The 56109-nt window shown below is 66.8% G+C and carries 53 protein-coding genes (1 of these 53 cut by a window edge); 16 read left to right on the top strand and 37 right to left on the bottom strand.

The annotated features are described in order from the left end of the window. Window positions 1–29: 29 nt before the first annotated feature. From BMX85_RS21115 to BMX85_RS21105, 3 genes are all read right to left on the bottom strand, one after another. Window positions 30–263, bottom strand: coding sequence for a DUF6139 family protein (locus BMX85_RS21115; protein ID WP_090323309.1), 234 nt, complete (start codon window positions 261–263; stop codon window positions 30–32). A gap of 64 nt (window positions 264–327) precedes the next feature. After that, a complete protein-coding gene (locus BMX85_RS21110; RefSeq protein ID WP_229210596.1) occupies window positions 328–2379 on the bottom strand; it encodes a glycosyltransferase family 9 protein in 2052 nt (683 codons plus the stop codon). A 66-nt stretch (window positions 2380–2445) separates the two neighbouring features. Next, window positions 2446–3300, bottom strand: a complete 855-nt coding sequence (locus tag BMX85_RS21105) for a glycosyltransferase family 2 protein (protein WP_090323303.1) — start codon at window positions 3298–3300, stop codon at window positions 2446–2448. Between the two features lie 242 nt (window positions 3301–3542). Between BMX85_RS21105 and BMX85_RS21100 the strand changes: the two genes are divergently transcribed. Together BMX85_RS21100 and waaF are read left to right on the top strand one after the other, a co-directional pair. After that, window positions 3543–4595, top strand: a complete 1053-nt coding sequence (locus BMX85_RS21100) for an O-antigen ligase family protein (RefSeq protein WP_229210595.1) — start codon at window positions 3543–3545, stop codon at window positions 4593–4595. Beyond that, entirely contained in the window at window positions 4592–5662 is a 1071-nt protein-coding gene (gene waaF / locus BMX85_RS21095) for a lipopolysaccharide heptosyltransferase II (RefSeq protein ID WP_090323297.1), read from the top strand. The genes BMX85_RS21100 and waaF overlap by 4 nt, the downstream gene beginning before the upstream one ends. Window positions 5663–5667: 5 nt before the next feature. On the opposite strand, the gene BMX85_RS31435 is transcribed toward waaF, so the two are convergent. The 15 genes from BMX85_RS31435 to BMX85_RS21020 form a co-directional block, all read right to left on the bottom strand. Then, on the bottom strand, window positions 5668–7932 hold the full coding sequence (locus BMX85_RS31435) for an Ig-like domain-containing protein (RefSeq protein ID WP_143068043.1): 2265 nt from the start codon (window positions 7930–7932) through the stop codon (window positions 5668–5670). Between the two features lie 2 nt (window positions 7933–7934). Beyond that, complete coding sequence (locus tag BMX85_RS21085; RefSeq protein WP_090323289.1) at window positions 7935–8999, bottom strand: LytR C-terminal domain-containing protein; 1065 nt, start codon at window positions 8997–8999, stop codon at window positions 7935–7937. After that, window positions 8999–9934, bottom strand: coding sequence for a type II secretion system F family protein (locus tag BMX85_RS21080; RefSeq protein WP_090323286.1), 936 nt, complete (start codon window positions 9932–9934; stop codon window positions 8999–9001). Before BMX85_RS21080 ends, BMX85_RS21085 begins: the two co-directional genes overlap by 1 nt. 9 nt (window positions 9935–9943) lie before the next feature. After that, window positions 9944–10918: a type II secretion system F family protein gene (locus BMX85_RS21075; RefSeq protein ID WP_090323284.1), complete on the bottom strand. Its 975-nt coding sequence runs from the start codon at window positions 10916–10918 to the stop codon at window positions 9944–9946. Between the two features lie 8 nt (window positions 10919–10926). Further along, window positions 10927–12264 carry a TadA family conjugal transfer-associated ATPase gene (locus BMX85_RS21070; protein WP_090323869.1) on the bottom strand — a complete coding sequence of 446 codons (1338 nt, stop codon included), beginning with the start codon at window positions 12262–12264 and terminating at the stop codon, window positions 10927–10929. Between the two features lie 46 nt (window positions 12265–12310). Further along, entirely contained in the window at window positions 12311–13483 is a 1173-nt protein-coding gene (locus BMX85_RS21065) for a CpaE/TadZ family protein (protein WP_090323282.1), read from the bottom strand. Window positions 13484–13517: 34 nt separating this feature from the next. Beyond that, on the bottom strand, window positions 13518–13814 hold the full coding sequence (locus BMX85_RS21060) for a hypothetical protein (RefSeq protein WP_090323280.1): 297 nt from the start codon (window positions 13812–13814) through the stop codon (window positions 13518–13520). A gap of 8 nt (window positions 13815–13822) precedes the next feature. Then, a complete protein-coding gene (locus BMX85_RS21055; protein ID WP_090323866.1) occupies window positions 13823–15373 on the bottom strand; it encodes a type II and III secretion system protein family protein in 1551 nt (516 codons plus the stop codon). A 109-nt stretch (window positions 15374–15482) separates the two neighbouring features. Beyond that, window positions 15483–16346 carry a Flp pilus assembly protein CpaB gene (cpaB, locus tag BMX85_RS21050; RefSeq protein WP_090323277.1) on the bottom strand — a complete coding sequence of 288 codons (864 nt, stop codon included), beginning with the start codon at window positions 16344–16346 and terminating at the stop codon, window positions 15483–15485. Window positions 16347–16401: 55 nt separating this feature from the next. Further along, complete coding sequence (locus BMX85_RS21045; protein ID WP_090323275.1) at window positions 16402–17802, bottom strand: nucleoside/nucleotide kinase family protein; 1401 nt, start codon at window positions 17800–17802, stop codon at window positions 16402–16404. Window positions 17803–17909: 107 nt separating this feature from the next. After that, window positions 17910–18485: an A24 family peptidase gene (locus BMX85_RS21040; RefSeq protein WP_090323272.1), complete on the bottom strand. Its 576-nt coding sequence runs from the start codon at window positions 18483–18485 to the stop codon at window positions 17910–17912. Between the two features lie 108 nt (window positions 18486–18593). After that, window positions 18594–18770: a Flp family type IVb pilin gene (locus tag BMX85_RS21035; RefSeq protein ID WP_090323270.1), complete on the bottom strand. Its 177-nt coding sequence runs from the start codon at window positions 18768–18770 to the stop codon at window positions 18594–18596. 64 nt (window positions 18771–18834) lie between these two features. After that, a complete protein-coding gene (locus BMX85_RS21030; RefSeq protein WP_143068042.1) occupies window positions 18835–19152 on the bottom strand; it encodes a Flp family type IVb pilin in 318 nt (105 codons plus the stop codon). A gap of 67 nt (window positions 19153–19219) precedes the next feature. Further along, window positions 19220–19891, bottom strand: a complete 672-nt coding sequence (locus tag BMX85_RS21025; RefSeq protein WP_090323266.1) for a response regulator — start codon at window positions 19889–19891, stop codon at window positions 19220–19222. Window positions 19892–19905: 14 nt separating this feature from the next. Beyond that, window positions 19906–21579, bottom strand: coding sequence for a sensor histidine kinase (locus BMX85_RS21020; protein WP_143068041.1), 1674 nt, complete (start codon window positions 21577–21579; stop codon window positions 19906–19908). 379 nt (window positions 21580–21958) lie between these two features. Between BMX85_RS21020 and BMX85_RS21015 the strand changes: the two genes are divergently transcribed. Genes BMX85_RS21015 through BMX85_RS21005 form a run of 3 tightly spaced genes read left to right on the top strand, consistent with a single transcriptional unit; the run spans window position 21959 to window position 24455 of the window. Next, a complete protein-coding gene (locus BMX85_RS21015) occupies window positions 21959–22438 on the top strand; it encodes a TadE/TadG family type IV pilus assembly protein (RefSeq protein WP_090323262.1) in 480 nt (159 codons plus the stop codon). Between the two features lie 8 nt (window positions 22439–22446). Beyond that, complete coding sequence (locus BMX85_RS21010) at window positions 22447–23082, top strand: TadE/TadG family type IV pilus assembly protein (RefSeq protein ID WP_229210594.1); 636 nt, start codon at window positions 22447–22449, stop codon at window positions 23080–23082. Next, the gene (locus BMX85_RS21005; RefSeq protein WP_090323256.1) at window positions 23082–24455 is read left to right on the top strand and encodes a vWA domain-containing protein; all 1374 of its coding nucleotides are present in this window, start codon (window positions 23082–23084) and stop codon (window positions 24453–24455) included. Before BMX85_RS21010 ends, BMX85_RS21005 begins: the two co-directional genes overlap by 1 nt. Before the next feature lie 3 nt (window positions 24456–24458). On the opposite strand, the gene BMX85_RS21000 is transcribed toward BMX85_RS21005, so the two are convergent. From BMX85_RS21000 to BMX85_RS20990, 3 genes are all read right to left on the bottom strand, one after another. Then, window positions 24459–25193: an alpha/beta hydrolase gene (locus BMX85_RS21000; RefSeq protein WP_090323253.1), complete on the bottom strand. Its 735-nt coding sequence runs from the start codon at window positions 25191–25193 to the stop codon at window positions 24459–24461. 17 nt (window positions 25194–25210) lie between these two features. Beyond that, the gene (locus BMX85_RS20995; protein ID WP_090323250.1) at window positions 25211–25876 is read right to left on the bottom strand and encodes a DUF3108 domain-containing protein; all 666 of its coding nucleotides are present in this window, start codon (window positions 25874–25876) and stop codon (window positions 25211–25213) included. A 77-nt stretch (window positions 25877–25953) separates the two neighbouring features. Further along, a complete protein-coding gene (locus BMX85_RS20990) occupies window positions 25954–26871 on the bottom strand; it encodes a LysR family transcriptional regulator (protein WP_090323248.1) in 918 nt (305 codons plus the stop codon). A 119-nt stretch (window positions 26872–26990) separates the two neighbouring features. Between BMX85_RS20990 and BMX85_RS20985 the strand changes: the two genes are divergently transcribed. Further along, window positions 26991–27386 (top strand): RidA family protein, encoded by a 396-nt coding sequence (locus tag BMX85_RS20985; protein ID WP_090323245.1) that lies wholly within the window; start codon window positions 26991–26993, stop codon window positions 27384–27386. Here the strand turns inward: BMX85_RS20985 and BMX85_RS20980 are convergent. The 6 genes from BMX85_RS20980 to BMX85_RS20955 all read right to left on the bottom strand — a co-directional run bounded on the left by BMX85_RS20980 (window position 27358) and on the right by BMX85_RS20955 (window position 34722). After that, window positions 27358–29565 carry a tetratricopeptide repeat protein gene (locus BMX85_RS20980; RefSeq protein WP_090323242.1) on the bottom strand — a complete coding sequence of 736 codons (2208 nt, stop codon included), beginning with the start codon at window positions 29563–29565 and terminating at the stop codon, window positions 27358–27360. The two genes, BMX85_RS20985 and BMX85_RS20980, sit on opposite strands and share 29 nt — an antisense overlap. Before the next feature lie 22 nt (window positions 29566–29587). Then, window positions 29588–29803 (bottom strand): hypothetical protein, encoded by a 216-nt coding sequence (locus BMX85_RS20975; RefSeq protein ID WP_143068040.1) that lies wholly within the window; start codon window positions 29801–29803, stop codon window positions 29588–29590. A 22-nt stretch (window positions 29804–29825) separates the two neighbouring features. Then, on the bottom strand, window positions 29826–31499 hold the full coding sequence (locus BMX85_RS20970; protein WP_090323237.1) for a phospholipase D-like domain-containing protein: 1674 nt from the start codon (window positions 31497–31499) through the stop codon (window positions 29826–29828). Between the two features lie 16 nt (window positions 31500–31515). Then, entirely contained in the window at window positions 31516–32568 is a 1053-nt protein-coding gene (locus BMX85_RS20965) for a DUF2278 family protein (protein ID WP_090323234.1), read from the bottom strand. Between the two features lie 133 nt (window positions 32569–32701). Further along, the gene (torT, locus tag BMX85_RS20960; RefSeq protein WP_090323232.1) at window positions 32702–33847 is read right to left on the bottom strand and encodes a TMAO reductase system periplasmic protein TorT; all 1146 of its coding nucleotides are present in this window, start codon (window positions 33845–33847) and stop codon (window positions 32702–32704) included. Between the two features lie 26 nt (window positions 33848–33873). Next, window positions 33874–34722, bottom strand: coding sequence for a substrate-binding periplasmic protein (locus BMX85_RS20955; protein ID WP_177196837.1), 849 nt, complete (start codon window positions 34720–34722; stop codon window positions 33874–33876). 268 nt (window positions 34723–34990) lie between these two features. On the opposite strand from BMX85_RS20955, the gene BMX85_RS20950 reads away from it, so the two are divergent. The 3 genes from BMX85_RS20950 (at window position 34991) to BMX85_RS20940 (ending at window position 38799) form a co-directional block, all read left to right on the top strand. After that, window positions 34991–37168, top strand: a complete 2178-nt coding sequence (locus BMX85_RS20950; protein ID WP_090323227.1) for a phosphocholine-specific phospholipase C — start codon at window positions 34991–34993, stop codon at window positions 37166–37168. Between the two features lie 18 nt (window positions 37169–37186). Further along, the gene (locus tag BMX85_RS20945; protein ID WP_090323225.1) at window positions 37187–37867 is read left to right on the top strand and encodes a PEP-CTERM sorting domain-containing protein; all 681 of its coding nucleotides are present in this window, start codon (window positions 37187–37189) and stop codon (window positions 37865–37867) included. A gap of 203 nt (window positions 37868–38070) precedes the next feature. Next, a complete protein-coding gene (locus tag BMX85_RS20940) occupies window positions 38071–38799 on the top strand; it encodes an Imm52 family immunity protein (protein WP_090323221.1) in 729 nt (242 codons plus the stop codon). Between the two features lie 680 nt (window positions 38800–39479). Here BMX85_RS20940 and rng read toward each other — a convergent pair. The 8 genes from rng to BMX85_RS20900 form a co-directional block, all read right to left on the bottom strand. Then, window positions 39480–40946 carry a ribonuclease G gene (gene rng / locus BMX85_RS20935; RefSeq protein WP_090323218.1) on the bottom strand — a complete coding sequence of 489 codons (1467 nt, stop codon included), beginning with the start codon at window positions 40944–40946 and terminating at the stop codon, window positions 39480–39482. A gap of 62 nt (window positions 40947–41008) precedes the next feature. Next, the gene (locus BMX85_RS20930) at window positions 41009–41629 is read right to left on the bottom strand and encodes a Maf family protein (RefSeq protein ID WP_090323215.1); all 621 of its coding nucleotides are present in this window, start codon (window positions 41627–41629) and stop codon (window positions 41009–41011) included. Between the two features lie 19 nt (window positions 41630–41648). Beyond that, entirely contained in the window at window positions 41649–42119 is a 471-nt protein-coding gene (gene rlmH, locus BMX85_RS20925) for a 23S rRNA (pseudouridine(1915)-N(3))-methyltransferase RlmH (RefSeq protein ID WP_090323211.1), read from the bottom strand. A gap of 6 nt (window positions 42120–42125) precedes the next feature. After that, on the bottom strand, window positions 42126–42818 hold the full coding sequence (gene rsfS, locus BMX85_RS20920) for a ribosome silencing factor (RefSeq protein ID WP_090323208.1): 693 nt from the start codon (window positions 42816–42818) through the stop codon (window positions 42126–42128). Further along, window positions 42819–43478, bottom strand: a complete 660-nt coding sequence (locus BMX85_RS20915) for a nicotinate-nucleotide adenylyltransferase (RefSeq protein ID WP_090323205.1) — start codon at window positions 43476–43478, stop codon at window positions 42819–42821. It lies immediately after the preceding gene. Window positions 43479–43486: 8 nt separating this feature from the next. Continuing rightward, a complete protein-coding gene (gene hemF, locus BMX85_RS20910; RefSeq protein WP_090323202.1) occupies window positions 43487–44401 on the bottom strand; it encodes an oxygen-dependent coproporphyrinogen oxidase in 915 nt (304 codons plus the stop codon). A 4-nt stretch (window positions 44402–44405) separates the two neighbouring features. Continuing rightward, window positions 44406–45674 carry a phosphoribosylamine--glycine ligase gene (gene purD, locus BMX85_RS20905; protein WP_090323200.1) on the bottom strand — a complete coding sequence of 423 codons (1269 nt, stop codon included), beginning with the start codon at window positions 45672–45674 and terminating at the stop codon, window positions 44406–44408. Between the two features lie 6 nt (window positions 45675–45680). Next, a complete protein-coding gene (locus BMX85_RS20900; protein WP_090323197.1) occupies window positions 45681–46406 on the bottom strand; it encodes a YebC/PmpR family DNA-binding transcriptional regulator in 726 nt (241 codons plus the stop codon). Between the two features lie 140 nt (window positions 46407–46546). Between BMX85_RS20900 and BMX85_RS20895 the strand changes: the two genes are divergently transcribed. Genes BMX85_RS20895 through BMX85_RS20880 form a run of 4 tightly spaced genes read left to right on the top strand, consistent with a single transcriptional unit; the run spans window position 46547 to window position 49399 of the window. Further along, window positions 46547–47473, top strand: coding sequence for a DMT family transporter (locus BMX85_RS20895; RefSeq protein ID WP_090323194.1), 927 nt, complete (start codon window positions 46547–46549; stop codon window positions 47471–47473). 31 nt (window positions 47474–47504) lie between these two features. Continuing rightward, window positions 47505–47891, top strand: a complete 387-nt coding sequence (locus BMX85_RS20890; RefSeq protein ID WP_090323191.1) for a methylglyoxal synthase — start codon at window positions 47505–47507, stop codon at window positions 47889–47891. 39 nt (window positions 47892–47930) lie between these two features. Continuing rightward, window positions 47931–48905 (top strand): quinone oxidoreductase family protein, encoded by a 975-nt coding sequence (locus BMX85_RS20885; protein WP_090323188.1) that lies wholly within the window; start codon window positions 47931–47933, stop codon window positions 48903–48905. Next, window positions 48902–49399: a DUF6328 family protein gene (locus BMX85_RS20880; protein ID WP_090323184.1), complete on the top strand. Its 498-nt coding sequence runs from the start codon at window positions 48902–48904 to the stop codon at window positions 49397–49399. The genes BMX85_RS20885 and BMX85_RS20880 overlap by 4 nt, the downstream gene beginning before the upstream one ends. Window positions 49400–49415: 16 nt before the next feature. Here the strand turns inward: BMX85_RS20880 and BMX85_RS20875 are convergent, their stop codons facing one another. Further along, complete coding sequence (locus tag BMX85_RS20875; protein WP_090323181.1) at window positions 49416–51770, bottom strand: hybrid sensor histidine kinase/response regulator; 2355 nt, start codon at window positions 51768–51770, stop codon at window positions 49416–49418. Window positions 51771–52005: 235 nt separating this feature from the next. Between BMX85_RS20875 and BMX85_RS20870 the strand changes: the two genes are divergently transcribed. Then, window positions 52006–52185, top strand: coding sequence for a CsbD family protein (locus tag BMX85_RS20870; protein ID WP_090323179.1), 180 nt, complete (start codon window positions 52006–52008; stop codon window positions 52183–52185). A 70-nt stretch (window positions 52186–52255) separates the two neighbouring features. Here BMX85_RS20870 and BMX85_RS20865 read toward each other — a convergent pair whose 3' ends face one another. Beyond that, a complete protein-coding gene (locus tag BMX85_RS20865; protein ID WP_090323177.1) occupies window positions 52256–52948 on the bottom strand; it encodes a DUF4136 domain-containing protein in 693 nt (230 codons plus the stop codon). A gap of 230 nt (window positions 52949–53178) precedes the next feature. Here BMX85_RS20865 and pepN point away from each other — a divergent pair, with 230 nt between their 5' ends. Continuing rightward, entirely contained in the window at window positions 53179–55845 is a 2667-nt protein-coding gene (pepN, locus tag BMX85_RS20860; protein ID WP_090323174.1) for an aminopeptidase N, read from the top strand. A 40-nt stretch (window positions 55846–55885) separates the two neighbouring features. Beyond that, window positions 55886–56109: the 5' portion of a class 1 fructose-bisphosphatase gene (locus tag BMX85_RS20855; protein WP_090323171.1), read on the top strand. It continues 778 nt past the right edge of the window; the window shows 224 of its 1002 coding nt (coding positions 1–224); its start codon is at window positions 55886–55888; its stop codon lies off the right edge, out of view.

Below are 56109 nucleotides of genomic sequence, written 5' to 3'. Positions count from 1 at the left end.
CCCGGCGTGACCGGGGCGCGGGCGCACTACTATATCTGCTCGTTCAAGCTGGTGATCGCGTAGCCCTTGGCGCCGATCTGCTCGAGCGGGTGGACGATGTGATAGCGCGGCAGATCGTCGCTGTCGTCGTCGACCTCGACCTTCTGCGCCTCGGGTTGCCAGTCGGTGCTGGTCGCTTCCTCGGGAATCGGCTTTCCTTCCGGCACGGCCAGATAGCTGTGCTTCCCTTGTGCTTCATCTCGGCAATAAATATCCACGCGCATGACATTCCCTCCTAGGACGAAAAAGTCATAGTACCGGATTTTGATTTGCCGGCGCGCACGCCGTTCAGGCGGCGGCCTGCGCCGCGTCGGCGCGCCATCCCTGGACCAGGTCGAACACCTGCTGCGGCGCGATCGCCAGCATGCAGGTGCAGCGGGCCGGATCGGCGCAATGGCCGCAGGGCTGCGCCGTGACCAGGTTGTGCGCGCGCGGGCCGACGGCGGCCCAGCGCGACGGGTCGATCGGTTTGAGCGGCGGGAACAGGCCCACCACCGGACGCCCCAGCGCGGCGGCCAGGTGCAGCGGCCCGGTGCCGCTGGCGATCAGGCCGTCGCAGCCGCCGATCAGCGCCGTGAAGCCCTCGAGGTCGAGGCGGCCGCACATGTTTTCCACGTTGGGCAGCGCCAGCAGCGCCGGCGCCTGCTCGGCCAGCAGTTCGCCCTCGGCCGGGCTGCCGGTGACCAGCACCCGCACGCCGCCGGCCGCGCCCAGCATGCGCGCCAGGGTGGTGTAGTGCTCCAGCGGCCATTCGCGGCCGTTGCCGTTCGATTTGGGATGCAGGATCAGCTTGAAACCGGGCGCGGCCAGCACGGCGTCGGCGGCCGGGTGGCGCGGCGTCGTCAGGCCGTACAGCTTCCACACCTGTTCCAGGGTCGGCACGAAGTCGATGCCCAGCGGCAGCAGCAGCTTGAAGCTGAGCTGGGCCTCGTGCAGCGGCGTTTTCTTGGCGCTGATGTTGATCAGGCGGTTGGCGGTGAACCAGTGGTAGACCCGGCGGCTGCTGCCGACGCGGCGCGCGATGCCGGCGCGGAAGGCGGCAATGGCCAGGTGGCGGCGCGGGAAGGCGAACAGCACGGTGTCGCAGTCGGCGCGCGCCATGGCGCCGGCCTGGTCGCCGCCGAGTTCCTCGAGCGTGAGCACGCGGTCGACGTGGCGGCACTGGGCGACCACGGCGGCGGCGTAGCGGCGGCACAGGAAGACGATTTCGGCCTGCGGGTAGATCTGCTTGAGGTAGCCCGCCAGCGACAGCGTCAGCACCACGTCGCCGATATTGTCGGTGCGCGTGATCATGATGCGGCGCGGCGGCGGATGGTGCCGCGCGGCCAGGCACAGGCCGGCCAGGCTGCCCACCAGCAACACGTAGAACGATTCGGGCGCCGGCGCCAGCGGCATCGCGCCGTCCAGGGTGAAGCCGACGAAGGCGGCCACCAGCACCAGGCCGGCCAGCGCCAGCGGGTGCTGGCCACGGTCCGGGCGGCGCAATTGCAGGATGAAGTGGCACAGCGGCGCCAGGTACAGCAACAGCAACACGGCGCTGTCAAGCGGTGTTCCGGCGGCCAGGTAGCGCTGCACCTCTTCGATGGCGGCGCCGATGCGTCCGGCCATGCCGACGGCCGGCATCACGCAGGCGATCACCAGCGCCAGGCCGCACAGCGCCAGCAGCCGGCGGTCGGCCAGCGAGCGCGCGTAGACGAGCAGGGGGATCAGCGCCAGCGCCAGGGCCAGCCAGCCGTGCGCGCCCGCCATCAGCGACGCGGCCATGCCGCACAGCACGGCCGGCACCGGCAACCAGGCCAGCCGCGTGTGGCGCAGCGCGCCCAGCCCGCACAGGCCCATCAGGCCGCAGGCCAGCGCCAGGTCGCCAAGGGTGGACGCGTAGCCCGGCGCGACGGCGCGCGCGGCGCCGCCCGGCAGGTGATAGATCGCCAGCAGCGCGGCCAGCACGCCGGCCGCGCACAGCCCGGCCCACAGTTGCCGCGCGCGCGGGCGCAAGTGGTACATGACGCCGATGCTGGCCAGGCCGAGCAGGGCCAGCGGCCAGTCCAGCGGCGGCTGGCCGGAGGCCGGTCCGCTGCCGGCGCGCAGCAGCGAGACGGCGAACCAGGCGCAGAAGGCGGCGATGACGCCGGCCAGTTCGAGGCCGTGGCGCCGGTAGACGGTCAAGATGGCGCGCGGGCGCAGCAGCACCACCAGCGGGAAGACCAGCACCAGCGCCGCCTGCGCCGCGCCGACGCCGAAGCCGGCCGCCAGCGCCAGCGCGGGCAACGCGAACAACAATGCGGAAGCGAACGGGCTGCCTGTCTCGGGTAGCGGCAGCGAGTTACTGGCAGTATTCATGGGCGCGAGGGTGGGTGGCGGCGGGCCGGGACGGTATTGGCGGAACAGTTCGATTATAACAGTTCATTATGGCACTATCTGGCCCGCGGCGAGGGCCGCCGGCTCCTGTTGCTCGCGCAATCCCCGCACCGCCCACGTGCAGCGTTCGGCCGCGCGCTGCAGCACCAGCGCGCGGTTGCTGCGCGCCTGGTCGCGGGCGTTTTCGCGGTGCCATAGGTGGAACACCTCGGTGGCGAAGGCGCCGTCCTTGCGCATCACGCCGGCGTTATACAGGCGCATCACCAGGTCGGCGTCCTCGTGGCCCCAGCCGAGGAAGCTCTCGTCGAAGCCGTTGACCAGTTCCAGGTCGGCGCGCCACACCCCCATGTTGCAGCTCTTGATGCGGCGCCACGTGAAGCGCTTGCTGGTGCGCAGCCAGTCCGGCAAGGTCATCAGCAGTTGCACTACTTTGTTGAGGTCGCCGCCGATGCGCCAGCGCAGCTTTTCGCCCAGGCTCAGGCGCTGCAGGTCGAGGTGTTGGTCGAGCGTGCGGCGGGTGGCCGCCTCGCTCAGCAGCACGCGGCTGCCGGAGACCAGGTGGCCGCGTTGCGCCAGCTTTTTATGTTGACTGATAAAATTTCGCTGCGGGACGCAGTCGCCGTCGAGAAAGACGATGTAGTTGCCCTTGGCGGCCAGGGTGCCGAGGTTGCGGGCGCGGGCCGCGCGGAAGCCCTTGTCCTCCTGCCACACATGGCGCAGCGGCAGCGGCGCGCGCGCCTGCAGCGCGGCCACGGCCTGGCGCGTGTTGTGGCCCGAGCCGTCATCAGCGATAATGATTTCGTACCCCAGGTCGGACTGCGCGAAGCACGCGTCGACCACGGCCGTGAGCGCATCGGGCCGGTTGTAGGTGGTGATGATGAGTGAAATATTGACGGCTGACATGTAATGAGCAGTACAAAATGCCCTGTAGTAATAATATCTAAAAATGAATGAATAATACCTTAACCAAGTTCTCCCTCAGCACTGTCTTTATCCACAGCCTGGTCTTTTGTTTGCCTTTTCTGGTCTTGATCACCAACTTCGGCGTGGGCTTGTGCAGCGTCGGGTTTTTGGTGGTGGCACTCTACCACTGGCGCCGCGCGACGCCAGTCTTGTTACCTCATGTTACTGAGATCCGTGGTGTTTTGACAGCGTTCGGCATCTTCCTGTTGCTGGCGGCGGTGGCCGCCGCCGCCCCGGACGGACGCGCCCGCAACCTGGAAAAACCATTGCGCATGCTCCTCGCGGCCAGCGCCATGCTGACGGTGTTGGTGTACCGCCCCGGCCGCAAGGCGCTGTGGTGGGGCTTGATCGCCGGCGCGTTCGCCGGCGCCGCCTTCATCGCCTACCAGCGCTGGGGCCTGGGCATGGAGCGCCCGGGCGGCTTGATCAACGCGATCACCTTCGGCGACCTGATGCTGTGCATGGGCTTGCTGTGCCTGGCCGGCACGCTCGATTTCGCCGGCCGCGCCGCCATCTGGCCCGGCCTCGGCGCGCTCGCCGGCCTGGTCGGCTCGATCGCCACCGGCACGCGCGGCGGCTGGGTCGCCATCCTGTTCTCGATGCTGCTGCTGGTGCGCTACGGCCACGTGCTGCGCGGGCGCCTGCGCAAGGGGCTGGCGCTGCTGGGATTGGCCTTGCTTGTAAGTACCTATTTCATCCCGCAAACGGGCGCCCGCGACCGCCTCGACCAGGGCATCAGCGACGTGCGCCAGTATGTCGACGGCGAGCAACGCTACACCAACGTCGGCGTGCGCATCGAACTGTGGCGCACGGCGCTGCGGGTGATCGAGCGCCATCCGGTGATGGGCGCGAGCGAGCGCGACGTCCGGCAGCAGCTCGAGCACATGGTCGAGACCGGGGAGAGCCGGGCGTTCGTGCTGGAATTCGAGCACTTCCATAACGATATCCTGCAACAACTGGTCTACGGCGGCATCGTCGGCCTGCTCGCCTGGCTGGGCACGCTGGTGGCGCCGTTCCTGTTCTTCTGGCGGCAGATGCGCCATCCCGGCGCGGCCGCGCCGGCGCTGGCCGGCATGCTGCTCACGCTGAGCTACTTCAGTTTCGGCCTGACCGAGGTGATCTTCTGGTCGACGCGGGCGGCGATGTTCTACGCGCTGATGCTGTTCGTGCTGGTCGGCTTCTGCCTGGCCGGCAGGCCGTCGGCTGCGCCGGCGGCCGCGCGGACGGCGCCATGAGCGCGCCGCGCATCCTGGTCATCTCGCCCAACTGGATCGGCGACGCGGTGATGGCGCAGCCGTTGCTGCAATTGCTGCGCGCGGCCCACCCGGAGCAGCCGATCGACGTGCTGGCGCCGCCGGCGGTGTCGCCGGTGTGGCGGCAGATGGCCGAGGTCGACGAGGTGCTGGAGACGCCGTTCCGCCACGGCGCGCTGCAGTTGCGCGAGCGCTGGAGGTACGCGCGGCTGCTGCGCCGGCGCGGCTACGACCAGGCCTATGTGCTGCCCAATACGATTAAATACGCGCTGATCCCGTGGCTGGCCGGCATCAAGCGGCGGGTCGGCTACAAGGGCGAGAGCCGGCACGGCCTGATCAACGTCATGCACCATGACGAGACGCCGCCGCGCCCGATGGTGGCGTTTTACGCGGCGCTGGCCGGCGCCCCGGCGGCGCCCGGGGCGGCGCAGGGCGCGGCGTTCCGCGCCGCGCTGCCGCGCCCGCGCCTGGCGGCCAGCGCGGCGCAAATCGCCGCCGTCTGCGCGCGCACCGGCATCGATCCGGCGCGGCCGCTGGTGGCGTTCGCGCCGGGCGCCGAATTCGGCGGCGCCAAGCGCTGGCCGGCGCGCCATTTCGCCGGCCTGGGCCAGGCCATCCTGGCCAACGACCCGGCCACGCAGATCGCCCTGCTCGGTTCGCCGAAGGACAGGCAGGCATGCGCCGAGGTGGCCGCCGCCATGCCCGCCGGCGCGGCCGTGTTCAACCTGGCCGGCGCCACCAGCCTGGCCGAGGCGATCGCGCTGGTCGCGCGCACGGCGGCGGTGGTGGCCAACGATTCGGGCCTGCTGCATATCGCCTCGGCGCTGAACCGGCCGGTGGTGGCGTTGTACGGCCCGACCGATCCGGACCACGCGCCGCCGTTCTCGGACCTGGCGGCGTCGATCTCGCTGCGCCTCGATTGCTCGCCGTGCAAGCAGCGCGAGTGCCCGCTCGGGCACCAGAACTGCATGGTGCAGATGGCGCCGGAGCTGGTGTGGGGAAGTTTGCGGCCCATGCTGGCACGGGCCGCGCCGCTCCAATCCGTCTGACCCGTTTAGTCCGTGACCGGATAATTGAACCGGCTCACCACGCCGCTCGGGGTGGTGACGGTGATGGTCAGCGCGCCCGTGCGCACCGGGTTGTTGCATAGCAGGCTGGAAGCGTCCTGGCCGGCATCGCTGATCAGCGACACACTGTAGGTCCATGCCGCCGAGTCGGCCGAATTGGTGTTTTGCACCGTGTAGCTGGGCGCGCCCATCACCAGGCCGTTGCTGGCGGCGAAGCTGATCACGGTGCCGGCCGGCAGCGGATTGCCCGGACGGTCGAACAACCACAAGGGATCGCCCGCGTGCGCCGCGCGCTGGTTGCCGGCGAACACGGTCGGATTGTCGTCGCGGATGGCGAACTGGTAGCTGCGCGGCACGTTGTCGAACTTGGTGCCGGTCACGCATTGGGCCAGCGCCAGCGTGCCGATGGTCGGCGCGCCGTTGGCCGCCTCGTTCAGCAGCGAGACATTGGCGGTGCTGTTGGACAATACCATCACCATCGCTTGCCGTACATTGACCGTGTTGGCGTTGCCGGTGTTGACGTTTGGCGTGGCCTGCAGCACGCCGTTGTAGGCGCCGTTGCCGCCCTGGTTCCAGACGCCGTTGCCGTTCGAATCGATGTATTGCTCGCCGCTGGCGCGCGCCGCGTTGCCGGTCCTCCAGATGTCGTCGCCGAAGTTGGCGTTGGCGTCGGTCACCGCGCGGTCGTTGCGGAACGGCTCGCCCAGATCCGTATAGCTTTCCCCACTCTCGAACAGGTTGTTGCCATTGGCGTCGACAAAGCTTTCCTCGCCCAGCGCGTAGGCCAGGATGGTGACGCGGCCGTCGGCCGGACGCGGGTTGCCGGCGCAGTAGCGCACCGTGCATTCGCCCGGCGTGCCTTTTTGCGTGATGACGGTGCCGTCGGTCAGCGTGGTACTGGTCAGCCCGGTCAGGCAGGAGGCGTCGATGGAGCCGCCCTCGGCGGTGAAGCTGACGGCGGTGCCGTCCGGCGCCGGATTGCGGAAGTGATCGGCCAGGCGGGCGGTGACCAGCGTGCCGGACGGCGCCGGGCAACCGTTGAACTGGCCGCCTTCGAGGTTCCTGATGACCGCGCTGAGGGTGAAGCTGTTTTGTTCCGGCACGCCGGTCGACACCACCAGCTGGTCCGACAGCGTGCTCAGGTTGGTCCCCGGCAGGCTGGCGGTCACCCGCACCGGCGTGTTGACGGTGCCGGCGGCCACGGTGGTGGTCACCAGGCCGTTGGCGCCGGTGGTGCCGCTGGCCGGATTGAGCGTCAGGCCGCCGGCGCTGGTGTTGAGCGAAAAGTTGACGGCCTGGCCGGCCACCGGGTTGCCGCTGCGGTCGAGTACCTTGAAGGTGATGGTGGCGCTTTCCTGGCGGCCGGCGCCGCCGGACCCCTTGAGCGCGATGTTTTGCGGCAGCGCCGAGACGAACGCCAGCTGGCCGGCGCTGGCCGGCTGCACCGTCAGGCTGGCGCTGCTGCTGATCGGGTTGCCGTTGAAGGTGAAGCTGGCGGTGACCACGTCCACGCCGCCGCAGCCGAGGTCGGTGTAGGAGGTGCTGGCCACGCCGTTGACGGTGGTCACCGGCGAGGCGATGCGCGCCTTGCCGTTGGCCACGCACGGCGACGTGAACGCGACCGACTGCGCCGGCGCGTACGGCGTGCCGCCGTTGAGCACGGTGGCGGTCAGGCTGGCGGTGCCGCCGGCGGCCAGCGTGGTGGGGGCGGCCACCGGCGCGCCCAGCGTCAACTGCGGCACTTGCACCGAATAGGGGACGTTGGCCGTCACGGTGGCGTTGGCCACGGTGGCGGTGGCGCTGACGGCGAAGGCGCCGGACACGCCGCCGGCCGCCAGTGTGATGCTGGCCTTGCCGCCGGCGTCGGTGATGGCGCTGCCGCTGGCCGGCGTGAACACGCCGGTCTTGTCGGTGGTGGTGAAGGTGACCAGCGTGTTGGGAACGACCTGGCCGGCGGCGTTCCTGAGCGTGGCGGTGACGGTGGCGCCGCGCTCGGGCGTGACGCCGGCGACGGCCGCGCCGCCGGCGTCGGTCAACGCCAGGGAGACGGCGGCGGCGCCGGTGGCCGGGTTGCCCGGGGTGGTGCCGCAGCCGGGCAGGCTGCTGGGCCGGCTTGGATCGATCGTGGTGCAGCCGCCGGCGGCGCTGCCGGAGCCGCCGCCGCAGGCGGTCAGCGCGACGGCGAGCAGCACGGTGGCGCACGCGGCGACTGCATGGTTGGCCCAGCGCGGGGACGGTGTTGTTCTGAGCATGGTTACTCCTGATTGAAATGGGGGGCGGCGCTGTTCATCGTCAACAGCGCAGCGTCGGGCAAACGTTTGGGCGCGGCGGCCTTGGCGGCGCGGTCCGGCGCGGCGTGGTCGCGACCCAGCACCACGCGCAGCGCCAGGCCGGCGGGCAGCGCGCGCGCCGGCAGCAGCTTGGCGCGGCCCTTGAGCGCGGCGCGCACCAGGACGGCGCGTTCGCGCTGGCCGGGCAGGTATTCGATGATGGTGTCGCGCTGATGGTGGCCGCGCTGGTTGACGACGTCGGCGTCGGCCGCCGCGGGCAGCGCGCCGCTGGCCAGCAGGCGGCGGGTGCGCTCGCCCAGCCCGCGCACGCCGTTGCCGTTGACGATCTGGATGCCGCCATCGCCATGGCGATTGCCATCGTCGGCATTGGACGCGGCGGCGGCCGGGGCCGGGGAAGCGGCGGCCGGTGCGGCGGCCACCGCTTGCAAGCTGAATTCGTTCGGCGCAAGCGCCACCACTTGCCAGCGCGCGCGCGCCACGCCGTCGTCCGCGGCCGGGGTCGTGCTCTGCGTCGGCGCGGCGGCGACGGTGGCGGCCGGAGTCGTCGCGGCGGCGCCGGGAGCCGGCGTCATGCGCGCCAGGTTGGCGCGCGCCTGCGCGTGCTGCGGATCGATGCGCAGCGCCTGCTCGATGGCCGCGCGCGCCGGCCCGGTCCGGCCTTGCAGATAGTACAGGTAGCCCAGGTTGTTCAGCGGCTGGGCGTCGTGCGGGAACTGCGCCGCCAGCTGGCGCAGCAGCTCGACCGCCTCCGCCTGCCGGCCTTCGCCGGCCAGCAGCACGGCGCGGGCGTTGCGGGCGTCGAGCCGGTCCGGCCGCAGCGCGATCGCGCGGGCGAAGGCGTCGTCGGCGGCGGCCGCCTCGCCGCGTTGCTGGTGGTAGCGGCCGAGGCGGTACAGGGCGTCGGCGGCGTCGCCGCCGTGCTCGACGCGCATCAGCGGCTCCACAGTCCATGGCGGCCTGGCCGGAGGCGCGCCGCAGCCGGCCAGCAGGGCGCCCAGCGCCAGCCACGGTATCAGCCGCGCGGTCATCAGTTGCTTCCCGTCAGCGACGGCATCAGGTTGCGGTAGATGTTCAGCATCGCCGGTCCCAGCAGCACCACGAACAGGCTGGGGAAGATGAAGAAGATCAGCGGGAACAGCAGTTTGAGCGAGATCTTGGCGGCCTGCTCCTCGGCGCGCTGGCGCCGCTTGGTGCGCAGCAGTTCCGATTGCACCCGCAGCGAATCGGCGATGCTGGTGCCGAAGCGGTCGGCCTGGATCAGCAACGTCACCAGCGCGTCGACGTCCTCGACGCCGGTGCGCAGCGCCAGGTTGCGCAGCGCCTTTTCCTTGGCGCTGCCGGCGCGCAGCTCCAACGTCACCAGTTGCAGCTCCTCGGCCAGCACCAGGCTTTTGAGGCCGATCTCGTTGGCCACGCGCGCCAGCGCCGCGTCCATCGCCAGCCCGGCCTCGACGCACACCGTCATCAGGTCGAGCGCGTCGGGGAAGCTTTCGAAGATGTCGCGCTGGCGTTTTTTCAACACGTGGTTGAGCACGATGTTGGGCAGGTAGTAGCCGATGCCGGCGGCGCTGACCAGCCACAGCATCTTATAGTCGCCCGGCCCGGCGGCGCGGCTGCTCAGGTACAGGAACACCAGCAGCGGCAACGCCACGGCCAGCCCGGTCTTGCCGGCGTAAAACAGGCCGGGCGTCGATGGCGTGCGCCAGCCGGCGTTGATGAAGCGCGTGCGCACCGGCGAGTTTTCCCAGCCTTCGGCCGGCACCGACAGTTTGGCCAGCGGCGCGGCCAGGTTGATGGCCGCCTCCAGCCAGCGCGCGCCGCGGCGGGTGACCTGGCTGCGTTCCTGCAGCGCCTCGAGCCGGTCCTTGACCGGATTGACCGTCAGCAGGCGCACCGCCAGCAGCACGCCGCCGAAGACGAACACGAACAGCACGGCCAGGAACAGGATCTGGATCAGCGTCATCGAAGCTCCTCAGACCCGGATATGGGTGATTTTGCGGATCGCGAACACGCCGAGCAGCATCATGCCGGCGGCGCCGTACAGCATCTTGCGCCCCAGCGGGTCGGTGAACAGCGGATCGAGCGAACCGGGGTTGGCCAGCGTGGCCAGGCCGCCGACGGCGAACGGCAGCAGGCCCAGTACCCAGGCCGACATGCGGCCCTCGGCCGACATCACGCGCACCTGGCCGAGCAGCTTGAGGCGGTCGCGGATGATGGCGCTGATCGAGGTCAGCAGGTCGGTCAGGTTGCCGCCCGTCTCGCGCTGGATCAGCACGGCGATGACGAAATAGCGCAGGTCGGTGCTGGGCACGCGCGTGGCCAGGTTCATCAGCGCGTCCGGCATGGCCACGCCGAAGTTGACCTCGTCGAAGACGCTGCGGAACTCGGCGCCGACGACGTCGTGCATCTCCTCGCCGACCATCTTGAGCGCGGTCGGGAAGGCGTGGCCGGCGCGCATCGCGCGGCTCATCATGTCGAGCGCCTCGGGCAGCAGGCGCTCGATGGTGGTGATGCGCAGCCGGCGCGCGCGCATCGCCTCGAGCACCGGCAGCCAGCCGCACAGGCCGGCGAGCACCAGGCGCCCCACCCAGGGCAGGCCCATGCTGGAAAAGACGATGAAGCCGACCAGCGCGCAGCCGCCCATCAGCGCGCACAGCTGCGCCGTCGTCATGCCGCGCCCGGCCTGCAGCAGCAGGCGGTCGAGCTTGGCGATGCCCGGCACGCCCGCCAGCAGGCGGTTGAGCGCGGGATCCCGGCTGTAGGTGCGCTCCTTGGTGATCGACACGGCCAGCTCGGTGCCGCTGTCGCCGATGGCCGCGCGCAGGCGCCGCGCGACGCGCTCGGCCTCGGGGCTGCGGGTCTTGTTCCAGCCGGTGAACACGCCCCACACCAGCAGGCCGACGGCGCCGAACACCAGCGCGCCGAACAGGATCAGACGAAGGTCCATGGCGGGTCCTATTTGGTGACCGGGTCGAAGGCGCTGGCCGACACCGCCACGCCGAAGTTGCGCAGGCGCTCGATGAAGCGCGGGCGCACGCCGCTGGCGGTATGGTGGCCGTGCACGGCGCCGTCGTCGGCCAGGCCGGTCTGCTTGAAGGTGAAGATTTCCTGCATCGTGATCATCTCGCCCTCCATGCCGGTCACTTCCTGGATCGACATGACCTTGCGCTTGCCGTCGGTCATGCGCGAGACCTGCACCACCACGCCGACGGCGCTGCTGATCTGCTGGCGCATGGCCTTGGTCGGCAGGTTGGCCGCCGCCATGCTGATCATGTTCTCGAGCCGGGTCAGGGCGTCGCGCGGGGTGTTGGCGTGGATGGTCGCCATCGAGCCCTCGTGGCCGGTGTTCATGGCGCCGAGCATGTCGAGCGCCTCGGCGCCGCGCACCTCGCCCAGGATGATGCGGTCGGGCCGCATGCGCAGCGCGTTGCGCACCAGCGCGCGCTGGCTGACCTCGCCCTTGCCCTCGATGTTGGGCGGACGCGTCTCGAGCCGCACCACGTGCGGCTGCTGCAGCTGCAGCTCGGCCGCGTCCTCGACGGTGACGATGCGCTCGGTGCGGCCGATGAAGCCGGAGATCACGTTGAGCATGGTGGTCTTGCCCGAACCGGTGCCGCCGGAGATCAGGATGTTGACCTTGGCCTTGCCCAGCCCCTGCAACACCTCGGCCATGTCGGCCGTCAGGCTGCCGTAGGCGACCAGGTCGGCCAGGCGCAGCGGGTCGGCCGAGAAGCGCCGGATCGACATGATCGGGCCGTCGATGGCCAGCGGCGGGATGATGGCGTTGACGCGCGAGCCGTCCGGCAGGCGGGCGTCGACCATCGGGCTGGACTCGTCGATGCGCCGGCCCACGCGCGAGACGATCTTGTCGATGATCTTCATCAGGTGGGCGTCGTCGCTGAAGGTGACGTCGGTCAGCTCGAGCTTGCCGCGCCGCTCGACGTAGATCTGGCGGTGGGTGTTGACCAGGATGTCGGAGACGGTCGGGTCCTCCAGCAGCGGTTCGAGCGGACCGAAGCCGAGCATCTCGTTCTGGATGTCGCGCGTGAGCGTCTTGCGCTCGGCGTCGTTGATGACGACGGCGTCCTCCTCGAGCAGCTTTTCGACCAGGTTGCGCAACTCGATGCGGATCTGCTCCTGGCTCAGGCGCTGCATGCTTTCCAGGTCGACGCGGTCGAGCAGCTGCGCGTGCAGGCGCTGCTTGAGCTTTTGGTAGGCGCGGTTGTCGATGGCGACGGCGCGCTGGCCGGCCACGCGCGTTTCGCCGCTTTCGAGCCGTTCGCGCAGGGAGATGGGAGGTGTGGACATGGTCGTTTAGCCTTGGTAAGGGAGGGCGCCGTCAGGCTTTGCGCGGACGCAGTTTGGACAGCCAGCCGCCGCCCTGCTGCTCGGGCGCGGCCTCGCCGCTGAGCTTGCGCGCCAGCTCGACCAGCGCCACGCTCAGCGGACTGGCCGGCGCCAGCTGGATCACCGGCACGCCCTGGTTGACCGAGCGCGCGGCGGCGTCGTAATGGTTCGGCATGGTGATGCTGACGTCGGTGTCGAACGCGCCCTCGAGGTCTTTGAGCTTGATCTCGCCGCCCTTGTCGTGGCGGTTGACGATGACGCTGATCTTGTCCTTGCCGTATTCGAGCGAGCGGAACACGTTGAGCATGCGCTTGCCGTCGCGGATGTAGGGCAGGGTGGTTTGCAACACCGGATAGATCTGGTCGGCGTGGTCGAGCGCGCGGATGGTGACCGCGTCGAGGCTTCGGCCGACGTCGAGCAGCACGAAGTCGTAGTGGCGGCGCGCCAGCTTGAGGATGGCGTCGATGTGGTCGGGCTTGACGTCGTTGGCGTGGGTCGGGTCCGACGGCGCGGCCAGCACGCCGTAGTTGGGCGTGACGTTGAGCATGCTCGAGGCCAGGAACGACGGGTCGAGCCGGTGGATCTGCTGGGCCACGTCGCTCAGCGTCGCCAGCGGCTTGTGGTCGGAGACGAACAGCGAGGCGTCGCCGAACTGCAGGTTCATGTCGATCAGCGCGACCTTGTACTTGCCGCTGGCCGCCAGCGCGTAGCCGAGGTTGGTGGCCAGGAAGGTGGCGCCGCTGCCGCCCTTGCACGAGATGAAGGCGAGCACCTTGCCGTTGGCCTGGCTGCGCCGCTCGAGCTTTTCGCCGATGCGTTCGATGGCCGTGTTCAGGCTGGCGCTGGTGGCCGGCGACGGCAGCACCTCGCGGATGCCGGCGCGCATGGCCTGCATCAGGAACTCGGGGTCGCGCTCTTCGCTCAGGGCCACGCAGGCGATGCGCGGGTGCTGCGCCGAGAAGCGTTCGAGCAGGTCGAGGTCGCCGTCCCCGACCGACGGGCGGTCGATCACCAGCACGTCCGGCAACTGCTCGTCGCCCAGCATCGACAGGCGCGCCACGCCGCCGCCCAGGTGGTCGACCTCGTCGGAGGGCGAGCGCGCGCGCAGCATGCGCATCACGTCGGCCAGGTGCCGCTCATCGCGGGAAATGACAGCTATCTTCAATTTGGTTCGTGCTCGCTGGTGGGTGGAACGCCGGTCACTTGAGGCCGGAACCGATGGTAAAGCCGCTTTGCTGCTGCTGGTCCTGCGACGAATACGAGCGCTGGTAGTTCTCGTAGGCGGCCGCCGCCGCTTGCGCGTCGAGGCCGTTGACGGGACGGCGGTCGTTGGCCGCGCGCGGGTCGAGCGTTTGCTGGGCCACGGCGGCGCGCAGGCTGGCGCCGAACTGGCGGTCGATGTTGGGCGCGTTGGCGCAGGCCGACAGCGCGCAGGCGGCCGCCAGGGCCAGCAGGCGGGCGCCGGCGCGGCGCGGCGAAATTGGGGTCGGTGGCATGGGGCGTCCTATTTCACGTCGAAGCCGGCGGCCGGCGGTGCCGGCTGGGCAGGGGAGGCAGGGGGGGCGCCGCCTTCGAGCTTGCCGCGCAAGAAGAAGTCGGCGCGGCTCGGCTCGCTGTAGGCGTCGGTCGGCAGTTTGGGGTTGGGCGGCAGCGGCTTGGCCAGGTGCGGCGTGACGATGAACACCAGTTCGGTGCGGTCGCTCTGGAAGTCGCTGCTGCGGAACAGCGCGCCCAGCACGGGAATCTCGCCCAGTCCCGGGAAGGCCTTGATGTTGGTGGTGACGTTGTTCTTGATCAGCCCGCCGATGGCGAAGCTCTGGCCGTCGTACAGCTGCACCGTGGTGCTGGCGCGGCGCGTGGTGAACGACGGCAGCACCGACGTCGCCGCGCTGTTGCCGCTGGTGATGCCGACGCCTTCACGGTTCAGTTCGGACACTTCGGGCGACACTTTCAGGTTGATGCGTCCGCCTTCGAGCACGGTCGGGGTGAACTTGACGGCCACGCCGTATTCCTTTTCCTCGAGCGTGATGGTGGGCACGCCGGTGCCGCTGTTCTGCGATACCGGGATGAAGATTTTGCCGCCGGCCAGGAAGCTGGCCTCCTGGCCGCTGATGGCCATCACCGTCGGCTCGGCCAGGATCTTGACCAGGCCGTCGTTCTTTTGCGCGTCGAAGGTGAGGAACTTGCCGTTCTTGCCGTTGAAGGCGTCGAGCTTGCCGGGATTGCCGGTGAGCAGATTGCTCAGCAGCGTGTAGGTCCAGCTGCCGCTGTGGCCCACCAGGCCGACGCTGGCGCCGAGCTGGTCGACCAGGGTCTTGGAGATTTCGGCGATGCGCACCTCCAGCATCACCTGTTGCGGCGCCGCCACAGCCAGCATGTTGATGACGCGCCCGCCGGCGCCGGCCGGGCTGTTCGGCGCGGCCGCGCTGGTGGCCGGCGTGGCCGCCGACAGCAGCGACGCCGGATCGGCGCCGCCCGCCGCCGGGCCGGCCGCCGGGGCCGCCCCCGCGCCGGAACGGCTGTTGCGCTGCAGGTAGGCGCCGGCCACGGACACGATCTGGGCCGCCTTGACCGAGTCGCTGACCACGCCCGACAGGATCAGCGCGCCGCCGGAGACGGTGATGCGGATGTCCTTTTCGGTCGGGAACAGTTGATCGAACTGCTGGCGCAGCGCTGTGCTGTCGAGGCCGACGACGATGTCGATGATGGTGGCCTGGTTGGCCTTGTTCCACAGGATCAGGTTGGTCGAGCCGGTCGACTTACCCAGCAGATAGACTTCGCTCGGATTGAGCAGGATGACGTCGGCCACCTTGGCGTCGCCGACGGCCAGCCGCGCCACCGGATAGGGCAGGTGCATCAAGGTCGACTTGCCCTCGGACAGGGTCATCAGCGCGGCCAGTTCGGTGCCGCGCGCGGCCGTGGGGGCGGCGGCGGGCGCGGGCGCCGGGGCCGCGTTCGCCAGTACCGGCAGCGCGCACAGCGCGGCCAGCACGGCGCGGGCCAGCAGCGGGAGACGGGAGGGCGCCGGCCGGGCCGCGCGCGTGGTTGCAGTCATCAAGGCTATCTCTCTGGTGAGGGCGGTATATGTTTATAACTGCGGTTTATAACTGCGGCTTAGAACTGCGGTTTAACACTTCGGTTTAACTTCGGTTTAAAACTGCCGTTTAAAACTGCTGGGAACTACGGTCGAGGCCTTTGATCATTTCCACCTTGTCGCCGGCCGGCGCCGGGCGCGGCGCGGCCGGTCGCGGCGCAACGGGGGCCATTGCCGCCGGCGCCGGCGCCGCAGCCGGCGCGTGCGCCACCGGCTGCGGCTTGCCGTCGTCGAGCAGGCTGCTCTTGGTGGCGCCTTCGGTGTTGGCCGACAGCGGATCGATCTGGTTGCGCAGCACCAGCGACAGCGTGCCGACGCTGCGCGCCAGGTCGAGTTTTTCGACTTGTTCCGGCGTCAGTTCCAGGGTCACGGCGTTGACCACCTTGGGCTTGGTGTCGTCGCGGTTCGATTCCTGCGCGATGGCCAGCACCAGGATGCGTTCGAGCACGATCTTCGAGATCGCCTGCTCGCGCGCGCCGGTGTCGCCGCCGCTGTCGCTTTGGGTGTTGACCAGGATGTCGACGAAGTTGCCGGGCAGCGCGAAGCCGGCCACGCCGACGACGTCGTTGACGCGCACCGTCATGGCCCGCTTGCCGGCCGCCACCACGGCCGACAGGCCGCCGCTGGTGCCGGCCGGGGCCAGCTTGCTTTCCATCAGCGGCTCGCCGCGCAGGATGTTGGTGCGCGTGATGCGGCCGTCGAGCGTTTTGGCGTCGACGATGGCGCCGGGCGGCATCGAGTTGACCGGCCAGTCGACCATGTGGATCAGCTCGGGCGTGACGCGCGTGCCCATGCCGATGTCGAGCAGCGCCACGGCGACCTTGTTGCTGTTGCTGGCGGACTGGCCGGCGATCCACTGCGCGGCCAGCACCACCGCCGCCAGCGCCATCACCAGCGCCACCGCTATCATCGTCAAGGCCCGCGTATTTCTCATGCTGTGCTTTCGTGGTTATTCGTCGTTGTTGCGTACCGGGGCGGCCGGCCGCCGGCTAGGCCGGTGGCGACTGGTCGCGGCGGTCGCGTTCTTTTTTCTGCTGTTCGTTGACCCGGCGCGCGCCGGCGCCGGCGAAGTAGTTGTTCCACGCCCAGTCGAGCGCGCGCCGGTCGACGCGCGCGGGCGTGCCCTCGTAGCGGGCCAGGTCGCGCACTTGACGGATCAGGTCGCGCGGATAGCAGGCCAGCAGCGGGGTGTCTTCTTTCGCGTGGTGTTCGCTGAGCAGGTAGGCGAAGGCGTCGGCGTCGAACGCCATGCCGTATTGCGTGCACGCCTGCCTGAAAAGCAGCTCATATTCCGCCTGGGTTTGGGGCGGCACTTCGATCTTGTAGGCCAGCCGGCGCAGAAAGGCGCCGTCGGATAATCGCTCTGGCAAGAAGTTCGACGAGAATACCACGACCACATCAAAAGGGACCTGGAAAATGTGGCCTGTATGCAACGAAAGATAATCCACGCCACGATCCATCGGCACGATCCAGCGGTTCATCAGCTCCAGCGGCGAGCAGCGCTGGCGTCCCAGGTCGTCGATGATGAAGATGCCGTTGTTGGCCTTCAGGTGCGGCGGCGCCTGGTACAGGCGGGTGTTGGGGTCGAAGCGCAGGTCCAGCATTTCGAGCGTGAGCTCGCCGCCGGTGAGGGCGGCCGGGCGCTGCACGCCGCGCACCCAGCGCGCGTCGAGCTGGCGCAGCAGCTCGCCGCCCTCGGCCGGCTCGGCGGCGCGCTCGGCGGCGCCGGCGGCCACGCGGTGCTGGACCGGGTCGTAGAACGGCACCACCTCGCCGTCGATCATGATGGCGTGCGGCACGGCGATGACGCCGTGCAGCAGGCTGCACAGGCGCTCGGCCAGGAAGGTCTTGCCGCTGCCGGCCAGGCCGTAGATGAACATCGCGCGGCCCGAGTTCATCGCCGCGCCCATCTGGTCGAGCACGGCCTGGTTGGCGACCACGTCGTGAAAGCCGGCGCGCACGTGCGCGCGCGTGACGTGCAGGTGGCGCACGCTTTGCGCGGCCACCTGGGCCACGTAGGCGGCCAGGGTGACGGGCGCCGGGCCGGCGTAGGCGTTGCGGTTGAGGCAGGCGACGGCGCGCTGGGCGCCGGCCTCGGTGAGGTTGTAGGTCAGGTCGGCGTCGGTGCCGCTGTGGCCGCTGCGCGTGACCTCGACCAGTTTTTCGGTCTTCAGGAAGGCCACCAGCGGCGTGATGGCGCTGATGCTCAGTTTCAGATGGCTAGCCAGTTCGGGTAGCCGCACCTGTCCGCGCTGGAACAGGACCTTGGCCACCAGTTCGGTCAGGAACAGGAAAGGCAGTCCAGTTTCCTCGATGCTGCGTGGCGCGCGGGCGTTGGCCGGCGCGTCGCGCTCGGCATTGGCGGCCATGAGGTCCGGCTCGGCGTGCATGAAATCCTTGTCGTGATACAGGTATGAAGATTGTCGGCAGATAATTGATCCAGGTCAACATCATGCGTGGTTCATGTGTCCCGCGTGGCAAAAAAAAGACACACTTTTCAGGAAAACAACGCTTCGCCGCGCCATGCGCCCCACACCAGGTAGGGCAGGGTGCCGGCGGCGATGGCCACCGCGTACGGCAGGCGGCCGCTGGCCTCGGCCGGCGCCTCGATCTTGATCGCCTCGCCGCCGAGGCGGCGCATCAGCGCGTACACGCCCATGTGGTAGGTGTTGCGCACCATCGCGCGCAGGCGCCCGTGCCAGGCCGCGACCGCCAGCGCCAGCACGCCGCCCGCCAACAGGGTCAGCAGCACGCTGACGACGGTTCCCCACGGGCCGACGAAGGCGCCCACCATCGCCATCAGCTTGACGTCGCCGGCGCCGAGCGCGCGCATGGCGTACATCGGCACCAGCAGCGCGAGTCCGGTGGCCAGGCCGGCCAGCGACCACGCAAAGCCGATGCCGCCCTGCGGCGCGATGAACAGGCCGGCGCCCTCGGCGTACAGGCAGTTGAGCGCCACGCCCAGCACGGCGCCGCCGAACACCAGCGCGTTGGGGATGCGGCGCGTGCGCAGGTCGTTCCACACGGCCAAGGCCAGCAGGGTGCACAGCAGGATCAGGGGCAGCTTGTTCATGACGCGTTCGACCGGAAAGGGAGGTGCTGCGATAGTAGCGCGGGGTGTGTGCGCCGGGCAAAAAAAAAGACCGGCGCGCGGGCCGGTCCTTGTTACCGCTGGTGGCGATTACGCTACCTTGGTGCCGCCCAGTGCTTCGATCACGGCGTTGAACTTGGTCTTGAGCGCAGGGCCCATGGCGGTGGCGGCGGCGCCGGCGACGACGGCGATACCGGCGGCGATCAGGGCGTATTCGATGGCGGTGACACCGGCTTCGTCATTGATGAAATTTTTGATGGCGTTCATGGTCGTTTCCTTGGATATAAGTGAGATTGCGAAATGGTGTTACGGCATTCCACTAAAACGGGGGTCAGGTTTTAGGTCCTAAAACTGCTAGCAGCGTAATGATGACCACCACTGAAACGAGCGCGCCGATCAATGCATATTCGATCAGGCTGGCACCGCCGGCATCGCCGATGAACCGGCCGATGTCGCGTACCCTGCCTTTTGATCCTTGCATCCCGCACTCCTGTTGGTCGTTCCTGGCTGATTTCCTCTCAGCTGTTTCAAGTTCGCTGCTGATGTAATGAATTCTACGGAAGCCCATCTTGATCCACATCAGACGGATGTCACTTTGTCGGGGGAGGATTGTCACGATGTGCGGCGGCCGCGCCGTGACAAATGTCACGGGGGCGGCCGTTGGCGCGGTGTGGCGGGGAGGGAGGGCGCGGCCGGCGCGGCGGCCGGTGATGTGGCTAGGAGGCGTTCAAGCCGTGGCGGGTGGCGTAGACGTACAGTTCGAGGCGGTTGGCCACGCCGAGCTTTTGATAGATCGTCGTCAGGTTGTTGCGCAGCGTCGGTTCGGCGATGAACAGCTTCGCGGCCAGTTCCTTGTTGGGCGCGCCGTTGCTGTCGGCGACGACGGCGACGATCTTGCGCTCCTTGGGGGTGAGCGTGGCGATGCGCGGCGCCTCCGGATCGGCCGGCGCCGCCGTGACCATCTTGTTGAGCAGTGCCTGCGTCAGCGCCGGGTCCAGGCACAGCTCGCCGCGATGGACTTGCCGGATCGCCGCCAGCACCACCTCGGCCGGCGCCTCCTTGCCGACCACGCCGCGCGCGCCGAGGCGCACCGCCTCGCCCAGCAGCGCCTGGTCGCGGTTGCCGCTGAGGATCAGCACGCGCGCGCCGCTGTCGGCCAGCAGCGCCGGCAGGATTTCGATCGAGCTGCGGCCTTCGAGGTCGAGGTCGAGCACGATCAGGTCCGGGCGCAGGCGCCGCGCCTCCAGCAGCGCGCTGTCGTTGTTGTGGGCGGTGCCGACCAGTTGCAGTTCGGCGCCGGCGCTCTCGACCAGTTTTTCGAGGCCCCACAGCATGGTTTTGTGGTCGTCCACCAACAGCAGGCGGATCGGGGCGGTGCTAGTGCTCATGAAATTGTCCCTCGTTAGACCGGAATGGCGACGCTGACCACGGTGGCGCCGCGCGCCAGGTGCTCGATCGCTATCGTACCGCCAAGCGCGGCGGCGCGCTCGGCGATCGAGCCGGGCAGGAAGGCGGTGGCCGGCGGTTCCGGACTGTCGTTTTCGATGCGGATCACCAGCTGGCCGCCGACATTGCTCAGGTCGACCAGTCCGCTGCGGGCGCGGGTGTGCTTGCGGATATTGCTCATGCCTTCATTGACGATCTGGAACACCTCGGCGGCCAGGCGGTCGCTCACGCTCAGGTCGTCCGCCGCGCGCACCTCGATCGTGATGCCGTAAAAGGCGCGCACCTGGCCGGCCTGGCGGCGCAGCGCCACCAGCAATTCGGCTTCCTGCCGCGCCGCGCCCTGGCGCACGGTCTTGGCGAAGGCGCGCATGTCGGCGATGACCTGGCCGGTCATGTCGAGCAGCCGGTCCAGTTCGGCGGCGGCGGCGTGCTCGGCCTCCAGGCTCTGGCGCACCGCGCTGATGCCGTGGCGCAGGCCGATGTAGGGCTGGATGGTGCTGTCGTGCAGGTCGCGGGCGATCTTTTGCCGTTCGCGGAAGGCGGCGTCGGACGCCAGGCGGTCGAGCAGCATGATGTTTTCGATGACCGGGAACACCTGCGCCGCGAGCTGCTGCAGGAACACGGCGTCGCCACGGTTCAGGCGCTGCTGGTCCGACACCAGATAGATGCGGCCTTCGCCCTTGCGCAGCGGCAGCGGCGCGCTGACGAAGGAGGCGGCGTCGAGCAGGTCGGCCAGCGGCTCGACGGCGTCGGCGCCGAGCCGGCGCCAGGCCGGCGCGCCACGGACGCGCTGCGCCGCCTCGAGCGTGCGCGGCAGGCGCGGGTGCAGCGCCCGCGCGTACTGCACCAGCGCGTCGTCGCCGAACGCGAGCAGCGGCGCGGCGGCCGCCTCGCCGAGCATCGAGCGGGTGCCCTGGCCGGCCTGGCCGCGCGCGCTGGTCGCATGCAGGCGCCACAACTCGTCCGGCCCCTCGCGCATCAACAGCAGGCATTGGCTGGCGTGGTGGAAGTCGCGCGTCTGGTGCAGGATCGAGGCGATGGTCTGGTCGACGCCGAAGCGCGGGTTGGACAGCTGGCTGACCTCGCGCAGCAGCGCCAGGCGGCGGCGCTGGGTCAGGCCGAGGCCGCCCCAGTAGGCGATCATGTAGCCGAGCGCGAGCACGAAGGTGGTGCGCAACCACAGCTGGCCCTGGTTGGTGCTGTTGTTGGCCAGCCACGTCGCCACCGCCAGCGCCACGGCGGCCGCCAGGGTGATGCGCGCGCCCTCGTCGAATCCCCACTGGAACGACGCGGTCAGGATCACGAAAAAGAAGAAGGGGTAGAAATAGCTGCTGCCGCCGCCGGTGCAGTAGATCATCAGGCAATACCAGCCCAGGTCGAGCCAGTAGACGACCTTGCCGTGCCAGAACGGGTTGCCGTGGTAGCGCACGGCCACCAGCAGGGTGGCGCTGTGCAGCAGGTAGCCGATGAAGATCAGCCAGGTGAGGGCGCCCTGGCGCTCGTAGGCGCCCATGTCGTCGGGGGCGATGAACAAGGTCAGCAGCGCGGAGACGGCCAGCACCAGCCGCATGATGAAAATCATCGAGGCGCCGGCGACGTCGTTGTTGCGTGGTTGTGCTGCTGTCTGCATGAAAGTTGTGGCTAAGCTGTCCAATGTGTTGCTCTCTCCCGGCCTGCAGGACATATACGGTTGCCCTACAGCATTGGTTTCACTATAGTGAACAGACATTAAAAGTTAGTCAAAATAGTTGCGCTAGCGACACGTCGGAGTCTACGCACAGAAGCAGGTCCTGTCTAGCCGGATCTAGCAGAGCGTGCGCGGATGATGTTGAGGAAAAACATTAAATGATTACGCGAAACAAAATAAGCGGGTTACAATGTCTTCATCGCCACCCCGATCCAGTGGCGCCGGCGTCGGCGCGCAAGCGGCCGCAATCGCCTCCACCGCAGTGCCGCGCCGCGTGCGCTCTTGCCTGTCCCCCTGCTGTCCGCCTCACGGAAGCCTTGTTATGACTGTATCCAGATTCCCGCGCGCACGCCAGAAGGGCTCGGCAGCGGTCGAAATGGCGTTTATCGCGCCGGTGTTGTTTTTGCTGCTCATGGCCGTGTTCGAGTTCAGCATCATCTTCTTCACGTCGCTGACGATGCAGTACGCGGTGCGCGAGGGTTCGCGCTACGCCATCACCGGCCAGAGCGACCGCGACCCGGCCGCCAGCAACCGCCAGCGCTATTTGGCCATCATCCAGTCGATCAAGGACAATTCGGTGGGCATGTACGATTCGGTCAACCCGGTGATCACGGTCAACAACACCACCTACGCCACCGCCAACGCCTATTCGGCGACGATGTTCGGCGGCCCGGACGACGTGGTCGTCATCCGCCTCGATTGCAGCTGGAAGATCGTCACGCCGATCATCGGCGCGATGTTCCAGGGCGGCGTATTGCATTTTTCCGTGGCGACGACGATGCGCAACGAGACCTACCAATGAGGCGCCGCATGCCACCCCACCAATCCTTGCCGCGGCGGCGCCGCCGCGCCGGCGGACTGGCCGCCGTCGAGTTCGCGCTGTGGCTGCCGCTGTTGCTGCTGCTGGTCGTCGCGCTGGTCGACATCGCCCGCGGCGTGCAGGCCAACATGATCCTGATTAACCTGAGCCGCGAAGGCGCCAACCTGGCCTCGCGCGGCAAGCTGCAATTGTCGGAGAACGCGCAGGTCATCATCGGCCAGGTGGCCGCGTCGGGCTCGCCGCTGGAGATGAACGAGCGCGGCATGATCTATGTGACCCGCATCATGGGACTGGCCAGCAACGGCGTCACGCGCAGCATCGTGCTCGAGCAGTACCGCTGGGACGACTCGGTCAACAACCGCGGCTTCCGCGTCAGCGGCTACGCGCCCGCCAGCAAGATCTGGACCTGCGGCAGCTGGGCCGGCGCCGTGGCCGGCACCTGCGTGGTGCCGACCGGCGCCAACGCGCCGGCGGTAGCGCTGATGAGCGGCGCGCTGGCCGACGGCGAAGTGATCTACGTGGTCGAGACGTTCTACAAATTCAACATGGTGTTCGCGCCATTCTCCCTCGGCTCGGTGTCGACCTCGACCATCGGCCCCGATCTTTACTCGATGACGGTGTTCTGATGAGACGCTTCCCCAAACCCCAACAACGCGGCATGGTGACGGTGCTGCTGGCGATCTGCGTGACGGTGCTGATCGCGGCCGTCGGGCTGGTCCTCAGCGCCGGCCTGAGCTACATGATCAAGTCCAAGCTCAACGCGGCCACCGACGCCGCCAGCCTGGCCGCCGCGCGCGCCACCAGCATCGGCGGCGACCAGGCCACGCAGACGGCCAACGCCCGCGCGGCGGCGACGCGGTTTTTCAACGCCAATTTCCCGGCCAACTATTTGCTGTCGACGCCGACGCTCAACGAAACGCAGGTGAGCTTCAACGGTGGCGAGGTGACGGTCAACGTCAGCGCATCGGCCACCATGCCGAGCGTGTTGATGGGCGGTGTGGTGTCCGGCCCGCTGTCGCCCAGCGTGATGACCGAAACCAAGCGCAAGGACCTCGACATGGTCGTCACGCTCGACATCTCCGGTTCGCTCAGCGGCCAGGCGGCCACCGTGCGCAGTTCGGCCATCACCTTCCTCAAGCAATTCAATTCGGAGCGCGACCGCGTCGGACTGCTGCATTTTTCCTATGGCGCCGTGATCGACGATCAAATCCGGCCGATCGCGCGCGGGTTCGACCGCACCAGCATGACCACCCACATCAAGGGCTATGCGTTCACCGGCTCGACCGCCTCGCCCGAGGGCATGTACGAGGCGCGCAGAATGATCAACAGCGTGCCGACGGCCAACCTGAACCGCTCCAATCTGCGCGTGATCGTGTTCTTCTCCGACGGCGCGCCCAACTCGTTCGGCACCTATCTGACGTGGAACAACGGCGTCTGTAAGAAACCCGGCACCGTCACCACCGACGACGACGGCAGCGGCGAGCCGGGCGGGCTGTACAAACTCGACCAGCAGTCCGACGACGTCGGCGACGGTTGCACCCCGGAGACCGAGTACAACGGCACTTATCTGAAGAACCGCGCCTCCGCGCTGCCGGCCTTCTACAATGCGCACGTCACCTATGAACAGTCCAACGACCCGAAGACGACGTACGAGTTCCCGGTCGTGACCAATTCGCCGCGCGTGGTGACCAACGCCATCACCTACCGCAACGTCAACCGCGCCGCGCGCAACCTGGTCGAGGCGATGGCCGCCAAGTCGCGCGACGAAGGGATCTTCGTCTTCACGCTCGGACTGGGCTCGGCGCTGAAGGCCGGCAGCGGCGCCGATGGCGAAAAGGGCGAGGACACGCTCAAGTGCATGGCCAACGCCACCGACGCGCCGAGCCGCTGCTTCAACGCCGCCAAGCCGATCGGCGTGTACTGCTACGCCGCCACGCAGGCCGACCTGACGCCATGCTTCTCCAAGCTGGCCAGCGCCATCCTGCGCATTTCTAAGTAAGCCTCAGCGTCCGGCGATCCGGCGCAGCGCCGCGCGCGCGACCGGCGCCGGCACCACGTGCGGGCCGTCGAACTCCTCGTAGTGGACCGCATAGTGCTCGCGCGCCAGCTGCAGGGCGATCGCGCGTCCCTGCGTGACCGGCAGCACCTCGTCGCCGCTGCCGTGGGCGACGAACACGCGCGGCCGCCCGACGCGCCGCATCGGCTTCATGAAGCCGGGCGAGAACGCCACGATATCGCTGAATAAATCTCCGTTCATCAAGCCGACCGACAGCGCGTACGAAGCGCCGTCGGAAAAGCCGCCGATCACCAGCGCGTCCGGGTCGACGCTGTAGCGCCGCATGGTCCACGCCAGCACGCGGTCGAGGAAGGCCAGGTCGGGGCCGTAGCCGCCGCGGATCACGTCCCAGCTGTCGGTCAGCGAGCGCGGTATCAGCAGCAGCGCGCCATGGCGCCGCGCGTGCTCGATGGCGCTGTCGTCGGCGCCGCCGAGCAGTTGGCGCACGCCGTGCAGCAGCACGATCAGTTGCAGCGGGCGCGCGGGTGCGCCGTCGGCCGGCGCCGGCACGTGCAGCACGGCCTGGCGGCCGTTGGCGAAGGCCAGCGTGTGGCGGCCGGGCGGCAGCGGCGCCGGCGGTGCTTGCTCCAGCAGCGCCAGCGGCCGCAACGCCGGACGCGCGCGCAGCCGGCCGTCGCTATGCGGGTCGGCGGGCGTCGCGGGAGGGGATCGCGTGGCCACGGCGCCTGCCTATGCCGCTACTTGGCGCGCACGTAGGAGGTCAACTCCCAGCTGTCGCGGTTGAAAATGCGGCCTTGCCAGTCGGTGTCGCGGTAATCGAGCTTGACGAAGTTGTTCAGTTCCGGGGCGAACCAGACCGTCTCGGTCAACTGGCCGTTGCCGCCGTTGCTGTTGGTTTCGTCGCCGCGGTAGAGCGCCTCGACCACCACCTTGATGGCGTCGAACTCGCCGGCCGGCGCCTTGATTTTTTCCCAGTCCAGCACCTTGCCCTTGATGGTGTAGCGCCAGTGCTTGCCCTGTTTCGGATTGTCGCCGGTGACCTCGGTGCTCCATTCCTTGCCGGGGGTGAGCGGGAACGCGTAGCGCGCGAACGACGGCGAGAAATGCATCGCGCCACGGTCGACCGGGTTCATTTCGGCGCTGAAGAGCTGCTTGGTCACCAGCGCGTTGCTGGACGCCCGGCGCACCTCGACGTGCACGCCGGCGTTGTCGATGGCGGTGACCTCCATCTTGTTGACGTTGCCTTTGACGCCTTTCCAGACGTCCGTGTATTGGTAGGTCCAGGAGTCGCCGACGGCCGGTGTGGGCATGGGCGCGGGCAGGTGCGCCTCGGCCAGTGCGAACGGTCCGGCCAGGACCAGGCAAAAGGCGATACAACTTTTCAGGGTGATGCTGTTGCGCATACTGTCTCCTTTAATTGTAATTTGTTCGACAACGTTATCACAATCCGGGAGGCCCTCATCGGCTTTTTCGTCGGGATTCACCGGCCTTCGATGGGCGCGTGTTCCTTCATCAAATCGGCCACCCAGTCGATGAACACGCGCAGCCGGGTGCTGACATAGCGGTTCTGCGGATAGGCCACGTGCAGCGGCATGGGGGGCAGGCGCCAGTCCTCCAGCAGCGGCAGCAGTTCGCCGCTGGCCACGTGCGGCTTCGCCATATAGCGCGGCAGCCACAGCACGCCCATGCCGGCCAGGCCGGCCGCCAGATAGGCGTTGCCGTCGTCGACGGCGACCACGTAGCGCGCCTCGATGGCGACCGTCTCGTCGTCGCGGCGCAACAGCAGCGGATAGGTCTTGCCGGTGCGGCCCCATAAAAAGCCGACCACGCGGTGCGCGCCATGCTCGAGCTCGCTAGGATGGGCGGGCGCGGCGTGGCGCGCCAGGTACGCGGGCGCCGCGTACACGCCCAGCTGCAGGTCGCCGACGTGGCGCGCCTTGAGCGACAGGTCGCGCAGCGCGCCGCCGCGGATCACGCAATCGACGCTCTCGCCGATCAGGTCGATCGTGCGGTCGCTGACGCCCATGTCGATTTGCAGATCCGGATAGCGGGCGTGGAACGCCGGCAGCGCCGGCATCAGGATCATGCGCGCCAGCGGACTGGGCACGTCGATCTTGAGCTTGCCCTTGGGCTGCGCCGACGCATTCGACAGCCCGGACTCGGTATCGTCCAGATCCGCAAGCAGGCGCACCACGCGCTCGTAGTAGGCGGCGCCGTCGGCCGTCACGTTGACCTTGCGCGTGGTGCGGTTGAGCAGTTTGACGCGCAGGCGCGCCTCGAGCTGCTGCACCAGCTGGGTGGCGCTGGTGCGGCTGATGTGGAGCGTCTCGGCCGCCTTTGTGAAACTGCCCGCCTCCACCACCCGGACGAACGCCGTCATCGCATCGAACCTGTCCATATCGTCTCCCGATCCATTAATTGTTTGGATTATACAAATAGTGATGGGATATTTTTGGCGTTTATCTGGGCTTTGATTGCAAGTAGACTGGATTCTTCTGCATATATAAGGAGTTAGCCATGACAACCCGTGACGTCGTTTTTCCGCCCAACCGCCATGCGCTGTACGAAAAGCACCGCTACTCGCCGGCCGTGCGCGCCGGCGGCCTGTTGTTCGTGTCGGGACAGGTCGGCAGCCGCGAGGACGGCTCGCCGGAGCCGGATCTGAAGGCGCAGGTGCGGCTGGCGTTCCAGAACCTGAACGCGATCCTGGCCGCCGCCGGCTGCGGCTTCGACGACGTGGCCGATGTCACCATCTTCATGATCGATCCGGACCAGGTGTTCGAGATGGTATGGAACGAGGTGGCGCCCGAGTACTGGGGCCAGGCGCCGTTCCCGACCGCCACCGTCGTCGGCGTGACGTGGCTGGCCGGTTTCCAGTTCGAGATCAAGGTGGTGGCGAAGCTGCCGACATAACGCGGGCGACCTCGATGGCGGCCTCGTTCTCGCGATACTGCGGATCGGGGTCGCAGTCGACCGCCAGGCGGATATGGCGCAGCGCCTCGTCGTGCCGCCCCAGCGCCAGCAATTCGGCCGCCAGATTGTTGTGGGCGGCGGCGTGGCGGGGATGGATGGCGACGGCGGCCTGTCCGTGGCCGATGGCGCGTGCGCTGTCGCCCAGCGCCGACGCGGCCAGCGCGGCGTTGGCGTGCAGGTCGGCGTCGCGTTCCTCGTGGCGCAGCGCCAGGTCGTAGGCGGCCAGCGCGCCGGCCGCGTCGTCCGCCGCCAGCCGCAGGTTGCCCAGCTCGCGCATGGCGCGCCATTCCGTCGGCTTGATGGCCAGCGCGCGCTCGAAGTCGGCGCGCGCGCCGTTTTGGTCGCCGCGCTGCGCGCGCAGCATGCCACGGTTCAGATGCGCCTCGTAGTACGGCGGCGACAGCGCGATCGCCTTGGCGTAGGCGGCCAGCGCCTCCTCCTCGCGGCCGTCGAGGCGCGACAGCAGATTGCCAAGGTCGTTATAGTATTCGGCATAGAACGGGTCGCAGGCGATGGCGTCGCGCAGGCGCCGCTCGGCGCGCGCCGTGTCGTTCACCAGTTCGTAGACCTGGCTGGTGTTGTAGATCAGGATCGAGCGGTGCAGCTGGAACTGGTCCGCGCCGTATTCGTCCACGATGTCGGCGATGCCCTGCTCGCACAGCGCCAGCGCCTCGTCGAACTTGCCCTGGCGCGCCTTGATGTAGGCGTAGGCGTTCTCCGCGAAGACCTTGATGTAGGTGTGGCGCGGATGGTCGGGGAATTTCTCGTCGATGAGGCGCAGGTTGCGCACGGCGCAGTCCTCGGCGGCCGGCAGGTCGACCGGGATCTGATAGCGCCCGTACGTCATCGATTGCGCGTACAAGGCGGTGGGCACGAAGCGGCTGTCCGGCGACGCTTCCAGGAACTCGTTGAGGAACGACAGCGCGGCGGCGGTGTAGCCCATCGAGTACAGCACGAAGGCGGCGTTGATGAACAGGCCGTCGACGGCGTCGTTGCCGGCTTGCCGGCGGCGCTGCGGACGCGCCGAGAACAGCGCCGCGAAGAACTCGAACCAGGTGTCGTACAAGCCGATGCCCATCAGGACGTCGCACGGTTCGACCAGCGCCTGCAGGCGGCGCATCGGGTCCCGGATCGCCAGCGCGTGGACCAGCACCAGCGGACCGGCGCCGCGCAGGTGGCGCTCCAGCGCGGCCATGTGCCGCGCGTGATGCAGATCGTCCATCAGGGCGTCCGGCATGGCGGCGGCGTTGCGTTCGGCGATAAGATCGCCGCGGCCGGCGGCGGCGACGAAATCGGCGGCCAGCGCGGCCCGCCGCTCGCCGTCGAGCGTGCCGAGATACAAATCGACGACGGTGGCGACGGGCAGGGCGGCCGTCGTGCCCAGGTCCTTGCCCAGGCAAGTTGCCAGCGTTTTGCAGATTGCCGGATTGCCGCCCGATTGCAGGTAGACCGCGTCGCGCCGCGCCGGCGGCAGGTGGCCGACGTCGGCCGCCAGTTCGAATTCGGCGCGGCCGAGTGGCGCCAGCACGACCGTCGGCAGGTCGCCGGTCAGCCCGGTGGCGCTGCGGTCCAACAGGACGAAGCGCAGCTTGCCCGATAGTCCCGGCAGCCGCCGCAGGATGTCCAGCAGGTGCCTGGATGTCGGGGACATGCGCTCGGCGTTGTCGATCACCAGCGACACAGGGAAGGGGGAAGCGGCCAGCGCGTCGCCGACGAATTCGGCGACGCCGACCAGCAGCTTGTTTTGATATTCATAGTGGTAAAACCGGGTGCGTTCCTCGCGCGGCGCGGTGCCGGTCAGGTCGCGCGGCATCTTGAACGCCGCGCAAGGCCGCCAGGGCCAGACGCGCTTGAGGCTTTGTTCATGCCGGGCGGCCAGCGCCGGGCGGTTGGCCGCCGCGTCGTCCAGCAGCCGCAGCACGAACGGCTCGAAGCCGGCCAGGTAGCCGTGGGTGTGGCCGTCGCCGTCCAGCTCCCACGGCGCCGCGCCGGGCAAGGTGGCGAGCGCCGCCCGCACCGTGGCGCCGGCGCCGAGGCCGCGCGCGCCGGCCACCACGACGATTCCATGGTCGCGCAGCGCGGCCGCCACCGGCTGCGTAAAGTCCTGGCGGAGGTTCATCTTCGGCCGGCGCCAGCGATCGTCACACCGTGCCGAGATACGGCGTGGTGGTGCGGATCTTGATCTTGGAGATCGTGACCTTCTTGATGACGGAGGTCCCCCTCGGCGCGCCGGACTCGTAGACCAGCTTTTGTTCCTCGGTGCTTTCGACGCGTTCGTCGGTTTCCGTTTCGGTGATGATCTCCGGGTATTTCGCGTTGTGCGGATTGGTGCTCGGGGTGGTGCTCAATTCACTCATGATGCGACTCCTTCGGTGGTGGTTACACGGTGCTGCGGGAAAAATAGCGGCGTTGACGGTTCCTGAAGCCGGGCGCGAAGTAGGCGGCGGCCCAGCTGCGGTCCTCGTTCAACGGTTTGACCTCGAACGGCGCGCCCGACAACGCCGCCGACTTGACGGCGTCGCGGAACGCGTAATGGGTGTACGAGCGCATGAACTCGCCCAGGTAGATGTCGGCGACGTCGTCGTCGCCGGCGATCACCAGCATGTTCTCGTCATTCTGCTTGCTGGAGGCGACGCTGAAGTTGGCCGAGCCGGTGATCACCAGCGGCCGCGCGCCGAGCGGATCGACCAGCATGAATTTGGTGTGGACGAACTGCACGTGCTTGGCCATCGCGTTGCTGCGTTCGAGCAGGAACTGGTCCAGCGCGTTGGTCCTGAGATAGGCGCCGATCGCCACCCGTCCGGCTTCCGTGGCGCGGATCTGGCGGACGGTTTGTTCGAGCTTGTCGACCTGGGTTTTGTTGCCCTTCAAACCGTCCATTAGCACAAGGCGCAGGCCGGCGTGTTCCGGCGTCAGCGCCTCGCCCAGTTGCGCGTCGATCGAAAACGCCAGGGTGAGCAGCACCGCGTCGGCATTGGCGATTTCGCCGATGTAGCGGTCCAGCGCGTCGCGCTGCTGGCGCGGACTGAACACCGGCGTGCAGCCGTCGGGCCACGGCGCCGGCAGGGGGAAGGCGGCGACGATGTCGGCGCGCAGGTCGGCGCCGCCGGGATCGGCCGCCAGCAGCTGCCAGTAGCGCAGGAACTGACCCGCCACGCCGGCGTCCCATACTTCGTGTCCGGCGTTGAGCTGGCCGAAGAAGCCATTCTGCGACCAATTGAGCGAGCCGCTCCACACCGCCGCCGGCGCGCCGCCTTTCGACAGCACCAGGAATTTGTTATGCGCGATGTAGCTGGGATTTTGTTCGCGCGCGATCGCCACGTCGGCCAGTTGCGCGGCGTCGATCTGGTCGCGGTTGTCCTCGCGCGGGAAGGCCGGGCTGTCGGCGTCGCCGTTTTGCTTGGCGTCGTAGACCAGGCGCACCTCGGCGCCGCGCCCGCGCGCCTGGCGCAGCGCTTCGAGCACCGGCGCGTGCCGCGCCTCGTAGATCGCCACGTGCAGCGCGTCGCCGGCCCCGGCCCGGGCGATGAAGGCCAGCAGCGCCTCCGGCAGGCCCCTGCCGAGCCAATCGAAGGCCTGGCCGTTGGGCACATCCTCGGGTGCGCGGTTGTTGAAGCGGCGCGCGTACTCCTGCGCCGCCACCGCGCCCCGGTTGAAGTGCACGGCGTGGCCGGACGCCGTGCGCGTGACGGTGCGCACCGCGACCTGCGCCTCGGCCAGCGGCTCCAGCGCGGCCGGCGTGCCGCCCAGCGCGACGACGCGGTAGGTGTAGTCGACGTCCGGCCGCGCCGTGTAGTCGGCCCACTGGAAGGTTTGCAGCGGGTGCTGGCGCGTCGACACCCTGGCGCCGGTCGCGGTGCCGGGGTCGGTGGACAGATAGCGCTTCTGGCTGTCGAGCCAGCCGGCGCGGCCGGTGCCGTGGTCGGTGCGGTGCAAGGCGAAGCCCTGCAGCTGGCCGGCGCGCGCGGCCGGCCAGTCGAAGCCGAACATCACGACATGGCTGCCGGCGATCGCCTGCACGTGCAGGCCGCCGTCGGTGCGTTGTGCGCGCATGGCGTCCCCGCGCGGCCTAGAATTTCAGCGAGTAGCCGGGATTGGACGCCTGCGCCTTGGTGTAGCTGACGCCATCGACGCGCAGTCCGTCCGCGTTGAGCAGCGTGATGATGCCGCCCTTGTTGGGCAGCACCACCGGCGCCGCCAAAGTCACGCGCACGGTCTCGCCGGCGGCGACGGTGCCGGCCAGCGGCATGGCGTGCTTGTCGCGGTCGAGCAGCTTCCAGCCGGCCAGGTCGACCGCCTGCGGCGTCAGGTTGAGCAGGGTGACGGTTTCGATCTCCGGCGAGCGCACCGGATTGACCAGCGCGGCGACGATGCGCAGCGCGCCGTCGGGCGCCTCCGGCGTCGGCAGGCCGCCCGGCTCGAACGGGTCCGGCGGGTTGGGCTGGTCGCCCGGCGGTCCGCTGACGCCGCCCTCGATGCGGTGGCCGGTCTGGTCGTCGCTGTGCCAGGTCTGCGACTGGAATTTGAGGAAGATGGCGACCCATTGGTTCTGGTCGGGGAAGTGCAGCAGCAGCCCGCCGTCCTGGTAGACGCCGTCGTCCTTTTTGAAGTCGGCGGCGTTGGCCTGGTTCATGTGGATGTCGTGCACGCCGTTACCCGGCAGGAAACCGAAGATCTTGTCCTTCTTGCCGGCCTCCGGCCCCCAGCGTTCGCCGAAGGCGTACAGCAGCGCGTGCTCGTCGCCCATGGCGCGCTGGATGTGCTGGTCGATCTTGTCGTTGAGGTCGTTGTCGGGACCGTTGATGCTCAGCGGCAGCGGCACCATCTGGCGCGGATCGAACAGGTTGCCCCGGATGAAATCGAGCGCCGCGCCGGCCGGCTTGGACGGCAGCGGCGACCAGCCGACCGGCAGCTCGTCGAGGTGCGCCAGCAGCGGATGGTCGAAGTGCGGGTCGACCACGTATTCGACCTCGGACGGCGCCAGCTGCGATTTGACGTTGACGGCGATCCGGTAGTCGGTGGTGTCGTCGACGACATGGACCTGGTAGTGGGCGTTTTGGCTGGAGCCGAGCTGGCGGTTGATCGGACGGCCCTTGAGGACGCCGTAGTGCTGCAGTGGCATGATCTTCTCCGGATGGTGGCGGATGGCGCCGTCTGGCCCGTGGGCAATCAGGCGATGGCTAGATGACAATATAGCCGGTGGCCGCAGAAGTTCAAGCGAGCCCAAGAAGAAGAAAACGCGCGCGGCGCGGCGTCTATTTGCGCGCCGGATCGTACGACAGCACGGTCTTGTAGCCGGCCGGCGCGATCGAGGTATCGAGCGGATAGGTGGCGAAGTTGAGGCGGTCGACCATGCCCAGTTCGACCAGGATCGTGTGCGGCGCCTCGTTGCCGCGCCGTTCGAGCAGGTTGACGGCGGCGTTGATGGCGACCCGGGTTTGGCTCACGCCCTTGGTGTCGGCCGCCGCGTCGATGTCGCCCGTGCGTATCAGCCGCGCGATCTCGCCGGTGAGGTCGTAGGCGACCAGCCGCACCTTGCCGCTCAAGCCGGCCTGCCTGAGCGGCTCGAGCGCGGCCGGCGCGCAGCCGGTGCAGCCGAGCAGGTAGTCGAGCCGCGCGCCATGCCTGGCCAGCAGCTCGGCCGCCAGCCGCCGCTGGCCGGCGAAGTCGCTGTCGCCGTAGCGGATGTCGAGGATGTTGACCGCGATGGCGGCGTCCTGCGCCGCGATGCGGGTGCCGTCGACCTCGCCCTTGACCCAGCCCGCGCCCATCGGTCCGGGCAGCAGCGCGATGTTGATCGATTTGAGGCCGCGCCGTTGCGCGTCGCGCACCACCCAGCGCGTGGCCTCGAGGCCCATGCCGCGCAGCGAGCTGGTGACCTTGAGCGCCAGGTCGTCGCTGCGGCTGTCGTTGGCCAGCTCGATGACCGGAATGCCGGCCGCGCGCGCCTTGGCGATCGAGGCGTTGTTGGCCGTCATGCCGATCGGCGACAGCACGATGGCGTCGTACTTGCCGGCGATGGCGCGCTCCATCTCGCGCAGCTGGCCGGCCAGGTCGTTGTAGCCCTGCGCCGGCAGGATGTCGACCGCTACGCCCAGCCGCTTGGCTTCGCTGACGACGCCGTAGGCGCAGCCGCCCCAGTACGGGTCTTTCAGGTGCGGGAACAGGAAGGCGATGCGCCAGCGTTTGCTCGCCGGCGCGGCCATGCGGTAGTGGCCGGGCACCACCCGGCCGCTGGCGAGGGCGTCGTCGGCCGAGCCGTTCGGCTGCACCGGACGGAAGATCGACAGCACCGGAATCGGTGCGAATTTGGCTGGCGGCGCCGCCGGCGCGGCGGCCGCGCACGCCGACACGCCGATCAGGCTCAGTAGCAGCGACAGGCGGTGGCGTGGCGTCGACATGGCGGGGCGAGTCTCCTCGAAACGGGTCAGGGCGGATTGGACGGAGCGGCGGGGCACGGCTTATTGTACGCGGCGGCGCTGGCGCCGGCCTCCCTCGAACGGCCATCGGCGGCCGCGCCGGCCGGCGCCAGCACGCCGTGCCTGGCCGCCAGGCGGGCGAATTCGCCCGAGCGCACCATCTCGGTGAACAGGGCGCTGTACTGGTCGCGCGCGGCGGCGAACCCGGCGCCGCGCGGGAAGGCGAGATAGCCGTCCAGTTGCGCGATGGCGGGACACAGGGCGGCGAGGCGCCCGCTGTCGCGCAGTGTGCCGATCAGCGCGGCGTTGTTGCGCTCATTGGTCGCCAGAAGGTCGACGCGGCCGTGCATCAGCATTTGCACGCCGTGTTCCAGCTGATTGACTTCGCTGATGTTGAGCCGGGGCCGGGCCTGATCGAAGCGGGCGCCGTAGTGCCAGCCGCGCACGGCGGCGATGCGGGTGGCGGCGATCGGGCCGAACTCGCCGCGCCAGGGCGGGTTGGCGCCGTTGCGCGTGTAGAACACCATGCGGTCGCGGTAGAAGGGCAGTTCGACGAAGGCGTACTGTTTGTCCCGTTCGGGCGATTTGTAGGGGCCGATCAGGATGTCGGCCTGGGCCCGTTGCACCATGGCTTGCGCGCGCGCCCACGGATAGATGCCGAAGCGTACCGTGTCGCCCGCGCGCGCGGCCAGCGTGCGCAGCACGTCGACGCCCAAGCCCCGCCACTGGCCGTCGGCGCCTTGTTCGAAAATCCGGTCGAAGCGCGCCCCCACGGCCAGGCGCTCGGCGGCCGTGGCGCTTTGTGCCGCGCCAAGGATGGGCAAACATGCGAACAACAGGTGTTTAAGCGCGCTCATGAACAGGTTCCCGGGCCGGTCGATGACGCCTAGTCTAGCATGCGTGCCGTAAAGAAAGTTACTTGCCGGTTCCGATCGGCGGCGCTTGGCGGGATTGTTACCGAAATAAGAAAAGTGCGATAAATGCATGGCATGTCATCAACTTTTCATCGTTGGTGCGTAAGCTCTCGGCTTGCATGACCTCCGTTTTCGTGTTTCCCCGACAATCGACCTGGATCAATCAAATGCATATCTTCAGATTCGCGCCCGCCCGCACACAGGTGTCCGCATGAGCCGCCGTGACTTCCTCCGCACGATGGGCAAGTCGGCCGGCGCCAGCGCCGTGCTGGCGACCTTTCCGCCCTCGATCCAAAAAGCGCTGGCCCTGCCGGCCAACCAGCGCACCCGCAGCCTGCAGGATGTCGAGCATATCGTCGTGCTGACGCAGGAGAACCGCAGTTTCGACCATTACTTCGGCACCCTGGAAGGGGTGAGGGGATTCGGCGATCCGTTCCCGATTCCGGTGATGGACCGGCAAAATCTGTTCAACCGCAAATCGGTGTTCGTGCAGAGTTCCGCCGGCGGCGCGCCGGTGCCCGGACGGCCCAACTGGCCGCAGGGCCGCGCCATCGCGCCGTTCCGGCTCAACACGGTGCAGGACTTTCCCGTCATGCGCGTGGCCGGCACGCCACATAGCTGGCTCGACGCCCAGCTGGCGTGGGACCACGGACGCATGAACGACTGGTGCGCGGTCAAGCAGAACCACTCGATGGGCTATTACGCCGACGCCGACATTCCGTTCCAGTTCGCGCTCGCGCGCGCCTTCACCATTTGCGACCACTACCACTGCGCCACCCAGACCGGCACCAACACCAACCGGCTGTTCCTGTTCAGCGGTCACAACGATCCGCTGGCGGCGGCGGGCGGCCCGTCGACCGACAACAGCCGCGACGACTTCAATCCGGACATGTCCACCGACTACCTGTGGACCACCTATCCGGAGCGGCTCGAGGCGGCGGGCGTCAGCTGGCAGGTGTACCAGAACATGGCGGACAACTTCACCGACAACTCGCTGGCCGGATTCCGCTCTTTCCGCAACGCATGGTATCGCCGGCCGGGCTATTCGCAAGCGCTGCGCGACCGCGGCACCACGACGCGCGACCTCGACCTGCTCAAGGCCGACGTGCTTGCCAACCGCCTGCCGCAGGTCAGCTGGGTGGTCGCCACCGCCGAAGGCTCCGAACATCCGGGACCGTCGAGTCCGGCGTCGGGCGCCGACTACATCGCGCGCGTGCTGGACGCCCTGACCGCCAATCCGGACAGCTGGAGCAAGACGGTCCTGCTGATCAACTTCGACGAGAACGACGGCTTCTTCGACCACATGCCGCCGCCGGCGGTCCCGGCGTACACCAGCTACGGCGGCAATCCGGCGCAATCGCAGCTGGCCGGCGCGTCGACCGTCGATACGACCGGCGAGTACCATCACGTGCTCAACGGCGCCGATGCCCGCACCCTCCATCGCCCCTACGGCCTCGGGCCGCGCGTGCCGATGTATGTCATCTCGCCGTGGACCAAGGGCGGCTGGGTCAATTCGCAGGTGTTCGACCACACCTCGGTGGTGCGTTTCATCGAGGCGCGTTTCGGCGTGCGCGAGCCGCTGATCAGCCCATGGCGCCGCGCGGTGAGCGGCAACCTGCTGTCCTGCTTCGACTTCGCCAACCCGAACGACAACGGCTTCAAGCAACTGCTGCCGGAAACGGCCGCGCGCCGTTCGATGGCGCTGAGCCTGCCGAACACCAAGGTGCCCGCGACACCGGCCACGCTGTCGGCGCCCGTCCAGGCCGCCGGCGTGCGTCCGGCGCGCGCGCTGCCCTATGAACTCCAGGTGCAGGCGCAGGTGCCAGCGGGCGGCGGCCAGGTGGAGCTCCGGTTCGACAACCTGGGCGAGGCCGGCGCGGTGTTCCACGTGTACGACCGCCTGGCGTTGGAGCAGGTCCCGCGCCGCTATACGGTCGAACCGGGCAAACAGCTGGCAGGCCGCTGGAACACCGCGGCCGCCTACGATCTTTGGATACTGGGACCGAACGGCTTCCATCGCCACATCGTCGGCGACGCGCGCGCCGCCGGCAACGCCGCATGGCCGGAGATCAGCATCCGCGCCGAGCGCAGCGCCGGCGAGCTGCTCATCGACCTGGTCAACAATGGCGCCCAGCCCTGCACCTTCGAACTCACCGCCAACAAGTATTACGCCAACAAGCCGTTGCAAGTGCGCGTCGTCGCGCGCTCGAAGAGCACCGTCCGGCTGCCGCTGGCATCGAGTTCCAACTGGTATGACTACAGCGTGCGCGTGGCTGGCCTGCCGGGCTGGCTGCGCCGCTTCGCCGGCCATCTGGAAAACGGCTTGCCGTCGATCAGCGACCCGGCGATGCACGGGGCCGCGCAACTCGACCAGTACCGCGTCGTTTAACTTTACAAGGAGCTATTCATGAAATGCAGATTTTTCGTTGCCGCGGCCTTGTTCGCCGTGGCATGCAGCGGCAACGCTGCCGTCACCTACGGTCAGAACCTGGTTGTCAACGGCGACGCGGAAGCGGGCGTAAGCGGCTGGACCGGTTATTCGGCTTACAACATGGTGCAGTCGGTGGACTATGGCAACAACTGGGTGCTGCCCACCCAGCCCGGCCCGGTCGATCGCGGAACCAAGATGTTCGCCGGCCTCGGGCAGTATGCCGTGGGGTCGCAAACGCTGGACTTCGGCATGCCGACGGCCCAGAACACGTCCTATTCCCTGAGCGGCTGGCTCGGCGGCTGGGCCGACCAGGGCGATAACGCGCTGTTCTATGTGCAGTTTCTCGATGCGGGGAACAATGAGATAGGAAGCGCCGCGATCGGTCCCGTCACCGCGCAGGATCGCGGCAACCAGACCGGCCTGTACTACCGGGAATCCTCGGGAATCATGCCTGCCGGTACCAGCAAGCTATCGTTCTGGCTGTCGATGGAGCGTCTCGTTTCGGGCGACAACGATGGCTACGCGGATAACCTGTCGTTCATCGCGCGGCAGACTGTCAGTCCAGTACCCGAGCCGGGCGTGGCGGCGATGTACTTGCTGGGCTTGGGCATGCTGGGCGGGGCGCTGCGCCGCAAGGCGCGCGCGCGCATGTCCTGATACCGCATCAGTGTAAAGGGACAGGTCGACGAAGGCGAAGCGCCTGTCCCGTTCGGGCGATTTGGAGGGCCGGCGGCATGTGCCGTTGTTGAGGCTGCGTCACCAGCCCAATTACACTGGCATTTTATGGAACCGAAATGCTATCTTTACTGTACTGAATCGTTCAGTTTATCCTTACTGCCCATTGTTACACACTTGACTCCATGAGTTCCTATCTCGCTGTTAGCGCAAACATCAGGACTGGCACCAGTCTTCCATCCTTGGACAACCAGTACAATGATCTGTGGAAACTCGCCAAATCTCTGGAAACATTGGGCCAACCGATCAACGATTGGTTCCCGCCTGCGGACACGGAAGCCAATTCCTTGTTAAACCAGGCATTTACCTCCAGTGGCGTCAGCCCAGCCGCACTCGCGCTAGCGAAGGCTGACAAGGGCAATCGCGCAACTGATCTTCGTACATTGGGGGTCTGGAATGGTAAGGATGACCAGGGCGCGATAGTATACACCGCGACCTATAATACCAGCCGCATTCCATCAGATCTGGATTTTAGCGCCGACGGGGTTACCGAATTTATCGACTATAGGAATGTAGTTACACTCGTAAAAGCTGTGATCACTATATGGAATCCTATATTAGTAAAAGTGGTACCCAGCGGATACAGCAAACGCCGAATATTCCCTGACCGCCCGCCGGGATGGATGATTTATCTCCCGTTTGAGGTAAACGCAAAACAAGTCCCGGAAGCGGCCCATGTAATTCCCATCACGGACGGAAAAGGCAAAAAACAACAAGGAACTTTGATCGTAACGGTGACTGATAGGTTCGATGTGACTGACCCAGAACATGTGAAGAAGGCAAATGCCATCGAGACTCGACTTGTAGACCAAGATCTGCTCCCGACGTTGAGGGAGTTTGTGACAAAATTCTAGCCCACGATTCATTCGATTCGCTCAGCGCTGGCTGTCGTTAACCGCGTGTTTTCGATACTCAGCGGGTTCTTCACCTCAGTATGGAATAGAAGCAACGTCAGCCAAATGAAGCTACTTTAAATGCCGCCATAGCTTGAGATCGCCATACAACACACATGAATCTTGTTCGCTCCGGCAAATAACTACCTCCACACACACAAAGGATTTAATGACAATTTCACCAGGAAAGCTTGAACATGTTGATGCTCGAACTGTGTGGTTATCTGAGGCTCGGGATTTCACGCCGTGGCTCGCGCAAAACCTTGGACTGCTCGGCGAGGCGCTTGGGCTGGATCCGGAGCTAGTACAGATGGCCAACGCAATCAAACAGTCTTAAACCCATCTGACATCGATATCAGATCAAATTTGAGCTACTACATCGCCCCCTTTCCGCTCGCCCCTTAAGTCCCCCAGCCAGGCATCGTGGAGCGACACGAGAACGTGGTGCTGAAATCTCTAAGAACCTGAGCGAGGCAAGGCGATATGTGGATTGGAAATATACAACCCTGCTACTCTTTGATACCTTAAGGTAGGGGTATTTACAAGTTGGAGCTGCATGAGACATGTGTAGCTAGCTGCGTAGCTAAGGCTTAGAGATACTTTTTCTAAAGCGTAAGAAGTTGATTCTAAAGGATAAATCCTCACATTAAAATCACGTCGTATTGCTCCTGGTGGTAGGCCGTTTCCACCTGCAATGAGATCTTCTTGCCGATGAAATCCCCCAGCATCGCCAGATGCTGCGACTCCTCCTCGAGGAACATGTCGACCACTTCCTGCGACGCGAGGATGCGGAATTCGCGCGGGTTGAACTGCTTGGCTTCGCGCAGCAGTTCGCGCAGGATCTCGTAGCAGATGGTGCGCGAGGTTTTCACTTGCCCCTTGCCGGCGCAGGCCGGGCAGGGTTCGCACAGGATGTGCGCCAGCGATTCGCGCGTGCGCTTGCGGGTCATCTCCACCAGTCCCAGCGCCGAGAAGTTCGACACCGACACCTTGGTGCGGTCGCGCGACAAGGTCTTTTTCAGCTCCTGCAGCACGGCGTTGCGATGCTCGTTGTTCTCCATGTCGATGAAGTCGAGGATGATGATGCCGCCCAGGTTGCGCAGGCGTAGCTGGCGCGCGATCGCGTGCGCCGCCTCCAGGTTGGTCTTGAAGATGGTGTCGGCGAAATTGCGCCCGCCGACAAAGCCGCCGGTGTTGACGTCGATGGTGGTCATCGCCTCGGTCTGGTCGACGATCAGGTAGCCGCCCGATTTGAGGTCGACGCGCCGGCCCAGCGCGCGCAGGATCTCCTCCTCGACGCCATACAGGTCGAACAGCGGCCGCTCGCCGGTGTAGTGCTGCAGGCGTGGCAGCACGCCGGGCGTGTAGGCCTTGCCGAATTCGACCAGGTTCAGATGGTTCTCGCGCGAGTCGACCTGGATGGTGGCCGTGTCGTCGTGGACGAAGTCGCGCAGCACGCGTTGCGCCAGGCTCAAATCCTGGTGCAGCAGGGTGGTGGCGGGTTTGGTTTTCGCGCCCAGCATGATCGCGCCCCAGGTCTTGCGCAGGTATTCGACGTCGGCGGCGATGTCCGAGTCCGACGCGTCCTCGGCTTGCGTGCGCACGATGTAGCCGCCTTTTTCGTCGGCCGGCAGCAGGGATTGGAGCCGCGTGCGCAGCGCCTCGCGCTCCGCTTCCTTTTCGATCTTCTGCGAGATGCCGATGTGGGCGTCCTGCGGCAGGTACACCAGCATGCGGCCGGCGATGGAGATCTGCGTCGACAGGCGCGCGCCCTTGGTGCCGATCGGGTCCTTGATGACCTGCACCGTCAGCACCTGGCCGTCGAACAGGATTTTCTCGATCGGGGTGGGGGCGGCGTTCTGGCCGCCGTCGTGCGGGCGCGCCTCCCAGATGTCGGCCACGTGCAGGAAGGCGGCGCGTTCGAGGCCGATGTCGATGAAGGCCGATTGCATGCCGGGCAGCACCCGCACCACCTTGCCGGAATAGACATTGCCGGCCAGGCCGCGCGTGAGCGTGCGTTCGATGTGCAGCTCTTGCACGGCGCCTTGCAAAATCAGGGCGACCCGCGTTTCCTGCGGGGTGATGTTGATCAGGATGTCTTCGTTCATTTGTCTCGGCGGCCGGCTGGCGCGGCTTCTGTGGCTATGTGAAGACTGATCATACACGCCACTTACGGCAGCGGCAAACCCGCCTGCCGCAGCAGCTGCGCGGTCTCGTACAGCGGCAGGCCCATGATGCCCGAATGGCTGCCGGAGATATGCTCGATGAATTGCGCGGCCGGGCCCTGGATGCCGTAGCCGCCGGCCTTGTCGTAGGGTTCGAGCGTGGCGCAGTAGGCGGTGATGGCGGCCGGTGACAGCACGCCGAAGCGCACTTCCGACACTTGCGTGATTTGCCCGGTGAAGTCGGCCGAATGCACGGCGATGGCCGTCAGCACCTGGTGGGTGCGGCCGGACAGCTGCGTGAGCATGGCGTTCGCTTCGGCGCGGTCGGCCGGCTTGCCGAGGATCTGGCCGTCGATGGTGACGGTGGTGTCGGCGGTGAGCACGGCGCGCGGCTTGAGGTGGCGGCGCTGCACCAGGTTGTAGCCGAAGGCGGCTTTTTCCTGGGCCACGCGGGCCACGTAGTCGAGCGGCGCTTCGCCGTCGATGACGTTTTCGGTGACGTCGGCGCCGCGCGGACCGTCGGCGCGCAGCAGCAGCAGTTCAAAATCGATGCCGATCTGGCGCAGCAGTTCGCGCCGGCGCGGGCTTTTAGAGGCGAGGTAGATCTTTTTTTCGACCAGTTTCATGTGATATTTTCTGACGCCGTCAAACCCGGTGGTAAGGATGGTTCTGGGTGATCGACCAGGCGCGATACAGTTGTTCGGCCAACAATACCCGTACCATACCATGAGGGAGCGTCATACTGGAAATCCGGATCAGGCCTTCGGCGCGCGCCTTGAGCTCCGGATCGAGGCCGTCGGCCCCGCCGATCAGGAAGGCGGTGTCGCGCCCGTCCTGCTGCCACGCCTCGAGCTGCTGCGACAGGCCGACCGAGGTCAGGTCCTTGCCACGCTCGTCGAGCGCGATGATGCGCACCGATTTGGGCAGCGCCGCCTCGATGCGCTCGCGTTCGAGCGCCATCGCGGTGGCGGCGGTCTTGCTGCCCGAACGGTCGACCGGCTTGATTTCCTTGAGCACGATCTTCAGTTCCGGCGGCATGCGCTTGGCGTATTCGGCGAAGCCCGTTTCGATCCAGGACGGCATTTTATGGCCGACCGCAGCGATGATCAGCTGCATGGACGCTTACTCTGCGACTTTTTTGATACGCTTGATGACCGTCTTGGCCGGCGCTTCGTCCGCTTTCGGCTTGGCCGCCTTCGGCGCTTTCGGCTTCGGCGGCAGGGCTTTCAGCGCTTCGGCCGAGGCGACGGCGCTCTTGGTCTTGCCGACCTTGATGGTTTTGCCGACCGGGATGGCGGCCTTCTTGGCGGCCGGTTTCTTCTCGGCGGCCGGTTTGGCGGCGGCCGCTTTGCGGGCCGGGGTCTTCTTCTCGATCACCGGCGAGGCGTCGACGGCTTTTTTGCCGGCGGCCAGGTGGCTGGAGATTTTCTTCGGCTCGTCGGCTTCCTCGCCTTCCTTGGTCGACTTGCGCTTGGCCGCGCCCAGCTTGACCGGCTTGTCGCCCCAGATCTCTTCCAGGCGGTAGTAGGCGCGGATCGGCGCCTGCATGATGTGGACGATCATGTCGCCCAGGTCGACCAGCACCCATTCACCGGTGTCCTCGCCTTCCATGCCGTAGACGTCGCCGCCGGCGGCCTTGACCTTGTCGCGCACCGAGGCGGCCAGCGCCTTGGTTTGGCGGTTGGAGGTACCGGAGGCGATGGCGATGCGGTCGAAAAGGCTGGTCAGGTGGGTGGTGTCGAACAGCGTGATGTCTTGTGCCTTGACGTCTTCGAGGGCGTCAACGACGAGGGATTGCAGTTTTTTGATGTCCATTTAGCTTTTGTATAGATTGTGTTGTTCAATATAGTCTAGCACTAGCGGCGGGATAAGCGAGTTTGCCTGTTCCCCCCGTTGTAATGCCGCACGTATTTCGGTGGCGGAGATATCCACCGCGAAGTCTTGTGCCAGATAAGTCAGACCGTGCGGCGTGTTGCGGATTTGTTCAGGCGTTCCCAAACGGCTGGAGAACGCCGCGGCGACCGCCGGCGGAAGGCCGGCGGCGCCTATGTCGAAGCCAGGGCGGGCCGCTACGCAGATATGGGCGTAGTCGAACAGCGCCTGCCATTCATTCCAGGTGTCGAGCCGCTGCAGCTGGTCGGCGCCCATCACGAAGGCGATGCAGGCGTCCGGTCCCAGCTCGGCGCGCACCAGGCGCAGCGTCTCGATGGTGTAGGTCGGCAGTCCCTTGGCGGCGCGCTCGATTTCCTGCATATCGATGGCGACGTCGAACGGCTGGTCCTTGAAGGCGATGGCCACCATCTCGGCGCGCTGTTCCGGCGTCGCCTTGAGCATGGCTTTTTGCCACGGCAGGCCGGCCGGGATCACGCGCAGCTGGTCCACTTGCAGCAATTGCGCGAAATAGGCGCCGAGGGCGATATGACCGTAATGGACCGGATCGTAGCTGCCGCCCAGCAGTGCAACCCGCTGTGCCATGGCCTTTGTCACGCGGCCAGCCAGTCGCGGTGCGGCAGGAAGTCGGTGTACAGCGCCGCTTCCGGCGTGCCGTCCTCCGGTTCCCAGCGATAGCGCCATTTGACGATCGGCGGCATCGACATCAGGATCGCCTCGGTGCGGCCGCCCGACTGCAGGCCGAACAGGGTACCACGGTCGAACACCAGATTGAATTCGACGTAGCGCCCGCGCCGGTAAGCCTGGAAATCGCGTTCGCGCTCGCCGTACGGCGTGTCCTTGCGGCGCTCCAGGATCGGCAGGTAGGCCGTGAGGAACGAATCGCCCACGCTTTGCATCAGCGCGAAGCTGCGGTCGAAGCCTTGTTCGTTCAAATCGTCGAAGAAGATGCCGCCGACGCCGCGCGCCTCCTGGCGGTGCTTCAGGTAGAAATACTCGTCGCACCACTTCTTGTAGCGCGCGTGCAGGTCGTCGCCGAACGGCGCCAGCGCGTCGTGGCAGCTCTGGTGGAAGTGTTTGACGTCTTCCTTGTCGCCGTAATAAGGCGTCAGGTCCATACCGCCGCCGAACCACCACGCCGGCTCGCCGTTGACGGTGGTGGTGGTGAAGAAGCGCACGTTCATGTGCACCGTTGGCGCGTACGGATTGCGCGGGTGGATCACCAGCGACACGCCCATCGCTTCCCACGGGTTGCCGCCCAAATCGGGACGCATCGCCGACGCCGACGGCGGCAGCCTGGCGCCCAGCACGTGCGAGAAGTTCACGCCACCGCGTTCGATGACGTTGCCTTCCTCGACCAGGCGCGAAATCCCGCCGCCGCCCTCGGGGCGCTCCCACTCGTCGCGCAGGAAGGCCTTGCCATCGAGCGCTTCGAGCGTGTCGACGATGCGGGCCTGCAGATCGAGCAGGAAGGCCTTGACGGCCGCTGGATTCGGGGCGGACAGCATGTTGTTAGTGTTTCAGCCCGCGCCAGCCGATGTCGCGGCGGCACTGCATGCCTTCGAAGGAGATCTGGTCGACCACCTCGTAGGCCTGCTTTTGCGCCAGCTTGACGCTGTCGGCCAGGCCGACCACGCACAGCACGCGCCCGCCGGTCACCTGCAATTGGCCGCCCACTTCGGCGGTGCCGGCGTGGAAGGTCACCGATTCCGGCGTCTCGGCCGGGATGCCTTCGATCACGGCGCCCTTGAGCGGCGCGTCCGGGTAGCCGGCGGCTGCCAGCACCACGCCGACGGCGGTGCGGCGGTCCCACTCCAGTTCGACCGTGTCCAGGGTGCCGTTGACGGCGTGTTCCATCACCGTCACCAGGTCGGTCTTCAGGCGCGACATGATCGGCTGCGTTTCCGGGTCGCCCATGCGGCAGTTAAATTCCAGCGTGCGCGGATTGCCGGCGGCGTCGATCATCAGGCCGGCGTACAGGAAGCCGGTGAAGACGATGCCGTCCTTCGCCATGCCGGCGATGGTCGGGTTGATAATCTCGCGCATCACGCGGGCGTGCATCGCCGGCGTGACGATCGGGGCAGGGGAGTAGGCGCCCATGCCGCCGGTGTTCGGGCCTTCGTCGTTGTCCTTGAGGCGCTTGTGATCCTGGCTGGTGGCCAGCGGCAGCACGTTTTTACCGTCGCACATGACGATGAAGCTCGCTTCCTCGCCGGCCAGGAATTCCTCGATGACGATGCGGGCGCCGGCGTCGCCGAAGCGGTTATCGGCCAGCATGTCGTCGACGGCTTGATGCGCTTCTTCCAGCGACAGCGCCACCACCACGCCCTTGCCGGCGGCCAGGCCGTCGGCCTTGATGACGATCGGCGCGCCGTTGGCGTCGATGTAGGCGTGCGCTTGCGCCACGTCCGAGAAGGTCTGGTATTTGGCGGTCGGGATGCCGTGGCGCTGCATGAACGCCTTGGCGAAGTCCTTCGACGACTCCAGCTGCGCCGCTTCCCTGGTCGGGCCGAAGACCTTCAGGCCACGGGCGCGGAACAGGTTGACGATGCCGCCGGCCAGCGGGGTTTCCGGGCCGACGACGGTCAGGCCGATGTGCTCCTGCTCGACAAAGGTCGCCAGTTCGTGCAGATCGGTGATGTTGACGTTGACCAGGCGCGAATCGCGCGCGGTGCCGCCGTTGCCGGGGGCGACGTAGACCATCTGGATGCGTTCCGATTGCGCCAATTTCCATGCCAGCGCGTGTTCACGGCCGCCGGAGCCGACTACCAATATTTTCATAAATCCTCAGTCTTCGATCAGCGTGTTGGAATAGACTTCCTGGACATCGTCCAGCGCTTCCAGCGCGTCCAGCAGTTTTTGCATCTTGACGGCGTTGTCGCCGGTGATGACGGTTTCAGTGGCCGGCTTCATGATGATCTCGGCCACTTCGGCCTTGAAACCGGCCGCCTCCAGCGCATCCTTGACGGTCGCGAAGTCGTGCGGGCCGCACAGCACTTCGAAGCCGCCTTCCTCATCGGCGACCACGTCTTCGGCGCCGGCTTCCAGCGCCACTTCCATCAGCGCGTCCTCGTTGGTGCCGGGCGCGAACAGGAACTGGCCGCAATGCTTGAACATGAAGGCCACCGAGCCCTCGTTGCCCATGTTGCCGCCGTTTTTGTTGAAGGCGTTGCGCACTTCGGCCACCGTGCGCACGCGGTTGTCGGTCATGCAGTCGACGATGATGGCCGCGCCGCCGATGCCGTAGCCCTCGTAGCGTACTTCCTCGTAGGCCGCGCCGTCCTCGCCGCCGGTGCCGCGCGTGATCGCGCGTTGCACGTTATCCTTCGGCATATTGGCGTCGGCCGCCTTGTCCACCGCCAAGCGCAGGCGCGGGTTGGTCTGGATGTCGCCGCCGCCCATGCGCGCGGCCACGGTGATTTCCTTGATCAGACGTGTCCAGATCTTGCCACGTTTGGCGTCGGTAGCGGCCTTTTTGTGCTTGATATTGGCCCATTTGCTGTGTCCAGCCATGTTCAGTCTTCCTTCGGCGCGGTTTTGTTCGGGGTTGGCGATAGTCGTTGCTATGCGGTGAGGGCGGTATTTTAACATAAGGCAGGGCGCCAAAACCGCCGCCCTCTGCGGCCGGGGCTGTTTGGCCTTACAATCGAGGGATGGACAAAAGCATAACGAATGTCGACCCCGACGGCAGCTCCCCCCGCGCCGCCTACCTGGGCGGCCTGGGAATCGCCATCGGCGGCGCGGTGCTGTTCTCGACCAAGGCCATCGTCGCCAAGCTGCTCTACCGCTACGACCTCGACGCCGTCACCGTGCTGGCGTTCCGGATGATTTTTTCGCTGCCGGTGTTCGCCGCCGTCGCCGTGTGGAAGATGCGCGGCGCGGCGCCGCTGTCGAAGGCCGACCGCTGGCGCCTGATCGGCCTGGGGCTGGTCGGCTATTATTTGTCCAGTTTCCTCGATTTCCTCGGGCTGCAGTACATCACGGTGGGCCTGGAGCGGCTGATTTTGTTCCTGACGCCGACCTTCGTGCTGCTGATCAGCGCCACGCTGCTCAAGCAGCACATCAGCGGCAAGCAGTGGCTGGCGCTGCTGACCTCCTACTGCGGCATCGTGTTCGTGTTCTTGCACGACCTGGGCAACGGCGGCGCCAACGTCGCGCTGGGCGCGACCCTGGTGACGGGATCGGCCGCCGCCTACGCCGTCTACCTGCTGCTGTCGGGGGAGATGGTCAAGCGGCTGGGGGCGCTGCGGCTGGTGTCGTACGCGATGTGCGTCTCCAGCGTGGCCTGCATCGCCCAGTTTTTCATCCTGCGGCCGGCGTCGGCGCTGGTGCAGCCGGTGCAGGTGTACGGCCTGTCGCTGGTCAACGGCATCCTGTGCACGGTGATGCCGGTGTTCATGACGATGGCCGCCGTCGAGCGCATCGGCGCCGGCGCCGCCTCGCAGGCCGGGATGATCGGCCCCGTATCGACCTTGTTTCTGGGCGCGCTGCTGTTGGGCGAACCCGTCACGTCCTGGCAACTGGCCGGCACCGCGCTGGTGATCGCCGGGATTTATCTGCTGTCCAAGAGTAAAAAATAAAACTGGATAAACCGTATACATGGATAACGCTATGAAAACCCGCATCGCCCTGATCGCCCACGACAAGAAAAAAGACGACATGATTTTGCTGGCCGGCGAATACCGCGCCTTCCTGTCGACCTGCAACCTGGTTGCCACCGGCACCACGGGCGGGCGCCTGATCAACGAGCTGGGGCTGGAGGTGGACCGCAAGCACTCCGGGCCGTTCGGCGGCGACTTGCAGATCGGGTCGATGCTGGTGCAGGGCGAGATCGATTGCGTGATCTTCCTGCGCGATCCGATGACGCCGCAGCCGCACGAGCCGGACATCAACGCGCTGGTGCGCGCGTGCGACGTGCACAACACGCCGTGCGCGACCAATGTCTCGTCGGCGCATCTGGTGTTGTCGCAACTGCAGTTGCGCGCTGCGGCCGCCTGAGGCGCGCTACACTCTGACACTCGTGTAATGGAGGCAGTGATGACCAAGGCAATTCGTATCAACCGCGTGGGCGGCCCGGAAGTGATGGAGCTGGTGGATGTGGACCTGCCGCCGCCCGGCCCGGGCGAGGCGCAGGTGCGCCACGGCGCCATCGGACTGAATTTCATCGACGTCTATTTCCGCACCGGCCTGTATCCGCAGCCGCTGCCGGGCGGGCTGGGCATGGAAGGCGCCGGCACCGTCGAGGCGGTGGGCCAGGGCGTGACCGAAGTGAAGGTCGGCGACCGCGTGGCCTATGCCGGGCGGCCGAACGGCGCCTACGCCGAAGCGCGCAACATGCCGGCGTCGCAGCTGCTGGTGCTGCCGGAGAAGATCGGTTTCGACATCGCCGCCGCCATGATGCTGCAAGGGCTGACGGTGCAGTACCTGCTGCACCGCACCGTGCACCTGAAGGCGGGCGACACGATCCTGTTCCACGCGGCCGCCGGCGGGGTCGGCCTGATCGCCTGCCAGTGGGCCAAGGTGCTGGGCGTGACGTTGATCGGCACCGTCGGCTCGGACGAGAAGGCGGCGCTGGCGACCGAGAACGGCGCCGACCACGTGATCAACTACAACCGCGAGAACTTCACCGAGCGGGTGCGCGAGATCACCGGCGGCAAGGGCGTGTGCGCGGTGTACGACTCGATCGGCAAGGATACCTTCACCGCCTCGCTGGACTGCCTGGCGCCGCTCGGCACCATGGTCAGCTTCGGCAACGCGTCCGGCCCGGTGCCGCCGGTGGCGCTGAGCGAGTTGAATAACCGTGGCTCGCTGTTTATCACGCGGCCGTCGCTGGGGGCGTACATGGCCACGCGCGAGGATCTGGAGGCGGCGGCCAAGTCGCTGTTCGGCGTCGTCAACAGCGGCGCGGTCAAGATCGACGTGCGGCAGCGGTATAACCTGGCCGACGTGGCCCAGGCGCACATCGATCTCGAAGCGCGCAAGACCACCGGCTCGACGATCGTCCTGCCATGAGCGGCAGCCTTTTCGAGGAGGACAAGGTCAAGGGCAAGCAGCTGCGCGACGAGGAAGAGGACGACGACGGCGACTTCTCCGACATGCTCAGTGAAATGCGCATCCTGCTGCCGGGCGCGCAGATGCTGTCCGCCTTCCTGATCATCCTGCCGTTCAACGCCGGTTTCGCGCATATCGACCATACGGAAAAGCTGCTGTTCCTGGCGACGTTTTTCCTGGCCTTGACCAGTCTGGTGCTACTGAGCGCGCCGGCGATCCAGCACCGCCTGATGCGGCCGCTGAAGGACCGGGCGCGCTTCAAGCGGGTGGCGACCAAGCAGATCGTGGCCGGTTCGTTCGCGCTGGCGATCGCGCTGGTGCTGGGGACCGATCTGGTGATCTCGGAAGTGTTCGGGGGCAGGGTGGGCGTGATCATGGCCGGCATCATGGCGGCGTTGATCGCCGTCGTCTGGTGGCTGATGCCGATGTATTTGAAGCGGCATTCCGGCGTATAGAAAAAACGCGCCGGCGTCAGCCCAGCGCGTTTTCCAGCTGCGCGAAATTGAACGGCTTGAGCAAAAACTTGGCCGACGCGTCCGACAAGCCGGCGTTGTCCTTGTCGTGCCCGCTGACGAACACGATGTCCAACTCGGGTTGATCGGCGCGCGCCTGGGCCGCCAGCTCGATGCCCGACATGCGAGGCAGGCTGATGTCGGTCAGCAGCACATCGATATCCCCGCGCTCGATGCGCTGCAAGGCTTCCTCGGCCGATCCGACCGAGTCGACCACGTGCCCGAGCGACTCCAGCAGTTCGGCCGTCAGCATGCGCGCATCCTCGTTGTCCTCGACCAGCAAAATACTGCGCCGGCGTCCCTCGGCCGGCTGCGCGGGCGCCGTTTTCATGCTCGACCGGTCGCGGTGCAGCGATTCCACATGCTGGCGGTTGGCGAACATGAACCGGATCTTGCGCGCCAAATCCTCGCGCCGGTAAGGTTTGCTCAGCAGCTCGACCCCGGCGTCGAGCCGGCCGCCATGCACGATGGCGTTTTGCGTGTAGCCGGACGTGAACAGGATCTCCAGCCCCGGCAGGATGGCCTTGGCGCGGCGCGCCAGGTCCGGGCTGCGCAGCTCCCCGGGCATGACCACGTCGGTAAACAGCAAGTCGATCGGCAGGCCGCTGTCGATGATCGATAGCGCGCTCTGGCCGTCGGCGGCCTTGAGCACCGTGTAGCCGAGGCCCTTGAGGATTTCCACCACCGTCTCCTGCACCTGCAGGTCGTCCTCGACCACCAGCACCGTTTCGTTGCCGCCGACCACAGGGCCGTTGAGCGCCGCCGGCAAGGTTTCCAGCTCCGCCATCGAACGCGGCAGATACAGCTTGAACGTGGTGCCGTGGCCGACTTCGCTGTACAGCTTGATGTGGCCGCCGCTTTGCTTGATGAAGCCGTAGGCCATGCTCAGGCCCAGGCCGGTGCCTTCGCCCTCGCGCTTGGTGGTGAAGAACGGCTCGAAGATCTTGTCGGCCAGATCGTCCGGGATGCCGCAGCCGGTGTCGGAGACGGCCAGCATCACGTACTGGCCGGCGCCGACCTCCGGGTAGCCGGCGCAATAGGCCGCGTCCAGCTCGGCGTTGCGCAGCTCGATGGTCAGCCTGCCCCGGCCGTCCATGGCGTCGCGCGCGTTGATCGCCAGGTTGAGCAGCACGTTTTCCAGCTGGTTGGGGTCGATCAGCGTGCGCCACAGGTCGTTGTCGACCGCCAGTTCGACCGCGACCGAGTCGCCGATCGCCCGTTGCAGCAAGTCGTCCATCGAACCGAGCAGCTCGCGCAGGTCGGCCACCACCGGTTTGAGCGGGTGGCGGCGGGCGAACGACAGCAGCTGCGAGGCCAGCCGCGCGCCCCGGTCGACGGCCACCGTGGCCGTCGTCAGGCGCTTCATGGTCGCCTCGTCGGCGCCGGCCGACAATTGCAGCAGTTGCAGGTTGCCGGAGATGATCTGCAACACGTTGTTGAAGTCGTGGGCGACGCCGCCGGTCAGCTTGCCGATCGATTCGAGCTTTTGCGCCTGCAGCAGCGCCGATTCGGTTTCGCGCAGCGCTTCGGCGGCGCGCTTTTCGTCGGTGATGTCGCGCCCGACCGCGTGGATCAGGTCGGCGTCCGGCACGGCCGTCCAGGAAATGTCGCGCCACGAACCGTCGGCGTGGCGGTAGCGGTTTTCGAAGCGCAAGGTCGTCAGGCCGCTGGCCAGCCGGCCCACCTCGTTGAGCGTGGCGGCGCGGTCGTCCGGATGCACCAGGGTCATGAAGTCGCGGCCGATGATGTCCGCCGCCTGGTAGTCGAGGATCGTGGTCCAGGCCGGATTGACGGAGACGACCTGCGAGTTGAAATCGGCCACCAGCATCAAGTCGGTGGACAAGCGCCACATGCGGTCGTGGTCGGCGGCCTGTTGGTTCATCAGCTTGCGTTCGCGCTCGTCCGCCTGGCGCTGCCGGGTGATATCGCGCGAGATCGACAGCAGCCCTTGCAGCGAGCCGTCGCTGCCGAGCAGGGGACTGACGACCACGTCCCACCACTTGGGCGTGCCTTTGGCGGTGGGGCAGAACGCCTCGAAGTGGCCGATGCTGCCATTGCGGGCGTTGGCCATGGCCTGGCTGACTTGTTCGCGGGTCGGCTCGGGCCACAGGCTGGGCCACATCTCGCCGCACACGGCGCCAAAATTATCGATCTCCATCACGCACTGGCCGTTGACGTTCATCGCCAGCAGGCTGCCATCGACGCCGAGGAGCTTGACGCAATCGGGGCTGTTTTCGAATATCGACAGGTGGGCTTGCCGGCGCGAGGCGTCGGCGCCCGCCGTTGTCGGCGCGCTGTGATCGTGTGTTTCCATAAAGCTCCAAAGACCGGGGACGGATTTCGCAATAAAAAGTTGTGCGGTCTCGCGGGGGCTGGGCTAGTGGCACGCACGCAGTGTACATCAGCGAACTCGACGGTTAGCGTCTTGTTGAGTAAAAAAATCCAACGATGGCAGTTAAGTACGCAAGCGTACAGATGAGTTAGCTCAGCCTTAGTATTCTGTGTCTCAAGCCAAGCCATTCCGGTTTGCACCAATCAGGAGCAACATCATGAACAAAGACCAAATCGAAGGTAAGCTGAAAAACATCGGCGGCAAGATTCAGGAAGAAGTCGGCGATCTGATCGACTCGCCAGAGCAAGAAGCCAAAGGCCTGGGCAAGCAGGCCGAAGGCAAAGTACAAGAAAAAGTCGGCGACCTGAAAGAAGCCGCCAAAATCGCCACCAAGTAATTCTGGTCGCGGTTGAAAAAAAGCCCCTGTGTGCTTCGGCACACAGGGGCTTTTTCTTTGAAAAGACCGGTTAGTTGGTCCGGGCCGGCGCGGCCTGTCCGGCCACCGCCGCCGGGGCTTCGACCGTCTGCGTGGCCGGATCGATCTTCAGGTCGACCCGGCGCGGCACGCCGCTCTGGCCGGGGAAGCCGGTGAACGCGCTTTGCACCAGCGCCGGCATCACATACGGCGTGGCCTGGATCAGGCTGGTGTTTTGCACCGTCACGTCGTACAGCTTGCGGCCGGTCGTGCCGTTGATGGTGACGCGCAGCTGGCGCTGATACTGGTGCTTGATGCGTTCTTCGATGCGCATCGGGCTGAAGCGGAACGGATCATAGAAATACGGGCGATAGCCCCAGCGCGAGTAACCCCAGCCGTAGCGGCCGTAACCCGGACCCCAATACGGGCCCATGAACGGATCGTCCGCTTCCAGCACGCGCACCGGATGGTCGATGGTCACGTATTTCATTCCCACCAGCAATTTCGGCTGCTGGCCCTCGGCGGCCTGGCGGAAGCCCAGCTTGGCCAGTTCATTGCTCACGAGAACTTGGTAGCTGCGGTATTCCAGCGTGTCGTCGGCCCCTTGCGGCGCTTCGAAGGCATAGGTTTTGTCCGGCAGGTCGGCCGGCCAGTCGTTGAAGGCGGTGACGTTGCTGCGGATGGTGGTGGCGCAGCCGGTCAACAGCATGACGGCGGCAGTCGCCAGGACGGCGAGATATTTCATGGTGGTGCCCTCTCAGGTAAGACGGTATGTTCCAGTGCTAAGTTTACGACGCAGCCCCGGACCTTGCACGATTATTACAGATTGTTACGGCAGCGTGGACACAAGCAACTTATTTAAGGCAACTTATTTGGCGCACCGGGTCCCGGCCATGGCCGCCGCGGGCGATTCACACGTCCGCTGGCGCTGGTATTGGTAAAATAGGCTTTTGCCTACGTCCACCCAGAGCCCCCATGCGCACAGATAGCAGCCCCGCGACGATATATCGCAAAGATTACACCCCTCCAGCTTTCCTGGTCGATACGGTTGAACTGGGCTTCGATCTCGACCCCGACCGCACCGTGGTGGCCAGCCGCGTCACCATGCGGCACAATCCGGTTAGCCTGAGCCGGGACATCGTGTTGCACGGCGAGGAAATCGAACTGGTGCAGCTGCGCATGAACGGCAAGGCGCTGGCGCCGACCGAATACAAGCTCGACGGCTCGACGCTGACGATCAAAAAGGCGCCCGACACCGTGGTGCTGGAGATCGAAACGCTGTGCGCGCCGGTGCAAAACACTACCTTGTCCGGGTTGTACGTATCGAACGGCAACTTTTTCACGCAGTGCGAGGCCGAAGGCTTCCGCCGCATCACCTATTTCCCGGACCGCCCGGACGTGATGGCCAAGTACACCGTCATGCTGCGCGCCGACAAGGCCGCGTATCCGGTGCTGCTGTCGAACGGCAACCTGATCGAGGAGGGCGACCTCGGCGACGGCCGCCACTACGCCAAATGGGAAGACCCGTTCAAGAAGCCGTCGTACCTGTTCGCGCTGGTCGCCGCGCGCCTGGTCTGCCAGGAGGAGAAATACACGCTCAACTCCGGCCGCGAAGTGCTGCTGCAGGTGTGGGTGGAGGACGGCAACCTCGACAAGACCGACTACGCCATGCAATCGCTGAAAAACTCGATCCGCTGGGACGAGGAGCGCTTCGGCCTGGAGCTGGACCTGGACCGCTTCATGATCGTCGCGGTCGGCGACTTTAATATGGGCGCGATGGAGAACAAGGGCCTCAACATCTTCAACACCAAGTTCGTGCTGGCCAACCCGCGCGTGGCGACCGACGTCGATTACGCCGGCATCGAGGCGGTGGTGGGCCACGAGTACTTCCACAACTGGACCGGCAACCGCGTCACGTGCCGCGACTGGTTCCAGCTGTCGCTGAAGGAAGGCCTGACCGTGTTCCGCGACCAGGAATTCAGCGCCGACATGATCGGCACCGACAGCGGCCGCGCCGTCACCCGCATCGACCAGGTGCGCACGCTGCGCCAGGCGCAGTTTCCCGAGGACGCCGGCCCGATGGCGCACCCGGTGCGTCCCGACTCCTTCGTCGAGATCAACAACTTCTACACGGTGACCGTGTACGAAAAGGGCGCCGAAGTGGTGCGCATGTACCAAACCCTGGTGGGCCGCGAAGGCTTCCGCAAGGGCATGGACCTGTACTTCGGGCGGCACGACGGCCAGGCGGTGACCTGCGACGACTTCCGCGCCGCCATGGCCGACGCCAACGGCCGCGACCTGCGCCAGTTCGAGCGCTGGTACAGCCAGGCCGGCACGCCGGTGGTCACCGCGCGCACGCGCTACGACGCCGTCAAGCGCAACTTCGACATCATCCTCAGCCAGCGCTCGACCGCATCGGCCGGTCAGCCGGACAAGCTGCCGTTCCATATTCCGGTGGCGGTCGGCCTGCTGTCGGCCAGCGGCAAGGACCTGCCTTTGACCCTGGAGGGCGGCAAGCACGCCAAGGGCGCCACCACGGTGGTGCTGGAGTTGACCGAGCAGGAGCAGATTTTCCGCTTCCGCAATGTCGACGAACGTCCGACGCCGTCGATCCTGCGCGACTTCTCGGCGCCGGTGGTGCTGGAATACGACTACACCGACGCCGAACTGCTGCACCTGTTCAGCCATGACAGCGACCCGGTCAACCGCTGGGAAGCGGGCCAGCGCCTGGCGATGGCGCGCCTGCTCAAGCTGACCGCGCAAGTGGCGGCCGCCGGCGGCAGCGACGCCGGCCTGAAACTGGACGCCACCTTCATCAGCGCCCAGCGCACCTTGCTGACCGACGACACGCTCGACCCGGCGTTCCGCGAGCTGGCCTTGATCCTGCCGTCGGAAACCATCATCGCCGAGCAGATGGACGTGGTCGATCCGCAGGCGATCCACACCGCGCGCCAGTTCATGCGCCGCACCATCGGCGCCGCGCTCAAGACCGAGCTGCTGGCGCAGTACCACGCCAACCAGACGCCGGGCGAGTACAGCCCGGACGCGCTGTCGGCCGGCAGGCGCGCGTTGAAGAACCTGTGCCTGTCGTACTTGATGGTGGCGCCGGACATGGCGGAGCTCAAGCTCGCGCAGCAGCAGTTCGAAAAGGCCGGCAACATGACCGACCGCTCGGCCGCGCTGGTGGCGATGATCCACAGCGGCGCCGAAGCCGGCCCGTATCTGAAGAAATTCTACGAAGACTTCCAGGGCGAAGCGCTGGTCGTCGACAAATGGTTCGCCATGCAGGCATCGGCGCCGACCACCGGCGTCGCCGGCGTGCGCAAGTTGATGCAGCACCCGGCCTTCACGTTGAAGAACCCGAACCGCGCGCGCAGTTTGATCTTCAACTTCACCAGCGGCAATCCGTCGCAGTTCCACGCCGCCGACGGCAGCGCCTACGAATTCTGGGCCGAGCACGTGATCAAGCTTGACGCCATCAACCCGCAGGTCGCCGCGCGGCTGGCGCGCGGCATGGACCGCTGGCGCCGATACGCCCCGGCGCTGCAGGCCAAGATGAAGCGCGCGCTGGAAAAGGTCGCGGCCCGCGCCAAGCTCTCGAACGACGTGCTTGAAGTGGTGACCAAGGCGCTCGCGGACTGACAACGATTTAAACGATTTATATTTCATCACAAGGGAAACCATGAAACGCATCAGCCTCACTCAATACCTGGTCGAAGAACAGCGCCAGAACAACACGATCCCGGCCGAACTGCGTCTGCTGATCGAAGTGGTCGCGCGCGCGTGCAAGACCATCAGCCACGCCGTGGGCAAGGGCGCGCTGGGCGAAGTGCTCGGCACCGCCGACACGGAAAACGTCCAGGGCGAAGTGCAGAAAAAGCTCGACATCATCTCCAACGAGATCCT

The sequence above is a fragment of the Duganella sp. CF517 genome, assembly GCF_900110275.1.
Taxonomy (GTDB): domain Bacteria; phylum Pseudomonadota; class Gammaproteobacteria; order Burkholderiales; family Burkholderiaceae_D; genus Rugamonas.
The sequence above is the reverse complement of the archived record's forward strand: the minus strand, read 5'-3'. Positions and strand labels throughout refer to the sequence as shown.

Coding starts and splice junctions, on each gene's coding strand:
- BMX85_RS21040 (WP_090323272.1), bottom strand. CDS start 18,485: ATGAACAAGCTGCCCCTGATCCTGCTGTGCACCCTGCTGGCCTTGGCC.
- cpaB (WP_090323277.1), bottom strand. CDS start 16,346: ATGAGAAATACGCGGGCCTTGACGATGATAGCGGTGGCGCTGGTGATG.
- BMX85_RS20890 (WP_090323191.1), top strand. CDS start 47,505: ATGAAAACCCGCATCGCCCTGATCGCCCACGACAAGAAAAAAGACGAC.
- BMX85_RS21055 (WP_090323866.1), bottom strand. CDS start 15,373: ATGACTGCAACCACGCGCGCGGCCCGGCCGGCGCCCTCCCGTCTCCCG.
- BMX85_RS20885 (WP_090323188.1), top strand. CDS start 47,931: ATGACCAAGGCAATTCGTATCAACCGCGTGGGCGGCCCGGAAGTGATG.
- BMX85_RS20965 (WP_090323234.1), bottom strand. CDS start 32,568: ATGCCACTGCAGCACTACGGCGTCCTCAAGGGCCGTCCGATCAACCGC.
- BMX85_RS20895 (WP_090323194.1), top strand. CDS start 46,547: ATGGACAAAAGCATAACGAATGTCGACCCCGACGGCAGCTCCCCCCGC.
- BMX85_RS20970 (WP_090323237.1), bottom strand. CDS start 31,499: ATGCGCGCACAACGCACCGACGGCGGCCTGCACGTGCAGGCGATCGCC.
- rsfS (WP_090323208.1), bottom strand. CDS start 42,818: ATGGACATCAAAAAACTGCAATCCCTCGTCGTTGACGCCCTCGAAGAC.
- BMX85_RS20940 (WP_090323221.1), top strand. CDS start 38,071: ATGAGTTCCTATCTCGCTGTTAGCGCAAACATCAGGACTGGCACCAGT.
- torT (WP_090323232.1), bottom strand. CDS start 33,847: ATGTCGACGCCACGCCACCGCCTGTCGCTGCTACTGAGCCTGATCGGC.
- rlmH (WP_090323211.1), bottom strand. CDS start 42,119: ATGCAGCTGATCATCGCTGCGGTCGGCCATAAAATGCCGTCCTGGATC.
- BMX85_RS21080 (WP_090323286.1), bottom strand. CDS start 9,934: ATGACGCTGATCCAGATCCTGTTCCTGGCCGTGCTGTTCGTGTTCGTC.
- BMX85_RS21085 (WP_090323289.1), bottom strand. CDS start 8,999: ATGACCGCGCGGCTGATACCGTGGCTGGCGCTGGGCGCCCTGCTGGCC.
- BMX85_RS21060 (WP_090323280.1), bottom strand. CDS start 13,814: ATGCCACCGACCCCAATTTCGCCGCGCCGCGCCGGCGCCCGCCTGCTG.
- BMX85_RS20915 (WP_090323205.1), bottom strand. CDS start 43,478: ATGGCACAGCGGGTTGCACTGCTGGGCGGCAGCTACGATCCGGTCCAT.
- BMX85_RS20975 (WP_143068040.1), bottom strand. CDS start 29,803: ATGAGTGAATTGAGCACCACCCCGAGCACCAATCCGCACAACGCGAAA.
- rng (WP_090323218.1), bottom strand. CDS start 40,946: ATGAACGAAGACATCCTGATCAACATCACCCCGCAGGAAACGCGGGTC.
- BMX85_RS21105 (WP_090323303.1), bottom strand. CDS start 3,300: ATGTCAGCCGTCAATATTTCACTCATCATCACCACCTACAACCGGCCC.
- BMX85_RS20980 (WP_090323242.1), bottom strand. CDS start 29,565: ATGAACCTCCGCCAGGACTTTACGCAGCCGGTGGCGGCCGCGCTGCGC.
- BMX85_RS20985 (WP_090323245.1), top strand. CDS start 26,991: ATGACAACCCGTGACGTCGTTTTTCCGCCCAACCGCCATGCGCTGTAC.
- BMX85_RS21045 (WP_090323275.1), bottom strand. CDS start 17,802: ATGCACGCCGAGCCGGACCTCATGGCCGCCAATGCCGAGCGCGACGCG.
- purD (WP_090323200.1), bottom strand. CDS start 45,674: ATGAAAATATTGGTAGTCGGCTCCGGCGGCCGTGAACACGCGCTGGCA.
- BMX85_RS20875 (WP_090323181.1), bottom strand. CDS start 51,770: ATGGAAACACACGATCACAGCGCGCCGACAACGGCGGGCGCCGACGCC.
- BMX85_RS21010 (WP_229210594.1), top strand. CDS start 22,447: ATGCCACCCCACCAATCCTTGCCGCGGCGGCGCCGCCGCGCCGGCGGA.
- BMX85_RS21015 (WP_090323262.1), top strand. CDS start 21,959: ATGACTGTATCCAGATTCCCGCGCGCACGCCAGAAGGGCTCGGCAGCG.
- hemF (WP_090323202.1), bottom strand. CDS start 44,401: ATGCTGTCCGCCCCGAATCCAGCGGCCGTCAAGGCCTTCCTGCTCGAT.
- BMX85_RS21115 (WP_090323309.1), bottom strand. CDS start 263: ATGCGCGTGGATATTTATTGCCGAGATGAAGCACAAGGGAAGCACAGC.
- BMX85_RS20930 (WP_090323215.1), bottom strand. CDS start 41,629: ATGAAACTGGTCGAAAAAAAGATCTACCTCGCCTCTAAAAGCCCGCGC.
- BMX85_RS20995 (WP_090323250.1), bottom strand. CDS start 25,876: ATGCGCAACAGCATCACCCTGAAAAGTTGTATCGCCTTTTGCCTGGTC.
- BMX85_RS20945 (WP_090323225.1), top strand. CDS start 37,187: ATGAAATGCAGATTTTTCGTTGCCGCGGCCTTGTTCGCCGTGGCATGC.
- BMX85_RS20955 (WP_177196837.1), bottom strand. CDS start 34,722: ATGAGCGCGCTTAAACACCTGTTGTTCGCATGTTTGCCCATCCTTGGC.
- BMX85_RS20990 (WP_090323248.1), bottom strand. CDS start 26,871: ATGGACAGGTTCGATGCGATGACGGCGTTCGTCCGGGTGGTGGAGGCG.
- BMX85_RS21035 (WP_090323270.1), bottom strand. CDS start 18,770: ATGAACGCCATCAAAAATTTCATCAATGACGAAGCCGGTGTCACCGCC.
- BMX85_RS20870 (WP_090323179.1), top strand. CDS start 52,006: ATGAACAAAGACCAAATCGAAGGTAAGCTGAAAAACATCGGCGGCAAG.
- BMX85_RS31435 (WP_143068043.1), bottom strand. CDS start 7,932: ATGCTCAGAACAACACCGTCCCCGCGCTGGGCCAACCATGCAGTCGCC.
- BMX85_RS21020 (WP_143068041.1), bottom strand. CDS start 21,579: ATGCAGACAGCAGCACAACCACGCAACAACGACGTCGCCGGCGCCTCG.
- pepN (WP_090323174.1), top strand. CDS start 53,179: ATGCGCACAGATAGCAGCCCCGCGACGATATATCGCAAAGATTACACC.
- BMX85_RS20950 (WP_090323227.1), top strand. CDS start 34,991: ATGAGCCGCCGTGACTTCCTCCGCACGATGGGCAAGTCGGCCGGCGCC.
- BMX85_RS20880 (WP_090323184.1), top strand. CDS start 48,902: ATGAGCGGCAGCCTTTTCGAGGAGGACAAGGTCAAGGGCAAGCAGCTG.
- BMX85_RS21075 (WP_090323284.1), bottom strand. CDS start 10,918: ATGGACCTTCGTCTGATCCTGTTCGGCGCGCTGGTGTTCGGCGCCGTC.
- BMX85_RS21110 (WP_229210596.1), bottom strand. CDS start 2,379: ATGAATACTGCCAGTAACTCGCTGCCGCTACCCGAGACAGGCAGCCCG.
- BMX85_RS21005 (WP_090323256.1), top strand. CDS start 23,082: ATGAGACGCTTCCCCAAACCCCAACAACGCGGCATGGTGACGGTGCTG.
- BMX85_RS20900 (WP_090323197.1), bottom strand. CDS start 46,406: ATGGCTGGACACAGCAAATGGGCCAATATCAAGCACAAAAAGGCCGCT.
- BMX85_RS20865 (WP_090323177.1), bottom strand. CDS start 52,948: ATGAAATATCTCGCCGTCCTGGCGACTGCCGCCGTCATGCTGTTGACC.
- waaF (WP_090323297.1), top strand. CDS start 4,592: ATGAGCGCGCCGCGCATCCTGGTCATCTCGCCCAACTGGATCGGCGAC.
- BMX85_RS21025 (WP_090323266.1), bottom strand. CDS start 19,891: ATGAGCACTAGCACCGCCCCGATCCGCCTGCTGTTGGTGGACGACCAC.